At 50.2% G+C, this 57671-nt stretch carries 47 protein-coding genes (2 of these 47 cut by a window edge); 44 read left to right on the top strand and 3 right to left on the bottom strand.

Annotated features, from left to right (window positions below; translation table 11 throughout):
• The 13 genes from hydA to LAJLEIBI_RS05445 all read left to right on the top strand — a co-directional run.
• Positions 1-882: the 3' portion of a dihydropyrimidinase gene (hydA, locus tag LAJLEIBI_RS05385; RefSeq protein ID WP_006441909.1), read on the top strand. It extends 501 nt beyond the left edge of the window; only the last 882 of its 1383 coding nucleotides appear in the window; its start codon lies off the left edge, out of view; the stop codon is at positions 880-882.
• A 14-nt stretch (positions 883-896) separates the two neighbouring features.
• Positions 897-1661, top strand: coding sequence for a selenium cofactor biosynthesis protein YqeC (yqeC, locus tag LAJLEIBI_RS05390; protein WP_170254061.1), 765 nt, complete (start codon positions 897-899; stop codon positions 1659-1661).
• The gene (yqeB, locus tag LAJLEIBI_RS05395) at positions 1645-3000 is read left to right on the top strand and encodes a selenium-dependent molybdenum cofactor biosynthesis protein YqeB (protein WP_006441911.1); all 1356 of its coding nucleotides are present in this window, start codon (positions 1645-1647) and stop codon (positions 2998-3000) included. The genes yqeC and yqeB overlap by 17 nt, the downstream gene beginning before the upstream one ends.
• 19 nt (positions 3001-3019) lie before the next feature.
• On the top strand, positions 3020-5578 hold the full coding sequence (xdh, locus tag LAJLEIBI_RS05400) for a selenium-dependent xanthine dehydrogenase (protein ID WP_006441912.1): 2559 nt from the start codon (positions 3020-3022) through the stop codon (positions 5576-5578).
• 168 nt (positions 5579-5746) lie between these two features.
• Positions 5747-6595: a molybdate ABC transporter substrate-binding protein gene (modA, locus tag LAJLEIBI_RS05405; RefSeq protein WP_006441913.1), complete on the top strand. Its 849-nt coding sequence runs from the start codon at positions 5747-5749 to the stop codon at positions 6593-6595.
• A gap of 45 nt (positions 6596-6640) precedes the next feature.
• The gene (modB, locus tag LAJLEIBI_RS05410) at positions 6641-7318 is read left to right on the top strand and encodes a molybdate ABC transporter permease subunit (protein WP_006441914.1); all 678 of its coding nucleotides are present in this window, start codon (positions 6641-6643) and stop codon (positions 7316-7318) included.
• Positions 7315-8331: a sulfate/molybdate ABC transporter ATP-binding protein gene (locus LAJLEIBI_RS05415; RefSeq protein WP_006441915.1), complete on the top strand. Its 1017-nt coding sequence runs from the start codon at positions 7315-7317 to the stop codon at positions 8329-8331. The genes modB and LAJLEIBI_RS05415 overlap by 4 nt, the downstream gene beginning before the upstream one ends.
• Before the next feature lie 5 nt (positions 8332-8336).
• A complete protein-coding gene (locus tag LAJLEIBI_RS05420; protein ID WP_040434680.1) occupies positions 8337-8705 on the top strand; it encodes a winged helix-turn-helix domain-containing protein in 369 nt (122 codons plus the stop codon).
• Between the two features lie 96 nt (positions 8706-8801).
• A complete protein-coding gene (locus LAJLEIBI_RS05425; protein WP_040434682.1) occupies positions 8802-9554 on the top strand; it encodes a DUF975 family protein in 753 nt (250 codons plus the stop codon).
• A gap of 37 nt (positions 9555-9591) precedes the next feature.
• Positions 9592-11289, top strand: a complete 1698-nt coding sequence (gene ade, locus LAJLEIBI_RS05430; protein ID WP_006441918.1) for an adenine deaminase — start codon at positions 9592-9594, stop codon at positions 11287-11289.
• Positions 11290-11354: 65 nt separating this feature from the next.
• A complete protein-coding gene (locus tag LAJLEIBI_RS05435; RefSeq protein WP_006441919.1) occupies positions 11355-12272 on the top strand; it encodes an alpha/beta hydrolase in 918 nt (305 codons plus the stop codon).
• A 4-nt stretch (positions 12273-12276) separates the two neighbouring features.
• Positions 12277-14097 (top strand): DUF6320 domain-containing protein, encoded by a 1821-nt coding sequence (locus LAJLEIBI_RS05440; RefSeq protein ID WP_006441920.1) that lies wholly within the window; start codon positions 12277-12279, stop codon positions 14095-14097.
• 42 nt (positions 14098-14139) lie between these two features.
• Positions 14140-14319 (top strand): hypothetical protein, encoded by a 180-nt coding sequence (locus LAJLEIBI_RS05445; protein WP_006441921.1) that lies wholly within the window; start codon positions 14140-14142, stop codon positions 14317-14319.
• An 88-nt stretch (positions 14320-14407) separates the two neighbouring features.
• Here LAJLEIBI_RS05445 and LAJLEIBI_RS05450 read toward each other — a convergent pair whose 3' ends face one another.
• Positions 14408-15175 carry a GntR family transcriptional regulator gene (locus tag LAJLEIBI_RS05450; protein ID WP_006441922.1) on the bottom strand — a complete coding sequence of 256 codons (768 nt, stop codon included), beginning with the start codon at positions 15173-15175 and terminating at the stop codon, positions 14408-14410.
• Between the two features lie 214 nt (positions 15176-15389).
• Between LAJLEIBI_RS05450 and LAJLEIBI_RS05455 the strand changes: the two genes are divergently transcribed.
• The 24 genes from LAJLEIBI_RS05455 (at position 15390) to LAJLEIBI_RS05570 (ending at position 44807) form a co-directional block, all read left to right on the top strand.
• Positions 15390-16592, top strand: coding sequence for an MFS transporter (locus LAJLEIBI_RS05455; RefSeq protein WP_006441924.1), 1203 nt, complete (start codon positions 15390-15392; stop codon positions 16590-16592).
• A 161-nt stretch (positions 16593-16753) separates the two neighbouring features.
• Entirely contained in the window at positions 16754-17587 is an 834-nt protein-coding gene (locus tag LAJLEIBI_RS05460; protein WP_006441925.1) for an SDR family NAD(P)-dependent oxidoreductase, read from the top strand.
• 20 nt (positions 17588-17607) lie between these two features.
• Entirely contained in the window at positions 17608-18060 is a 453-nt protein-coding gene (locus LAJLEIBI_RS05465) for a VOC family protein (protein ID WP_040434684.1), read from the top strand.
• 18 nt (positions 18061-18078) lie between these two features.
• Positions 18079-19041 carry a sugar ABC transporter substrate-binding protein gene (locus tag LAJLEIBI_RS05470; RefSeq protein WP_006441927.1) on the top strand — a complete coding sequence of 321 codons (963 nt, stop codon included), beginning with the start codon at positions 18079-18081 and terminating at the stop codon, positions 19039-19041.
• 111 nt (positions 19042-19152) lie between these two features.
• Positions 19153-20676 carry a sugar ABC transporter ATP-binding protein gene (locus LAJLEIBI_RS05475; protein WP_006441928.1) on the top strand — a complete coding sequence of 508 codons (1524 nt, stop codon included), beginning with the start codon at positions 19153-19155 and terminating at the stop codon, positions 20674-20676.
• Complete coding sequence (locus LAJLEIBI_RS05480) at positions 20651-21628, top strand: ABC transporter permease (RefSeq protein WP_006441929.1); 978 nt, start codon at positions 20651-20653, stop codon at positions 21626-21628. Before LAJLEIBI_RS05475 ends, LAJLEIBI_RS05480 begins: the two co-directional genes overlap by 26 nt.
• Positions 21629-21645: 17 nt before the next feature.
• On the top strand, positions 21646-22479 hold the full coding sequence (locus tag LAJLEIBI_RS05485) for a phosphoenolpyruvate hydrolase family protein (RefSeq protein WP_006441930.1): 834 nt from the start codon (positions 21646-21648) through the stop codon (positions 22477-22479).
• The gene (locus LAJLEIBI_RS05490) at positions 22476-23255 is read left to right on the top strand and encodes a phosphoenolpyruvate hydrolase family protein (RefSeq protein ID WP_006441931.1); all 780 of its coding nucleotides are present in this window, start codon (positions 22476-22478) and stop codon (positions 23253-23255) included. The genes LAJLEIBI_RS05485 and LAJLEIBI_RS05490 overlap by 4 nt, the downstream gene beginning before the upstream one ends.
• A gap of 18 nt (positions 23256-23273) precedes the next feature.
• Positions 23274-24107 (top strand): phosphoenolpyruvate hydrolase family protein, encoded by an 834-nt coding sequence (locus LAJLEIBI_RS05495; protein WP_006441932.1) that lies wholly within the window; start codon positions 23274-23276, stop codon positions 24105-24107.
• A 15-nt stretch (positions 24108-24122) separates the two neighbouring features.
• Positions 24123-25337, top strand: a complete 1215-nt coding sequence (locus LAJLEIBI_RS05500) for a Tm-1-like ATP-binding domain-containing protein (protein WP_006441933.1) — start codon at positions 24123-24125, stop codon at positions 25335-25337.
• The gene (locus tag LAJLEIBI_RS05505) at positions 25334-26176 is read left to right on the top strand and encodes a phosphoenolpyruvate hydrolase family protein (protein ID WP_006441934.1); all 843 of its coding nucleotides are present in this window, start codon (positions 25334-25336) and stop codon (positions 26174-26176) included. Before LAJLEIBI_RS05500 ends, LAJLEIBI_RS05505 begins: the two co-directional genes overlap by 4 nt.
• Before the next feature lie 11 nt (positions 26177-26187).
• Positions 26188-27018, top strand: a complete 831-nt coding sequence (locus LAJLEIBI_RS05510; protein WP_149301899.1) for a phosphoenolpyruvate hydrolase family protein — start codon at positions 26188-26190, stop codon at positions 27016-27018.
• A gap of 15 nt (positions 27019-27033) precedes the next feature.
• Positions 27034-27858 carry a phosphoenolpyruvate hydrolase family protein gene (locus LAJLEIBI_RS05515; RefSeq protein ID WP_040434689.1) on the top strand — a complete coding sequence of 275 codons (825 nt, stop codon included), beginning with the start codon at positions 27034-27036 and terminating at the stop codon, positions 27856-27858.
• A gap of 28 nt (positions 27859-27886) precedes the next feature.
• Complete coding sequence (locus LAJLEIBI_RS05520) at positions 27887-29101, top strand: Tm-1-like ATP-binding domain-containing protein (protein ID WP_006441937.1); 1215 nt, start codon at positions 27887-27889, stop codon at positions 29099-29101.
• A gap of 67 nt (positions 29102-29168) precedes the next feature.
• Complete coding sequence (locus LAJLEIBI_RS05525) at positions 29169-29933, top strand: GntR family transcriptional regulator (RefSeq protein WP_006441938.1); 765 nt, start codon at positions 29169-29171, stop codon at positions 29931-29933.
• 102 nt (positions 29934-30035) lie between these two features.
• Positions 30036-30800 carry a triose-phosphate isomerase gene (tpiA, locus tag LAJLEIBI_RS05530; RefSeq protein WP_040435339.1) on the top strand — a complete coding sequence of 255 codons (765 nt, stop codon included), beginning with the start codon at positions 30036-30038 and terminating at the stop codon, positions 30798-30800.
• Positions 30801-31013: 213 nt separating this feature from the next.
• Positions 31014-32099, top strand: a complete 1086-nt coding sequence (locus LAJLEIBI_RS05535; protein WP_006441940.1) for a galactose ABC transporter substrate-binding protein — start codon at positions 31014-31016, stop codon at positions 32097-32099.
• A 74-nt stretch (positions 32100-32173) separates the two neighbouring features.
• Entirely contained in the window at positions 32174-33673 is a 1500-nt protein-coding gene (locus LAJLEIBI_RS05540; protein WP_006441941.1) for a sugar ABC transporter ATP-binding protein, read from the top strand.
• A 29-nt stretch (positions 33674-33702) separates the two neighbouring features.
• Positions 33703-34932, top strand: coding sequence for a galactose/methyl galactoside ABC transporter permease MglC (gene mglC, locus LAJLEIBI_RS05545; protein WP_006441942.1), 1230 nt, complete (start codon positions 33703-33705; stop codon positions 34930-34932).
• Positions 34933-35038: 106 nt separating this feature from the next.
• Positions 35039-36676 carry a response regulator transcription factor gene (locus tag LAJLEIBI_RS05550; RefSeq protein WP_006441943.1) on the top strand — a complete coding sequence of 546 codons (1638 nt, stop codon included), beginning with the start codon at positions 35039-35041 and terminating at the stop codon, positions 36674-36676.
• A 10-nt stretch (positions 36677-36686) separates the two neighbouring features.
• On the top strand, positions 36687-38504 hold the full coding sequence (locus LAJLEIBI_RS05555) for a sensor histidine kinase (RefSeq protein ID WP_149301900.1): 1818 nt from the start codon (positions 36687-36689) through the stop codon (positions 38502-38504).
• A 1-nt stretch (position 38505) separates the two neighbouring features.
• Positions 38506-39477, top strand: coding sequence for a substrate-binding domain-containing protein (locus LAJLEIBI_RS05560; RefSeq protein ID WP_242654897.1), 972 nt, complete (start codon positions 38506-38508; stop codon positions 39475-39477).
• Positions 39478-39495: 18 nt separating this feature from the next.
• Entirely contained in the window at positions 39496-40548 is a 1053-nt protein-coding gene (locus LAJLEIBI_RS05565; RefSeq protein WP_149301901.1) for a galactose ABC transporter substrate-binding protein, read from the top strand.
• Between the two features lie 26 nt (positions 40549-40574).
• Positions 40575-44807 carry a PAS domain-containing protein gene (locus LAJLEIBI_RS05570; protein WP_006441947.1) on the top strand — a complete coding sequence of 1411 codons (4233 nt, stop codon included), beginning with the start codon at positions 40575-40577 and terminating at the stop codon, positions 44805-44807.
• Positions 44808-44906: 99 nt separating this feature from the next.
• On the opposite strand, the gene LAJLEIBI_RS05575 is transcribed toward LAJLEIBI_RS05570, so the two are convergent.
• Together LAJLEIBI_RS05575 and LAJLEIBI_RS05580 are read right to left on the bottom strand one after the other, a co-directional pair.
• Positions 44907-45578: a Crp/Fnr family transcriptional regulator gene (locus tag LAJLEIBI_RS05575; RefSeq protein WP_006441948.1), complete on the bottom strand. Its 672-nt coding sequence runs from the start codon at positions 45576-45578 to the stop codon at positions 44907-44909.
• 2 nt (positions 45579-45580) lie between these two features.
• On the bottom strand, positions 45581-47038 hold the full coding sequence (locus LAJLEIBI_RS05580; RefSeq protein WP_006441949.1) for a GntR family transcriptional regulator: 1458 nt from the start codon (positions 47036-47038) through the stop codon (positions 45581-45583).
• Between the two features lie 206 nt (positions 47039-47244).
• On the opposite strand from LAJLEIBI_RS05580, the gene LAJLEIBI_RS05585 reads away from it, so the two are divergent.
• The 7 genes from LAJLEIBI_RS05585 to recD2 form a co-directional block, all read left to right on the top strand.
• The gene (locus tag LAJLEIBI_RS05585) at positions 47245-49875 is read left to right on the top strand and encodes a response regulator (protein ID WP_050765461.1); all 2631 of its coding nucleotides are present in this window, start codon (positions 47245-47247) and stop codon (positions 49873-49875) included.
• Between the two features lie 286 nt (positions 49876-50161).
• Complete coding sequence (locus LAJLEIBI_RS05590) at positions 50162-50776, top strand: nucleotidyltransferase family protein (protein ID WP_006441953.1); 615 nt, start codon at positions 50162-50164, stop codon at positions 50774-50776.
• A complete protein-coding gene (locus LAJLEIBI_RS05595) occupies positions 50757-50981 on the top strand; it encodes a DUF6718 family protein (protein ID WP_006441954.1) in 225 nt (74 codons plus the stop codon). The genes LAJLEIBI_RS05590 and LAJLEIBI_RS05595 overlap by 20 nt, the downstream gene beginning before the upstream one ends.
• 143 nt (positions 50982-51124) lie before the next feature.
• Entirely contained in the window at positions 51125-53107 is a 1983-nt protein-coding gene (uvrB, locus tag LAJLEIBI_RS05605; protein WP_006441955.1) for an excinuclease ABC subunit UvrB, read from the top strand.
• Positions 53108-53181: 74 nt separating this feature from the next.
• Positions 53182-56025: an excinuclease ABC subunit UvrA gene (gene uvrA / locus LAJLEIBI_RS05610; RefSeq protein WP_040435342.1), complete on the top strand. Its 2844-nt coding sequence runs from the start codon at positions 53182-53184 to the stop codon at positions 56023-56025.
• Positions 56026-56340: 315 nt separating this feature from the next.
• The gene (gene mreB / locus LAJLEIBI_RS05615) at positions 56341-57330 is read left to right on the top strand and encodes a rod shape-determining protein (RefSeq protein ID WP_006441959.1); all 990 of its coding nucleotides are present in this window, start codon (positions 56341-56343) and stop codon (positions 57328-57330) included.
• Positions 57330-57671 carry the beginning of an SF1B family DNA helicase RecD2 gene (gene recD2, locus LAJLEIBI_RS05620; RefSeq protein WP_006441960.1) on the top strand. 1869 nt of this gene lie beyond the right edge of the window, so the window shows 342 of its 2211 coding nt (coding positions 1-342); the start codon lies at positions 57330-57332; the stop codon falls past the right edge of the window. The genes mreB and recD2 overlap by 1 nt, the downstream gene beginning before the upstream one ends.

Here is a 57671-nt window from a genome sequence, read left to right on the forward strand (position 1 = left end):
TTGTCAAGGCTTAAAGAGCTCGGAGGGATCGCGGGAGTACACTGCGAGAACAAAGGGATCATCGACGCCCGGACAGCGGAAGTGATGAAGAAGAAAGGAAACCGGGAACATGTATCGGACTATCCGGGAACACGCCCTGCGGCCACGGAGGCGGAAGCGGTCGGGAGACTTCTCAAGATAGCCGGATGTGTGGATACGCCGGTCATCGTCGTGCACTTAAGCTCCAAAGAAGGACTTGCAGAGGTGAGAAGGGCGAGAGAGTCGGGGCAGACAGTGTATGTGGAGACGTGTCCCCAGTATCTTGTCATGGATGAAAGCAAGTATCACCTGCCTGACAACGAGGGCAGAAATTATATGATAGCGCCGCCGCTGCGGACGAAGGAGGACCAGCAGGAACTGTGGAAGGCGCTGCGTGAGAATGAGATCCAGACAGTGTGCACAGATCACTGCAGCTTTACAACGAGCCAGAAGAAGATGGGTGAGAGCGATTTTTCTCTCGTGCCGTGCGGAATGCCGGGGGCGGAGGAGCGCCCGGCGCTTATGTATCATTTCGGCGTAAGGCAGGGAAGGATCACGTTAGAGCAGATGTGCGCATATCTGTCGTACGGGCCGGCGAGGCTTTACCATCTGTATCCCAAAAAGGGGGCGCTGGAGCCGGGATGTGACGCAGATATCGTCGTGTGGGATCCTGAGGCGGAGTGGACGTTGTCCGCAGAGAGCCAGAAGTCGGCGGCGGATTACTGTCCGCTTGAAGGCACGGTGCTCAAAGGACGCGCGGAAAAGGTGTATCTGCGCGGAGAGCTGGCGGCGGAAAATGGAGCGATCGTAAGGGAATACGGCGGGCGGTATGTGACCGCACAGGAAGCAGCAGACATCGGATAATGTGAGGCATGAATATGATACGAAGTTACAGAAGCAGCAGACCAATTGAGAATGAGAGCCTGAAGTCAGCACTTTTGCTGGACGGGTTTTCTGCGCCTATCATTTCCATCGTGGGCGCGGGGGGCAAGACGACGATCATCCGGCAGCTTGCCCGGGAATATGAGGCAGAAGGGCAGCCGGTCATCGTTACGACGACGACGCATATGTGGCAGCCGGACGATGGCTTTTATCTAAGTTCTCCGGATCTGGAGCTTTTGTACCGGATGCTTAAGCATAAGAGGCCGGTGTGGGCAGGGTATCCTGAACCGGACGGAAAGATGAGCGCGTTTCCGACGGCATTTCTGGAAGCGGTCAGAATGCTGGCCGTGCCGGTCATCATAGAAGCGGACGGGGCGAAAGGGCAGCCGCTTAAAGTACCCGGCGCGCATGAGCCGGTACTATGGGGCAAGACGATGGTGCTTCTGGGCGTGGCCGGCCTGGACGCTGTGGGCGGACGTATCAGGGAGGTATGCCACCGGCCGGAAGAGGCGGCCGCATTTCTCGGAAAGGATATGGACGACAGGCTGGAGTGCGAGGACATCGCAGCGATCGGCCTGAGTGATATGGGGATGAAGAAAAGTATGGATCCGTTTATGAAGTTTCACATTATTCTGAATAAGGCAGACAACGCAGAGCGTATCCGTATGGGAGAAAGAGTTGCCGGTCTGTTTGCGGAAAAAGGATTTTATAATGTAGTCCTCACGGCGGGACTTGGAGGCACATATGAATGTACTGATTAAAGGAGCCGGCGACCTGGCGACAGGGATCGCGTACGAACTGTTCCGGCGCGGGCACAGGATCATAATGACGGAGCTGCCGGTCCCTCTCACGGTGAGAAGGTCGGTGGCCATGTCGAGGGCTGTCTGTGAAGGCAGCGCCGTGGTGGAAGGAATGACAGGCGTACTCGTGACAGATATAGAGGAAGCACAGGCGGTGATGGACAGCGGGAAGATCGCTGTCATCGTGGATGAGGCGGCGGATATCCGGAAGGAATTCTGCCCGGATGTGCTCGTTGACGCCATCCTGGCCAAAAAGAACACGGGTACATCCAGGGAGGACGCCCCGCTTGTCATAGCAGCCGGTCCCGGATTTACAGCCGGCGTGGATTGCCACTGTGTCATAGAGACGAAGCGGGGACATACGCTGGGCTGTGCCATATGGGAGGGCAGTGCGCTCCCGAATACAGGCGTGCCCGGAGAGGTGGGCGGCTATTCGAGAGAGCGGCTCATACAGGCTTCTGCGGACGGAGTGATGGAGCAGGAAGCTGAGATCGGGGATGAAGTGTCGGCCGGCCAGATCGTGGCAGTGACCGGAGGGAAACCGGTCTATGCAAAGATGTCCGGCATGATAAGAGGGATGCTGCAAAGCAAAGCGCCGGTCAAAAAGGGAATGAAGATCGGGGATATTGACGCCCGTCTTGACCGCCGCTATTGTGTCACGATCTCCGACAAGGCAAGATGCGTCGGAGCAGGGGCGGTGCGCGCGGCAGAGCAGTATTATGGGACATACGCGGTCGTAGTGCTGGCAGCAGGACAGGGGCTCCGGTTTGGCGGCGGCAAGCTGCTTGCGGATGTGGAAGGCAGGCCTTTGTACCGGCATCTGTTCGATACGCTGGCAGAACTTCCGGATGTGTGGAAAGTTGTTGTCACGGGGGAGAAAGCCATTATGGAAGATGCCGCAAAGAGGGGGATGGCGGTCGTTAAGAACACGCAGCCGGAAAGAGGCAGTTCCCGCTCTATGAAGCTCGGGCTTAAAGCATGTCTCGATACACTTCCGAATCTGAGAGGCGTTCTGTTTACCGTCTGTGATCAGCCGCGGCTGACTGCCGGTACCTTTGTAAGGCTTCTTCGGACGGCCGAACAGAATCCGGGACGGATCGTGCGCGCGTCCGCAGGCGGCCGGGGCGGGAATCCGGTCGTATGGGACGCGGCATATGCCGGGGAACTCCTGGCAGCAACCGGGGACAGGGGCGGCCGGCCGGTAATGGAAAAACATGCGGAAGAAATCATTTTAGTAGAGATAGAAAAGGAAGAGTTGCATGACATAGACAGGAAAGCTGACCTTACTGGGGAACAGTGAGGCAGTAAGGAGGTGCCGTATGTACACATTGGTGGTCAACGGACAGACATATGAGGTCACGAATGATAAGAGACTGATCCGGTTCCTGCGGGATGACCTGCACCTGACCTCCGTTAAAGACGGGTGCAGCGAGGGCGCCTGCGGGACATGTACCGTCATCATAGACGGGAAGACGAACCGGGCGTGCATCCCGCTTGTGTCAAAATTGGCAGGGAAACAGATCGTTACAGTGGAGGGGCTCAGTGACAGGGAAAAGGACGTGTACGGATATGCGTTCGCCAAAGCGGGGGCGGTTCAGTGCGGCTTCTGTATTCCCGGAATGGTCATGTGCGCCAAGGCGCTCATCGATGAACATCCGGATCCTTCCAGGCTGGAGGCAGCGGCGGCCATAAAAAACAATGTGTGCCGCTGTACAGGATATAAAAAGATCATAGACGCTGTCCTGCTCAGTGCAAAGCTGTTCAGGGAAGAGGCGGATGTGGGAGAGGATAAAGGGATCGCCCCGACAGGCAGGGCCATCCAGCGGATCGATGCCAGGCAGAAGGTGCTTGGAACAGGGGAGTACGTAGATGATATGTATCTGGACGGAATGATATATGCCAGCGCGCTCCGCTCGGCGTATCCGCGCGCCAGAGTGACAGCCATACATACAAAGGAGGCGAAAGCGCTGCCGGGCGTTGCCGGCGTGTTTACGGCTGCGGATATCCCGGGAAGCGTAAAGGTCGGGCATCTGAAACAGGACTGGGACACGATGATACCGGTCGGAAAAGAGACGCATTATCTCGGCGACGCGGTCTGTATCGTGGCGGCGGAGACGCCGGAGATCGTGGAGGAGGCCAAGAAGCTTGTCAAGGTGGAGTACGAGGAGCTGACGCCGGTGCTTGATCCGTTTGACGCCATGAGGGAAGACGCTCCAAAAGTACACAGTGACGGCAATATCCTTGCGCACGAGCATCTCGTGCGGGGAAACGCGGATGAGGTGATCCAGGCCTCCCGATACAAAGTGACAAATCACTATGAGACACCGTGGACGGAGCATGCGTTTCTCGAACCGGAGGCGGCCGTAGCCATGCCGTTTGACGGCGGGGTGTTCATTTATTCCACGGACCAGGGAACCTATGATACACAGCACGAATGTGCCATGATGCTCGGGATCCCCCGGGAAAAGGTCATTGTGGAAAATAAGCTTGTCGGCGGAGGCTTTGGCGGCAAGGAAGATGTGACGGTGCAGCATCACGCGGCGCTTGTGGCCTATCTGACAGGCCGTACAGTGAAGGTGAAGCTTACGAGAAAGGAAAGTATTCTCATTCATCCGAAGCGGCATCCGATGTGGATGGACGTGACGACGGCCTGTGATGAGAACGGATACCTGACAGCCATGAAGGCGGTCGTCGTATCGGACACGGGGGCATATGCGTCGCTCGGGGGTCCGGTGCTCCAGAGGGCGTGCACCCACGCGGCAGGGCCCTATAACTTTCAGACGGTAGATATCGACGGCAGAGCTGTGTATACAAATAATCCGCCGGCCGGCGCGTTTCGAGGTTTTGGTGTGACGCAGACGTGCTTTGCGTCGGAGATGAATCTGAATCAGCTGGCAGATATGGTTGGCATCACACCGTGGGAGATCCGGTACCGGAACGCCATACGTCCGGGGCAGGTGCTGCCGAACGGCCAGACAGCCGATGCGTCAACCGCAGTGGCGGAGGCACTGGAGGCGTTGAAGGAGCGGTACGACAGGGAACCTTATGCCGGAATCGCCTGTGCCATGAAAAATGCCGGCGTCGGCGTCGGACTTCCGGACTGGGGCCGGTGCCGTCTGCTTGTGAACGCCGGGAAGGCAGAGATACACGCCGGGGCGTCCTGCATCGGGCAGGGACTAGGAACAGTGCTGACTCAGATCGTCTCAGAGACTGCCGGCCTTAAGCTGGAAGAGATCTCTTACGAGCAGCCGAACACGTCCAGGGCGCCGGATTCCGGAACGACGTCCGGTTCCAGACAGACGCTTGTGACCGGCGAGGCGGCAAGGCGGGCGGCAGAAGAGCTGCGTGCGGATCTGTCAGAGTACGGCCTGAAAGAGCTGGAGGGAAGAGAGTATTTCGGCTCGTATCTGGCAAAGACAGATAAGATGGGAAGCGATATTCTGCATCCGGTATCCCACGTGGCCTATGGTTATGCGGCCCAGCTGTGCGCACTCAATGAGGATGGCACGGTGAAACTGCTGGCGGCGGCCCACGATGTGGGGAAGGCGGTCAATCCGGTCAGTGTGGAAGGACAGATAGAAGGCGGCGTCGTGATGGGGATGGGGTTTGCCCTGACAGAACAGTACGTGCTCGAGAACGGTGAGCCGAAATCAAAGTTTGGCACCCTTGGTCTTTTGAAGGCCGACAAAGTGCCGGAAATAGAACCGATCATCATAGAAAAGCCGGGAGTTGAGGCGGCGTACGGGGCGATCGGCATCGGAGAGATCACATCCATACCGACGGCGCCGGCCATAGCGGGAGCATTTTATAAATGGAACGGACAGTTTCAGACAAAACTGCCGCTTTCAGGCACGCCTTATGAGAAAAAGAAAAAGTAGTACCGGCTGACAGGCAGGTAAGTGTACAGGGACAGACGTTTCCGTCCGGACAAAGTCTGTCCCTGCAAATAAGCAATCGAGTTGTTTTTAAAAACAACTTGATGTATAATTTAGCTGAATGAAGTATGTTGTGTTCAGATGAAATGAGAAGGAGGAGGATCACAAGTTATGAAAAAAAGAAGCAGAATACTCGGGGTACTTATGGCAGCAGTTCTTGCGGGCACATTTGTGAGCGGATGCGCCGGCGCCGGGGATGCGGACGAGAAGGCGGATACGAAAGAAGAGAAGCAGGAGACGAAGACGGACGGCAAAGAACCGGTGACGATCCTGGCGGCAGCGGCGGCCAGTCTGGAATATTCTTATACGGACGAGCTTATCCCCATGTTCGAGAAGAAGTATCCTTATATTACCGTGAAGGGTACGTACGACAGTTCCGGAAAGCTGCAGACGCAGATCGAGGAGGGGCTTGAGGCGGACGTATTCATGTCAGCTGCCGCAAAGCAGATGAACGCACTGGCGGAGGAGGCACTGGTGGACAAGGACTCGGTCGTGGATCTGCTCAAGAATAAGATCGTACTGATCACCGCCCGGGACTCTGATCTGGACCTGAAAGAATTTACAGATATCACGAAGGCAGATTCGATCGCCATCGGCGATCCGGCCAGTGTTCCTGTCGGCCAGTATTCTGAAGAGTCACTGACGAGCCTCGGCATCTGGGATGAAGTGTCCGCAAAGGCAAGTCTTGGCACAAATGTGACGGAGGTACTGAACTGGGTGGCGGAAGGAAGCGCCCAGGCAGGGATCGTATATGCCACAGATGCGGCGACCACGGACAAGGTAAAAGTAGTGGCGGAGGCGCCAAAAGACAGTCTGGCGGAACCGGCCGTCTATCCGGCAGGTATTGTCTCCGCCTCTTCGCACAAGGAGGAGGCCCGGCTGTTCCTGGATTTCCTTAAAAGCGACGAGGCCATCGCTGTATTTGAAAAGTATGGATTTACAGATAACAATGCAGACTAAGGGAAGTACATCTCATAAAAGACCACAGGACAGAAGGAGGATGACATGGATATAGCCCCTGTAATGATCTCTCTTAAAACAGCAGTTTTCTCCATTGTGTTTACATTTTTTGCCGGGATTCTGGCCGCATATCTCGTAGTGCGCATCCAAAACGAGAAGGTGAAAATGGTGTGGGATGGTCTTTTAACGCTTCCGCTCGTTCTTCCCCCGACGGTTGCAGGCTTTTTTCTGTTGTATATATTTGGGGTGAAACGGCCGGTGGGCAGTTTCTTTGTGGAGTATTTCGGCGTGAAGATCGCTTTTTCCTGGGGCGCGACGGTACTCGCGGCGGCGGTGATCTCTTTTCCGCTTATGTACCGTTCCGCCAGAGGAGCGTTCGAGCAGGTGGATGAGAATCTTATTTATGCCGGAAGGACACTGGGCATGTCAGAGGCTTTCATTTTCCGCAGAGTGCTTCTGCCGAATGCGCTCCCGGGGGTACTCTCCGGCGGAATACTTGCCTTTGCCAGAGGGCTTGGCGAATTCGGAGCCACGGCCATGATCGCGGGCAATATCGCGGGCAGGACGCGGACGCTTCCGCTGGCCGTCTATTCTGAGGTGGCGGCGGGAAATATGGAAGGCGCTTACAAATATGTGCTCATACTCGTGCTCATTTCGTTCCTTGCAGTATCTGGAATGAACGTGGCGGCGGGGATGTTCAGAAAGCAGGGCCGGAGGAGATGATGGGACAGATATATGCACGTATTCACAAAGAATATAAGAATTTCAGACTGAACATGGAACTTTCCGTGCCGGGACAGGTACTCGGTGTCCTCGGGGCATCGGGATGCGGCAAGAGTATGACGCTGAAGGCCATAGCGGGTATTATCACTCCGGATAAAGGAAAGGCTGCCGTCGGCGAAAGGATTGTTTATGACAGTGACAGGAAGATCGATCTGCCGCCACAGAAACGCAAGGTCGGATATTTGTTTCAAAACTATGCGCTTTTTCCCAATATGACAGTGTATGAGAATATAGCGGCTGCGGCGGGGAAGGACAAGTCCCTCGTCAAGAGTCTCATCCGCCGGTTTCATCTGGAGGAGACGCAGGGGCTCTATCCGGACAGGCTGTCGGGGGGACAGCAGCAGAGGACGGCTCTTGCAAGAATTCTTGCATCCGGGCCGGAGGCGCTGCTGCTGGACGAGCCGTTTTCTGCGCTGGACAGCTATATGAAGGAAGAGCTTCAGATGGAACTAAAAGAGCGTCTCCAGGAGTTTGGCGGGCCGGTCATGATCGTAAGCCATGACCGGGATGAACTGTACAGACTCTGTGACCATATTATGGTCATGTCCGCAGGTGAAAATCTTATCTGCAAAGGGACGAAAGAGTTGTTTGAGGATCCTGAGAAAATGGAGGCCGCCAGGCTTACCGGCTGTAAGAATATCACGCCTGCGGTCCGCGCCGGTGAGCGGGAAGTGGAGGCCAAGGAGTGGGGCGTGCGGTTTACGCTGAACAGGAAGATTCCGGAACGGCTTAAGTATATCGGCATCCGGGCGCATGATTTCCGGCCGGCCGGGGCGGACGGCCAGATACGTGTAGAGGCGGTGAGCGTGACGGACGCGCCGTTTGAGCGGAATGTATTATTTAAAAATGCGGACTGTCCGCGCGGTACGATGTGGATGAAGCTGGATGGAAGGGACGGGCAGATCCCGGAGCGGGTCAGTGTGCGGGAAGATAAAATATTATTGTTGGAGTGATGGGTATGCTTCACGTGGAAGTGAAAATTAAAATATGCGGGAAGGAGCAGGTGTTCGGTCCCGGGATCGCGCAGCTTTTAACAAATGTCAGGAAGTCCGGTTCTGTGAAAGAGGCCTGCGGGCGGATGGGCATGTCGTACAGCAAAGGGTGGAAGATCGTCAACCGGGCGGAGAAAGAGCTTGGGATCAGGCTCATAGAACGGCAGCACGGCGGGAAAAGCGGAGGGAGCTGCCAGGTGACGGAGCAGGGCTTAAAGATGCTGGAACGGTTTGAGAGTATGGAAAAAGAGCTGGAAGGGACCGCCGCAGAGATGTTCCGAACGTATTTTCCGGAATATGAAGCGGAGCGCCGCACAGAAGCAGAAACTTTGTAAAGTTTCTGCTTTTTATAGATTTCACTCTTCGTCTGGAGTATAATGGATTCAATATTATAAACAACAAACATGTATAAACGAGGAGGAAACTATAATATGTGGAACAGAGTGGAACTAAAGATGCGGGGAAAGCAGGCGTTTCAATATAATTACTGGCCGTGTGTCGGGGCGGCGTTCATTATGTCGGTCATATCCATGGTATTCAATTCCGGCGGGGCAGGACGGAGCACGCAGACTCTGAGGCAGACAACGTATTACCATGACAGTACGGACTTGTGGAACGGATCATCCTATGCGGATACTTTTTCCGGGGGACTGCCTGCGCTTGGAGCGTTATTCGGAGCTGTCGCAGTCATGATGGCGCTGTTTGGCACGCTGCTGATGATATTCGTGGGAAATGTGCTGGAAGTCGGAGGAAAACGGTTTTTTGTCCGCAACCAGACAGAGCGTGTGAGCGTAGGTACGGTACTGGACGGTTTCCGGTCGGGACATTACGGCAATATCGTGCTCACAATGTTTTTGAGGGATCTGTTTACATTTCTCTGGTCATTGCTTTTCATCATACCGGGCATTGTAAAGTCATATGAATACCGGATGATCCCGTATATTCTCTCTGAGAATCCGGGCATGAGTTATAAAGAGGCGTTCGCCATCAGCAAGCGGATGATGACAGGACAGAAGCTGGAGACATTTATCATGGACCTGTCTTTTATCGGCTGGTATCTGCTCGGCGGGATCACCTGTGGTATCGTGAACATTTTTTATGTTATGCCTTATGTGGAGGCGTCGTTTGCGGAGATGTATTCCTTTAACCGTGCAAAAGCTTATGGAGAAGGTTATATCAGATAATTCAATCATAAATTCATTTACGTAAGGGGGCAGCGTTATGGAACTGAAAGAATACCGGCGGTGCGCCGATGTGGCCAGACATCATGAGAAAGCAGAGCTTGTGCTGAAGAACGCAAATGTGGTGAATGTATTTACCGGAGAGATCCTGTCCGCCGACGTGGCGGTCTCGGACGGGAAGATCGCGGGTATCGGAACTTATGAGGGAGAAAAAGAGGAAGACCTTGGCGGGAAGTATCTCTGCCCCGGTTTTATAGACAGTCATCTTCATCTGGAATCTACGCTCGTTACCCCGGCGGAGTTGATCGTCCAGGCGGCCAAATGCGGGACGACGACGTTTATCGTAGACCCGCACGAGTCGGCCAATGTGGCCGGGGAGGCGGGGATCGGCTATATCCTGGAACAGACGGAAGACGTGCCTGCGAATGTGTACGTTATGATGCCGTCCTGCGTGCCGGCCACCGCTGTGGATGATAATGGGTGTGAGTTTACGGCCGACAGGATGAGGCCGTATCTCGGACATCCGAGAGTGCTTGGGCTTGGCGAGGTGATGGACTATGTGTCTGTCGTGGGCGGAGACGCCCGCATGCATGAAAAGCTTGGGTTATTTGAAGGCAGGACGCTGGACGGTCATGCGCCCGGGCTTTCGGACGATGATATCCAGGCTTATGCCATGGCCGGAATCGGCACGGATCATGAGTGCATTGATTTTGAGTATGCGCTGAAGGAGCGCCGGTGCGGCATGACGATACTCATACGGGAGGGCAGTGCGGCCAGAAATCTGGACGCCATTGTAAAAGGGATCGTGGAGCGTGGAACCGGTACGGAGGGATTCTGCTTCTGTACAGACGACAAACATATTGAAGATATACAAAGAGACGGGCATATTAACTATAATGTCAGGAAAGCGGCTTCTCTTGGAATTCCTGTTATCCATGCCATACAGATGGCCACCATCAACGCGGCAAGGTGTTACGGCCTGCGGCACCTCGGCGCCATTGCGCCCGGATATCAGGCGGATATGATCGTGTTCGACGATCTGGAGAAGATGAACGTTCTGGACGTGTACCACAGGGGAGTGAAGGTGGCGCGAAATGGAAGCGGCGGGGTCAGAGCCTGCCCGGAAGAGCTGAAGCATACGGTGCGTCTGGAACATTTTTCCCGGGAAAGCCTGAGGCTTCTGAAACCGGACGGACCGTACCATGTGATCCAGATGCAGGAAGGCCAGATAGTCACGAAAGATATCGTATGTGAGATTCCGGGGAAAAAAGAGTTTACAGCGGACAGAGAATATAATAAAATTGCAGTTGTGGAGCGTCATAAGGGAACCGGAAAGACGGGCGTCGCAGTTGTGTCCGGGTTCAATCTGAGCGGCGGGGCGGTGGCATCCAGCGTGTCCCACGATTCCCATAATATCATCGTCATCGGTGATAATGATGCGGATATGGAGCTGGCGGTAAATGAACTTATACGCACCCAGGGCGGCTACACCGTTGTAGAAAACGGCAAGGTATATGAGACGCTGGCGCTGCCCATTATGGGACTGATGAGTGACGCAGGGTATGAAAACGTAGATAAATTATTAAAAAAAATGATAAGAAAGGCACACGAGATGGGAGTGCCGGAAACCATGGAGCCGTTCATCACACTGTCGTTCATGGCGCTTCCCGTTATCCCGGAACTTCGCATTACACCGAGAGGACTTTTCAATGTAAAAGAGTTCAAATTGTGTGAATAAATTCAAAGGGGTCAGACCCCTGTGCATACAGGGGGTCTGACCCCTTTGAAAAATGAGGAAATTGTATGACAATAAACAAATCAATGAGAAGGGTCCTGAAGGCGCTGTCTTTTGACGGCATTGAGGTGGAGGCATCGAGGAATCTGGCCAATCTGAAGGCGATCGATCCGATGAAGATATTTCACAAGACGATCGACTATAAGATATATAACGGCGAATATGAGATACCGGTGAGGATCTATCTGCCGAAAGAGAAGGTGGTGGACGGACTTCCTGTACTTCTGTTTTTCCACGGCGGCGGATGGGTGACGGAGAGCATAGACAATTATGAGCGTATCTGTGCGAGAATGGCTGCCGATACCGATCACATCGTTGTGTCGGTGGATTACCGGCTGGCGCCTGAGTACAGGTTCCCGACCGGCCTGGAAGACTGTTATGCGGTCGCGGAGGCTATATTTACGAAGCGGTTCATCCTGAACGTGGATCCGGAACAGATCACCATAATCGGTGACAGCGCCGGAGGGAATCTGGCGGCGGCGGTATCGCTCATGGCCAGAGACAGGGGCGTGTTTCTCCCGAAGAAGCAGATCCTCATATACCCTGCGGTCAACTGGGATTACAGCGAAGCCTCGCCGTTTGCCTCCGTCAGGGAAAATGGGTCGGACTATCTGCTTACTGCGGGAAAAATGCGGGATTATATAGAACTTTACCTGTCGTGTGAGGACGATAAGAAGAATAAATATTTTGCCCCTTTGATGGAGACTGATTACAGTGATCAGCCGAAAACGCTTGTGCTGACTGCCGAGTATGATCCGCTCCGGGATGAGGGTGAGGAATATGGGCACCGTCTGAGAAAGGCGGGGAATGAAGTTGAAATTCACCGGATAAAGGACGCCCTGCATGGTTATTTTGCTCTGGGGATAAAATATTACCATGTACAGGAGAGTTTTGAACTGATCAATAATTTTTTAAGGGAGGACTAACGAGGTGTTCCAGCAGAAGAGGGCATACTGGAGAAATCTGGACAATGCCGCGAAACTTTTTTCAGCCACAAGCAGCGCCAGGGATACGAGAGTATTCCGGTTTTACTGTGTACTAAAAGAAAATATTGACAGGGATATTCTGCAGGAAGCTTTAAACCGGACGATTAAAAAGTATCCGGTCTTTCTGTCGGTCATGAGAAAGGGACTGTTCTGGCATTATCTGGAGAGAAGCGAGCTGCGCCCGGAAGTAAGGGAAGAGTATAAGGAACCGTGCAGTTGTCTGTACGTGCGCGATAAGAAGGCGCTTCTTTTTGAAGTAACATATTTTGAAAAGCGTATCAACTTTGAAGTGTTCCATGCACTGACGGACGGAACGGGAGCGACGGAATTCCTAAAAGAGCTCGTGGGGAACTATCTCAGTCTGGCGCACGGAGGGGAAAGGCCGGCTGCTGCGGACTTTAAAGAAGCCGGTCCTACGGTGCAGGATCAGGAAAATGACAGCTTTTTGAAATATTATTCTCCGGATGCAAAGCGTAAGAAAAAGAAAAAGATCCGTGCCTATCAGATTAAAATGATGAAGAAAGAGTACGGTGAACTGCAGGTGACGGAAGGGACTGTCTCTGTCCGGGAGCTTCTTGCGGTATCGCGCGAAAAAGGCGTGTCCATGACAGTGCTGATGACCGCCGCGCTCATGTGCGCGATCCATGAGGAAATGACGAAGATCCAGGAGAAGAAAACGGTCGTACTTATGGTGCCCGTGAATCTGCGGAAGTTTTTTCCGTCGGAATCCATGCTCAACTTCTTCGGCTGGATAGAGCCGGGCCACCGTTTCGGTGAAGGGAGGGACAGCTTTGATGAAATACTTAATGAGGTAAAAAAATATTTCAGCGACTATCTGACGAAGGAACATATCGCCGGGCACATGAATGAGCTTATCGCGTTTGAAAAGCACAAGGTGCTGAAATGGGCGCCGCTGGAGATCAAGAACCGCTGCATCAGGGCAGGGGCAAAGCTGGCGGAAAAAGAAGTTACCGCTGTGTTTTCCAACATGAGCGCGGTAAAAATGCCTGCGGAGTATGAACCTTATATCGAAAGGTTCGGTGTGTTCACAAGTACGCCAAAGGTGGAATTATGCGTCTGTTCGTACAACGATACGCTGACTTTCGGTTTCACATCCCGTTACGACAGCTCAAATATCCAGAGAAATTTTTTCCGTATTCTGTCGGAGCTCGGGGCGGACACGGAAGTGGAAGCGCCTGTATATCCGCAGGAGGTTAAGCCGAATTATGAGGGAAAGAAATTCTTTAAATATTTTTCCTTCTGCTGCATCGCCGCGATCGTGGTCGGCGTTATGCTGAATGCTATCATATCGCCCGAACGGCGATGGGCAGTGTTTGTGGCGGCGGGCGCATTCAGTATGTGGCTCGCGCTGGCCATCGGATTTTTCAAACGGAATAATCTGCTGAAAAATGCCATGTGGCAGCTGCTCGTCGTCAGCATCGGATGTATCATATGGGATGCGTTTACCGGCTGGCATAAATGGTCTGTGAACTTTGTCCTGCCTGCCGTCTGTGTCATAATAGAGCTGTCCATGCTTATTATCTCAAAGCTTCAGTCACATACGGCAAGGGAATATATGATCTATTACGTGATGGCATCCGCGTACAGTATATTCGTTCCGTTCATACTGCTTCTGACGAAGGTGATAACAGTGACAACTCCGGCCGTGCTCTGCGCCGGGCTGAGTTTTCTGTTCCTGCTTGCGCTCATCATATTCAAAGCGCGGGAATTCAAAGAAGAAATGCAGAAAAAATTTCATGTATAGAGCGTGGCAGGCCCGGCATACTAACCATGAGGTGATGTCACAATGATAGATAACAGTGAACTTCCAATCGGTTTTACGATGGAGCTGGCGATGCACTCAGATATCCTGAGTGAATTTGCGTCCATGCCAAAGGCAAAGCAGGACGAGATCGTGGAAGGCGCCAGAAAGGTAAAAAGCCGGGAAGAGATGAGAAGCTATGTGGAAAATATAGCGGTCTTCTAAAAGGGGACAGGTTAAAACGAAGTTGGGGACGGGGGAAAATTAATTTTCCCCCGTCCCCAATTTCGTTTTAACCTGTCCCCTTTGGATGTCATATTGACAGCTCCCTCGGTTCAATGCCTTTGTAGGCAATGGAATAGTCGCAGCGGTAAGTGAGCCGGAGTCTGACGTTATACTCCAGGATAGAATCCCTGGCGTAGGTGATGCGGTCTATCCGAAGGGCCGGAGTCCCGGCAGCTACATTCAGGCAGGAGGCGTCTTCTGTTGTGAGAGCCACTGCCGTAAATGTTTCGCTTACCCGGTTGAGAGCGCCCCTCATCTTGGCATCGATGGAATACACATGGGCAGCCTGGTTCTCGGCAAACTTTGCGCGTTCGTCTTCTGTGAGAGAGGCGGTGGGTACATAAGTGCAGTCTACTGCGACAGGAGTGTCGTTGGAAAGCCGCACTCTTTTCACATAATAAAGCTCATCATTTTCCGTGATCCTCAGCTGTTCCATGATCTGCGCCGCTTCCGGAAGATCTTTTACAAGCGTAAAGGTCTGGGTAATATATTCGGATCTTGGCCTCATGCCCCAGTGTACGGTTTCTTCTGCCAAACTGTAATATTTCTTTGTATGCATTTCAAGCGCGTAATAATTCACAAAGCTTCCTCGTCCGGGTATCCGCTTTATATACCCTTCATTCGCCAGGTTGTTGAGTGTTCTCCTGGCTGTTATTCTGCTTACATTATAGTGTTCGCAGATTTCTGACTCTGACATGATCCTGTCCCCTTCTTTTAATTCCCCGAGACGAATCTTTGATTTCAAGTCTTCCTGAATTATAAAATACAGAGATTCTGTTGCCTTTTTCTTAGCCATAATCCTAACCTTCCTTACATGCTCTGTGATCCTTACATTGATGTCTGACCTTATATGAGATGTTTAATTATAACATCTTAAGTAAAATATATACAAGGAATTGTTAAATGTCAATAGTAAAATTAAAAACATATTGACATAAATGGTATATAAACATATAATAGCTTTAAAAGTTATGTATATATATGACAAATAGAAAGAGAGTGAGGAACATATGCAGAGATTAAAAAATGGCAGCAGATATATGGCTCTTGCAGGCGGGATCATTGTACAGATCTTTGTGGGCATCATCTATATATGGAGTATTTTCCAGGAACCGGTGATCGAATATTTCAACTGGACACATTCAGGGGCGGCGCTTACCTTCTCTGTTATGCTCCCGATGAATGTTCTCGGCGTTACAGCAGGAGGAATACTGAACGACAGAAAAGGGGCCCGCTTTGTCCTTCATACAGGAGGTATCCTTATGACGGCCGGGCTTCTGTTGTCATCGCTGATCCCAAAAGGACAGCCGTGGCTTCTGTATATCTTCTATGCGGGGATGGGAGGATTTGGCGGCGGTCTGGCCTACAATGCCACTGTGTCCTGTGCCCAGAAGTGGTGGCTGGATAGGAAGGGACTGGCAGGCGGGATCATTGTCTGCGCCTATGGAATGTCCACGGTCGTGTTTACGCCTGTAGTCAATATGCTGCTTGGGGAGAACGGCGTGGGGGTAAAAAATACGTTCCGTATCCTGGCGGCAGTATTTGCTGTGATCGTTCTCACAGTCGGCTGGTTTGTTGTCAATCCGGACGAAGAATATATGGATAACTGTGTAAAAGACAGTAAAGAATGGATAGGAAAGAAACAGTATAAGCCCGGCGACGTACTGAGGTCAGGGAAGTATTATATGGTCCTTATCTGCCTGTTGTGTCTGACGCCGGCGTATCTGATGCTGAATCCGATGATAAAATCATTGGGAGAATTAAGAGGGCTTTCAGAGGAAATTGCAGTCATAAGCGTTATGATAACCGGTCTGGCGTCTGCGCTCGGAAGGCTGACGGCCGCCTGGCTGTCAGATAAGATAGGGTGTAAAAGAGTGCTCTTAATGCTGTACACAATTACTTTTGTCAGTATTTTACTTCTCTGGAATATACACGGAAATATGTTTATCGTGCTGATAGCTCTCATAACATATGCGTACGGAGGATGCGCGGGAGTGACTCCTGTTCTTGCCACAGATTTTTTCGGCACAAAGTATATGAGTTCTAATTTCGGCCTGGTCATGATCTCGGTCATGATTTCAGGGATTGCATATCCCACTCTGGGCACGGCAGTCAGCCCGGCGGGAATCCCTGCGGCGCAGGTCTTTCTCATACCTGCAGTATTATGCGTGGCCGGCTTCGTCACATTACACTTTTTGTACGGTAAAGACTGACAGAAAATAAAGAGAAATTGAATTTTCTGAAAATATAAGTTGACAAATTAAATGGTATATATTAATATAACGTTATAAAAATATATAACAGATAATCTGTATATATAACTGACGTCAGAAGAAAGTTCCAGTAAACAAATTCAATGTAAGGAGGAAGAATTATGGGAAGGGTTGACGGAAAAACAGCAGTCATAACAGGAGGAGGCTCCGGATTTGGACAGGCATCGGTGCTGACCTTCGCAGGAGAAGGGGCAAACGTAGTCGTAGTTGATATCAGTGAAGCCAATGGCACGCAGGTGACAGAAAAGGTAAAGGCATCCGGCGGCGAGGCAGTCTTCGTAAAGGCAGACGTGACATCAGAGAAAGACTGGGAAAATGTTCGGGACACTGCGCTGAAAACTTACGGGCAGATAGATATACTTTTTAACAACGCGGGTATATGTCTGATGCCGGAAAATGCGGATATCGCACATGTCGACATGAGCATATTTGACAGAACTATGGACATAAATGTCAGAGGCGTCTGGCTTGGTGTAAGAACTATGGCGGAAGAGCTGGTCAAATCAAAAGGGTACATAGTGAATACGGCCTCTGTAGCCGCATTTAAAGGTCCTCTCGGGGCGGCTGCTTATGCCACATCAAAAGGGGCAGTTGTGGCTATGACATACGCGATCGCCAATGAATTAGGACTCTGGGGTGTGCGCTGCAACTGCATCTCACCGTATGCCGCTGACACTCCGATCGGAGCCAATGTACCTGTTGAGATGGTCAGAAAGGCCAGGACCGGTAATCCGCTTTATACAACGATCGACCCGTATGATGTGGCAAAAACGGCATTGTTTTTGACATCAGGGGAATGCAGATGTATCAACGGTTCCAATTATTTTGTTGATGCGGGCGCTGTGACCATGACTCAGCCTTGCAGTATAAAAGATTTTGTCGATGCAAATGCAAAGTATTATGAAGGCGCAGAGTGTACACATACATTTGAATGATGTGCAGAGAGGTGAGACGAATGGGATGTAAATTTGAACATATCGGTATATTAGTTAAAAACAGGGAACTTGCCGTTACATCGCTTCAGCAGATGCCGGGCGCAGATGAAGCGGTGTATGTGGATAAAATGAATTTTGATGAGACATGTGTACAGGTTGGGGCTCCATTTGCAATAAAAGGAGCAAATATAACGGTCGGCGGCGTTGAGTATGAAATCATTGAAGTTGTCCCGGAGGAAAGCAGAGGCTCGTACATGATGAACCGATTGGCAGAATACGGAGAGGGACTGCATCATATTGCATTTGAATATGATGACCTTGAGGAATTCAACGAAGCGGCAGAATCACTGATCCGGCAGGGATATATTGTCGGACATAAAGCGAGCATTCCTTTTATGGGAAAGACGGCTCACGTCTATTATCTCGACTGTCCGTTTGGCGGGCTTACCTATGAGATCAAATGTATGGTTTAGAAAGAGAGGAAAAATTATATGAAAAAGCGGATACTGAGCAGCGTATTGATGATAGCTTTGATGACGACTCTTATACTGGGCGGATGCGGGACAAAGTCCGGGGATAAAAAAGAGGATAATACTAAAGATAAAAAACGGACGATCGCATGTATCGTAGGGAACCAGACGATGGATTTCTTTGTCAACATCTCTAAGGGCGCGCAGGACGCAGCCGGTGAGGGAGACGAAGTGCTGGTCTACTCGTTTGACGATGATGCAAATAAGCAGAGCCAGATCTTTGAAGACTGTATCACAAAAAAGGTGGATGCTATCCTGACGACCATACTGGACAGCGAGGCTATCATAACGTCGCTTCGGAAGGCGGAACAGGCGGGTATTCCGGTGATCACAATGGATGCATACCCGGACGGTAAAGGAGTGGAGGATCTGTATGCCGCCGCTGTACTGGATGATTTATATCAGGCAGGCCACGACCATGGTGTGGCGTTGTGTGAAGCGATCGGAGGAAAAGGCAAAATCGGCTGGGTATGGTACACCGGAGCAAGTGAAGTGGCAAAGCAGAGATGTGAAGGCTTTAAAGACGCGGTGGCCGAATATCCGGATGTAGAGATCGTTGCGTACAGCGAAGGCAGCGTTGATACAGAATCATGCCTGAGTCAGATCAGCGCGCAGCTGCAGAATTACAGTGATCTGGACGCATACTGGGCGCCGTGGGCGAATGCGGGCATGGCAGCGGTCACAGCTCTTGCCTCGGCCGGAATGTCAGACGTCAGGCTGGCTATCAGTGACTGCAACGAAGACCTTGTAAAATATGTTCTTGACGGGAAGGTGATCGCGCTGATGGACCTGAACGCAAGGGGAATCGGCGAGAAGGCAATGGAACTGGCCTGCGAATATCTGGACAAAGGGAAAGTCAGCGAACAGATCAATTACGTAGAAGTGATCAATGTAGATGAATCCAATATTGCAGATTATCAGTAATCCATGTATCAGTCATAGATAAAGAGTGAAAAGAGGCGGCCTGCTTAATTGTCGGATAACGGAGCGATCAAATAGACAATATGCAGGCCGCCGCCAATTGAGGATGAACGTATGAATAATGAAAAAACAGTTTTAAAGATGGAACATATAGTAAAATCCTTTTACGGCGTCAATGTGTTAAAAGATGTGAGTCTGTATTTAAAAGAAGGGGAGATCCAGGCACTTATGGGAGAAAACGGCGCCGGGAAATCTACGCTTATGAAAATATTAGGAGGCATCTATTCAAAGGACAGCGGTAAGATAACAGTGAATGGGAAAGAAGTTGAGATAAAGACTCCGCTCGCTGCCAGAGAACTGCATATATGTCTCGTACATCAGGAGATTTCTCTTGTTCCTCAGCTAAGCATTGCGGATAATATTTTTCTCGGCTCGGAACTGAAGCGGGGACTGCTGGAGGATAAAAAGGCAATGAGGGAAAAGGCCAGGGAGGCGATAGAGACTCTGGAACTGAGGATTCCTGTCACCACAAAAGTGTACAAGCTGAGCGTAGCGCAGCAGCAACTGGTAGAGATCGCCAAAGCGCTCGTATTTGATGCGAAGATCATAGTGCTCGATGAACCTACGGCTGCCATATCCGAAAAAGAGGCGGAAAGCTTATTCGTATATTTGAAGAAATTAAAAGAAAAAGGAATATCGATCATTTACATATCCCACCGCATGGAAGAAATATTTCGGGTATGCGATTCCATAACCATTATGCGGGACGGGCTTGTTGTGTCAAATAAAAGGGCAGAGGAAACAGATAAAAGTGAGGTCATATCGGCGATGGTCGGAAGGAGCATAACAGACTTTTTTGGCGATAACCATCCGCAGGGGACAGAGGATATATTGGAGGTGAAAGGACTAAATAACAGATATTTAAAGAATGTAAGCTTTACCCTGAAAAAAGGCGAGATCCTGGGGTTTGCCGGTCTGGTCGGAGCGGGGCGGACAGAACTTGCGAGGGCAATATTTGGTCTTGATAAGGCAGACAGCGGCGAAATATTTCTGAATGGGAAGAAGATCAATTGCAGTAAACCGTATGAGGCCATGAAATGCGGAATAGGGCTGATACCGGAAGACAGAAAGCAGTCAGGACTTTTTTTAGAGAAGTCGATCTCATATAATCTGACGCTTCTTGTTTTAAGAAAATTCATTAAAGGAATATTTGTGAATGATAAAAAGAGAAATGAGATTATCAGAGAGTATTCAGAAAAGCTGTCCATAAAAATGGCCGGCGTTGAACAGCATTGCGCACAGTTGTCCGGCGGCAATCAACAGAAAGTGGTTATATCAAAGTGGCTTGCATATGGTCCAAAGGTGCTGATCATGGATGAACCGACAAGAGGAGTCGATGTCGGTGCAAAAGCAGAAATATATCATTTAATAAACGATCTGGCCAATGAAGGATATTCCATAATCATGATCTCATCAGAACTTCCGGAAATCATCAATATGAGCAGCCGGATCGTCGTGATGCACGAAGGAAGAATTACAGGTATCCTCGACGGAAAAGAAACAGAGTTTGTGCAGGAAGAGATCATGAATTACGCAATTGGAGGTAAAGTTGATGAAAAGTACGAAAACGAAAAATGAAAACAGACTGACTATAATGCTCAAAGATTTTATAAAAACGAACGGCGGTATCCTTATCGCTCTGGCGGCAATGTTTCTTTTCTTATCTTTTGCAAACCAATACTTTTTCACTTCTAATAATATGGCCAACCTTTTTAATTATTTTACTACGAATTGTGTGCTGGCTATGTGTATGATGTGTGTGCTCATCACAGGGGAGATCGATCTGTCTATCAGTTCTTTCGTAGCTTTGAGCGGTATTGTGCTCTGTGTTTTCCTGAACCGGGGAATGTCTTTTGGCATATCTTTACTGCTGACCATATTGATCGGCGCCCTGGTGGGGATCCTGACAGGCACGGTCATAGCATTTTCAGGAATGCCGTCTTTTATCGTTACATTGGCGATGCAGGGGGTGATCAGAGGCTCTGCATACATAATAAGCGCCGGAGAGAGGATCTCATCGGCGGATGAATGGCTTTTTAATCTGACGAGTAAAAGATATCTTGGTGTTCCCCTCCCGACTATTATCATACTCGTCATTGCGGTTCTGCTTGGACTCCTATTGTACCGGACTTCCTTTGGGAAGCATATGTACGCCGCCGGCGGCAACCGGGAGGCCGCCATCTATTCCGGAATCAATGTAAAGAAGATCGTGATCGTCACGTTTGCCATATCGGGCGCATTGGCCTGTCTCGCAGGCTCCTTTGTTGCTTCCCGGGTGACATCGGGGCAGCCGTCCGCAGGGGCGGGATATGAAGGAGACGCGGTTGCCGCGGCAGTATTGGGCGGCACGGCATTTACCGGGGGGAGAGGGACTGTTTCCGGCGTCATAATCGGAGCGCTGGTGATCGGTACACTGACAAACGGAATGAATCTGCTGGAGATCAACGCTTATTGGCAGCAGATATGCAAAGGGCTGATCATTATGCTGGCAGTTATGATAGACACTGTAAAACAAAGACGCAGTAATTAATTGGAGGAGGAAATGACATGACAGACCATTTAAAAAACAGAGCGGCACAGCACAAATTTATTTTAGGAGTGAGTGCGGGGATACCGCTGACTGCTAAAATAGCGCATGGTGCGGGAGCTGACTTTATCGTTACACATAAAGAGGAGATATTTGGCGCCGACGGCAGAATGCCGGTAATAGCCAGGACAGGTTATGGCGGCAACTGCAATGAGATCATAATGGAGCAGGCTGACAGATATGTGTCAGCTGCGGGGGATACGCCCGTCTTTGCAGGCATAGGTCCGGCAGAACCATATACAAATGTAGATCGTTTTACAGAAAAGCTCCTGGAAAAGGGAGTTACCGGCATTACAAACTATCCTACGGCAGGGGGATGGGTCGGCTCCTATGGAAACGGCATACAGATGGCGGGAGTCGGCTATTCCCTGGAAGTAGATTATCTCAGAAGATGGAGCAGAAAAGGTGTTCCCGCCATCGGATATTGCTTTAATACGGAGCAGATAAAACAGATGACAGATGCAGGTGTAGAAATATTGAGTCTTTATATTCCGAGAACTGAAAAAGAAACGCACGGGTGGGACGATGCCCCTTCGGCGGAAAAAGCGGCGGAGGCGGCGGCAGAATTAGTTGAGACAGCCAGAAGAGAGAATAAAAACAGTGTCATATTGTGCAGCGGAGGTACGATCCGTCGGATCTCAGATATACATAATTACCTTAAGAGCGCCGCGGCTGACGGGTATATCTGTGATGAGTCAGTAGAATGTGCGGCGATAGACAGAGCGGTTTCGGAGACGGTAGGCGGATACAGAAGACTGGAGACCTGCCTGCGGCGTGAAGGAGGACAGAGATGAAAAGATATTCAAGAGAAGAAATCATGGATCATTTACAGCAAAGAATAAAAAACCGGGAGCCGATAATAGCCTGCGGCGCCGGCACAGGACTATACGCCAGGGCGGCAGAACGGGAAAATGCAGACTTCATTCTGGCGGGGGCAAGATCCAAAGCACTCGTAAATGGTCTGGCCGCAGAAGAGTGTGTATTTCCTTTTCACGATGTAAATGAGGTATCCTGTGAACTTGCAAAACATCTGCTTCCTGTGATAAACAGAACTCCTGTGATAGCGGGGATTGGGGCTTACAATCCATATCTGGATGCAGGGCGGCTCATACATAATATAAAAAAACTTGGATACAGCGGTGTGATCAACAGTCCGGGCAGCGGCGCGTACGCAGTCCAGCTTAAGCAGAACTGCTTTCAGAAGGAAATAGAGCTGATCGTTAAGGCAAGGGAAGAAAATGTTTTTTCCATGGCGGTGGTGAGAACGACAAAAGATATTGCATGTATGTGCGAGGCAGGAGCGGATGTGATCGTAATTCAATGTCAGGAAACGGCAGAGGACTGTGAAGAATATATAAGTTACCAGAGCCGGCTTGCCAGAAGCGCATATGAACTCAGTAAAGAACTCATTGTACTTGCGGATATTGGTAATCTGACAAATGAGAAAGAAATACAGAGGCTGTTAACGGAGACGAAGGCGGCAGGAATCGTCAGCGAGGAGGCGGTGGAGAGTCTGGCAGTGCAGAAAGAAATGTCAAAAGTGCTGAGGGAAATCATGAATGTTCAGTAGAAAGTGAGGAAAATGTGTATGGGAAGTAAATTTACCAGACAGGAAGTCTTAGACAGATTAAATAGAAAGAGAGCAGAGAAAAAACCGATAATCATCGGGGCGGGAGGCGTTGGGCTGATTGCCAAAGCCGCGGATAAAGCAGGAATAGACATTATAATGTCATACTGCACAGGACCTGTCAGGATGAACGGCAATGCGGGGCAGCTGGGGTATATGCAGTATGTCGACTGTAACGGGATCTCTCTTGAGATGGGACACAAGATAATCGGCCGTGTAAAAGACACTCCGATGGTGGCAGGGATCGGAGTGGGCGATCCATACAGGGATATAGACGATCTCATCGATGAACTGACCGGCATCGGATATTCCGGGATCACAAACGTTCCGACACTGGGAGGTCATTCCGGCGCGCTGCGCAAGAGCATGGAGAGGGAAGGAATCGGATTTAACGGTGAGGTAAAGCTTATACAGAAATGCCGCGGTAAAAATATATTTACGATCGCTTATGCATTTGACGAAGAGCAGGTAAAAGCTATGGTACAGGCCGGGACGGACATTATATGTCCCCACGTAGGCGTCACACGTGATAAAGCATTTGATTTCAATGTACTTACAGTAGAGCAGGCGGCGGAAAAGATCAATCGTCTCTATGACGTGGCTGTAAAAGAAAACCCTGATGTGATCGTGGCATGCCATGGCGGGCCATTTGCAGATCCGGAGTCGGTGCAGAAAGGCTTCAGACTCACAAAAGCGGATGCCTTCGTAGGGGCGTCCACAGTGGAGCGGATACCGACGGAGGAAGCGATCTATGAGGTTGTAAAAGAATTTAGTTCACTGACGCTTGGGAAATAGCAGAGAGGATTGCGGATGGAGACAATAGCAGTGATCGGAGCTTTTGATACGAAGGGAACGGAATTTGAATATCTGCGGAAAAAAATAGAAGAATATGGCGCCGGCACTCTTATGATAGATGTCGGAGTGCTGGGGGAGCCTGAGTTTTGCCCGGATGTTGCGGCGGCGGAGGTGGCTTATTTATCCGGGGAGAAACTGGAAAGTCTCAGAAGACAGAGGAACCGGAAAAAGGCTAATGATGCTATGATACGCGGTATAAAGGCCCTGGTTAAAAAGCTGTATAAAGAAAATAGGATTCAAGGTGCAGTCTCTATGGGAGGCGGTCAGGGGACACATGTGGCTGCCGCTGCAATGTCTGTTCTGCCGGCCGGGTTTCCGAAAGTGATTCTCTCGACCGTGGCAACCGTGCCGCACGCACAGTCTCACTTTGAAAATATAAACGATACGATGGTAATGAATTCTCTTGTGGATATACAAGGGCTCAATTACCTTTTGCGGACTGTCATCCGGGAAACGGCGGCAGCCATTGCCGGGCTGGCCAGACATGCAGAAGAACCTTGTAAGACAGAAAAAGAAAAACGTATTGCCATGTCCATGTTCGGGATAACGACGCCGTGCGTAAGCCGAATACAAAAAAGGCTGGAAAAGAGCGGCTGCGAAGTCCTTGTATTTCACACGACGGGAATGGGCGGCCGGCTGATGGAAAAGACGATCCAGGAAGGCCATATCGACGGAGTCGTCGACGTGACGCTTGGGGAGATAACATCAGATGTCTTCGGACTCCCGGGCGGAGCGGGCAAAGAACGGCTCTGCGCCGCGGGAAAAAAGGGAATTCCACAAATTGTGATTCCGGGCGCTATGGATGTGCTGAATTTTATGCCCCCCGAATCCATGCCCCAGGCATATAAAGACCGCAAATATCTGATGCATAATGAGGACTTAAAAGTGGTGAGGACGAATGCGGAAGAAAACAAGATCCTGGGGGAAGAGACAGCCAGAAGACTGAACAGTTCATCCGGGAAAACAGCGGTTATTTTTCCGCTCAGAGGGCTGTCTTCCAATGATCAGGAAGGAAAAGAGTTTTATTCACCGGAAGCCGACCGGGAGTTATTTGATGCCATTAGAACAAATCTGAAGCCGGGAATAAGAGTCATAGAGTTGGACTGTCATATAAATGATCCTGAATTTGCCGACTTTATCGCTGATTTTATGGTGGAGGAAATGCTATGAAACAAATGGAAAGGAAAGAGATCCTGAAGCGGCTCACTCTAAAAATAAAGGCCGGGAAACCGGTCATTGCCGGAGGCGCAGGCCTCGGCATCGTCGCCAAAATGCAGGAAACGGCCGGAATAGACATGATCATGGCGTACAATACAGGCCCTTACCGTATGGATGGTGTACCGTCCTTTGTCGGTCATATGCCGTACGGGAACTGCAACCGTGTAACCTTAGAGCTGGTTGATATACTGGCGAACCGTCTGACGGACACTCCTGTCATCGCCGGGGCAGGCGCAGGCGATCCGTTTCTGGATATACCGTATCATATTGAAACGCTGTGCCGCCGCGGAGCGTCCGGAATAACAAACGTGCCCACCGTGGGAGGGAAGAAAGCAGGAGCACTTAAGGGACCTGTGAGGGACGATATGGAATGGAACGGATTCGGATTTAAAAGAGAAGCCGAGATGATCCGGTACTGCAGAAAAAGAGACATTTTCAGTGTTGCTTATGCATTTGACGAAGAGCAGGTGAGAACGCTTGTACAGGCAGGGACAGATATTATAGCGCCCCATGTCGGCGGGACGGCAGGAGGCATGACCGGATTTGAAGCCGTATCCGTCGAGGAGGCGGCAGATAAGATCCAACGCATGTATATGGCGGCGGTGCAGGAGAATCCGGATATTATCGTTTTATGCCATGGGGGTCCGCTCAAAGACGCAAAAACAGTGGAAGAGTGTATGAAACTTACAGACATACACGGATTTATCGGAACGTCGGCGCTGGAAAGAATACCTGTTGAAAATGAACTGACTAAGATCGTCAGCGCATTTAAAGCGACACATCTGCGGTGAGGAGGACATATATGAGACAGTATGCAAGAGAGGAACTTATACAGTCATTACAAAGTAAGATCAGAAAGAAGGAACCGGTCATAGCAAGCGGAGCAGGAGCGGGGATCGTTGCATCGGCCGGTGAAAAGGCCGGCCTGGATCTGCTCATCATATATAGCACAGGACTGTTCCGTCAGGCCGGAGCACCGCTTCTGACTACGATGCTGCCCTACGGCAACTGTAATGATATCGTTTCTGCACTTGGCAAAAAAGTGATTTTCCGGACCGTGGACATACCTGTTATCGGAGCGATCGGGGCGGCGGACCCTTTCAAAAGCTGGGATCTGATCATTGACGGACTGCAGGAGACAGGGTTCTCCGGTATGATCAATTATCCCGTGTTTACAGGAATCGACGGTTTTGCCGATGATTTGGAGGATTCCGGGATCGGATTTTCGAGAAATGTAAACTTGATACGAAAATGCAGAGAGCGGGATTTCTTCAGCGCCTCGTTTGCTTTTGAGGAAGCTCAGGCTGAAATGCTGGCGGCTGCAGGGGCAGACATGATTTGCGCCATGGTTGGAGGGACTGCGGGGGGAACAAATGCGATTAAAGAAAACAAAGTGCGCTCCATGGAGGAAAGCTGCAGGATCATACAGAACATTTATGAGGCTGCCACATCAGTAAATCCGGATATCATCGTCACATGCCGCGGCGGTCCGATCGTAGAGCCGAAGGATCTGCAGTGCTGCTTCGATAATACGGATGTACAGGGGTTTATCGGGGGCTCCAGTATCGAACGGATCCCGGTGGAGCGCGCGGTCTTTCATGCAACAGAAGAATTTCTTGGCATTAACGCATAAGTTGGGAGGACGTGGATGGGAAAGCGAAGAATTGATATAAGAAGGAGGATGTCTGAGAGAATAAAAAGGCATCGTCCTGTACAGGGCGTCTGTGTGAGCTGCGGCCTGACAGCCAGGGCAGCTGAAAAAGCGGGAGCAGACTTTCTCGTTACATATGCCGGGGCGATGTTCCGGCGCGAAGGGGTGCCGGCCAGTCTCTGTGAGCTGTGCTATGACGACTGCAATACAGTGACGGAAGAGCTGGGAAGCCACATACTGCCTCGTTTAAAAGATATTCCGCTTATCGGAGGCATCGGGTGTCTGGATCCTTACAGAGACGTTGGACAGTTTATCGATCATCTTATTGCGAAAGGATTTTCAGGCGTGGCAAATCTTCCGAGTATAGGGGACTGGGAAGGCGATTACCGGACAATGCCCGAACAGCTCCATATGGGATATGAAAAAGAGATCGAGCTGATAAGAACGTGCCGCGGGCGGGATATCTTCACCCTTGCCAACTGCTATACAGAAGAACAGGCAGTAAAAATGACCGAGGCCGGAGCGGATATGATCTGCATAGATATGGGCGCTACACAGGGAGGTCTTTTACAGTCGTCCTGTATTGTGACTTGCACAGAGGCTGCTGAAAAGATCAGTAAAATTGCGGATTGTGTACATGCGTGCGGGGAATCTCCGTTTATCCTATTTCACGGGGGACCCTTTGCAGAACCGGTGGATATGAACGTGTGTCTGCAAGGCGGCGCGGTCCACGGTGTATTAAATGGTTCGGCAGCAGAGCGGATACCAGTTGAAAGAGCAGTGATGGATACAGTTGCGCAGGTCGGCGCGCTGCGTCTTTGAATCTGAAAATGGAAAGGAAGCGTAACACATGAAGACAGTTGCAGTTATCGGTGCGCTCGACACGAAGAGTGATGAATTTCTATACTTAAAGACAAGGATCGAACAGGAAGACGTCCGTACCATCATGGTGGACACCGGCATTCTCGGAAGCCCCAAATTCCGCCCGGACATAAGCGCGGCAATGGTGGCCCGTGAGGCAGGGGAGGACCTGGAGGAGATGCGCCGGGAGCAGTCCCGGCAGAAGTCCAACGACACTATGCTGAAAGGGGCGGGTCTCATCATCCGCCGTCTGTACGGCGAAGGGAAGATAGACGGAGCGGTCACGATGGGCGGAGGCCGGGGAACGATCGTAGGGGGAGAAGTGATGCGGAGCCTCCCTGTGGGGTTCCCGAAAGTCTTGGTTTCCACCCAGGCCACAAACAGCTATGCCCAGCATATGTTCGAAGGGATCAATGACACCTTTGTCATCAATTCTCTTGTGGATATCTCCGGTTTGAATGAGATATTGAAGATGGTCATGGATAAGGCGGCGGTCACGATAGCTGCTATGGTGAAAATGGAGCAGGCCGCGCTTAAAAAGACGAGGCCGAGAATCGCCATGAGCATGCTCGGCATCACGACCCCGTGTGTGTCCGCAGTGCAGCGGAGGCTTGAGCAGGCCGGCTTTGAGACGCTCGTTTTTCACAGCAACGGACTTGGCGGAACCTGCATGGAGAAGATGATACGGCAGGGATGGATCGACGGCGCTGCAGATATTACGACGGCGGAACTGACGCCGGGCGAACTGGGAGGCATAGGTTATGCCGGGCCAGAGCGCCTTACCGGGGCGGCCGATATGGGGATCCCGCAGGTCATAGTGCCGGGGGCGATGGATATCATTGACTTTGCGCCGCCGGAGTCTGTCCCGGAAAAGTATTTGAACCGGAGATACGTCATGCACGTCTCTGCGCTGAAAGTCGTGAGGACGTCGGCAGAAGAAAACAGGCATATGGGAAAGCTTATGGCAGAAAAGCTGAATCAGTCCCGGGGAAAAGTTGTGGTGGCCTTTCCGATGAGAGGGCTGTCCGCCAATGATCATGAGGGAGCCGCGTTCTACGACCGGGAGGCAGATATGGCGCTGCTTGAGACGCTGGAGAGAAACTTAAGAGAGGATATACCGGTCTGTAAATATGACTTCCACATCAACGATGAGGCATTTGCGGAGGAAGTGGCAAAACTTGTCCTAAACGTAATGCGGCGGTAAATATATGGAAATAAATGGAAAATTGTTGTAAGATGAATACAGAAAATGACAAGTCGGGGAGAAAGATATGGCGAACAAAAAAAGGAGTCAGTCTCTGTATTTTAAGATCAAAGACGATTTGAAGGAACAGATCATTTCCAGGCAGCTGAAGGCAGATGACCGCATCATGTCAGAGGCGGAGATATGCGAGCATTATAAGGTGAGCAGGATCACGGCGAAGAGGGCGCTGGACGAACTTATGTGGGAAGGTTATATCACGAGGAAACCGGGGAAGGGCAGTTTTGTCACTTACCATGCGATCGAACATCTGCTGAACGGCTTCTACAGTATCAGTGAGGAGATACGCAGAAACGGTCTGATACCGTCGGTAAAGCTTTTGGAGTTCCTCGTCCTCAAGGTGGAAGATACGGTCGTATCGGAGGAACTAAAAGCAAGACTTGGGCTGTCGGGCAGTGACGGTGTGTATTATATAAGAAGACTCAGGCTCGCCAGTGACGAGATCATAGCACTGGAGACGTCCTACATTCCGGCGCAGGATTTCCCGGGTCTTGTAGAGACAGACCTGCAGAGAGGAGCAGCGCTCTATGCAGTGCTGCAGGCGAGATATGGCTGTGAACCGGACAGAAGCCAGGAGTTGTTTTCCGCCCATATGGTGAGCAAGAAGGAAGCGCAGGCGCTCGGCGTCCGCCCGGAATCTGCGGCGCTGAAGGTCGTGAGGATATCCTACGCGGCCGACAGGCCCGTGGAATATACGGAACGGCTCTTCCGGGGCGACACATATACCTATAAGGTAGAACTTAAAAAACACAAGACGGCCGGTGAAAACGAATAGCCGGCCATGTGAGGCAGAGGAGGGGAGTATATCCCTCCTCTGCTTTCTTTATTGGAACGTATACGGCAGAACATTTAAAGAGAAGGAGCAGTGATGGAATATATGAAAACAAATAAAATCGTTATAGGAAACTGGAAAATGAATAAGAGTATCCGGGAATCAGCCGCTTGCGCAAAGGAACTGCTGGACGCAAGGTATGATCTTACTTCTGTTAAAAGTACGGACATCGTATTGACGCCGTCTTTTCTGGCATTAAATGAAGTAAAGAAGGTATGCGCAGGAAGAAACGGCATCTCGCTCGGAGCGCAGGACGTGTACTGGGGGACGGGAAATTACTGCGGCGCTGTCTCAGCCAAAATGCTGTCGGAGGTGTGCAGTTACGCGTTCGCCGGGCATTCCGAGCGGCGGATGCATTTTAATGACACGGATGAGATCGTAAACCGGAAGGTGAAGGCATGTATCGAAGCAGGCATCACGCCGATCTTCTGCATCGGCGAAGATGAAGAGGCAAACAACGCCGGAAAGACGAAAGAAGTTATCAGGCGTCAGATAGAGTCAGGTCTTGCGGGGGTGAGACCGTGTGAGATGGTCGTACTCTATGAGCCGGTGTGGGCTCTGGGCACGGGAAGGACTCCATGTACAGAGGATACAGAGGAAATCATGCGCTTTGTGAGAGAGATTCTTCATGAGCTGTTCGGCGCCGGGGCAGGCAGGGGGATAAGGGCGGTATATGCAGGGAGCGTCCGCCCGGAAAATGCGGCCGCATATGCGCGCCTGCCGCATGTAGACGGAGTGGCCGTCGGTACGGCGAGCCTCAGCGCAGAGAAGCTGGCTGCTATTATCCATGCCGTTGACAGGGCAGTTTGACCGGAAAAAGATCAAGAAAATATAAGCATGCTGAAACAAAAGTGAAATATGCACAAAAAAAGATGTAAAAATATGTGTATTATGTATAAAGCGCATAAGAAAATCGATACTACACAGAAAAATATTGTATATATTAGTAAATTCCGATCCCGTATACTGTAACCATGTCAGATGTGAGGTCACTCACGAGAAAAATATGGAGGAGGAAATGTAATGAAAAAAGAAAGAGTAACAAGATTGCTGGCGGCAGGGCTGGCAGTGATGATGGTTGCAGGAATGGCAACCGGGTGCAGAAAAAGCGACAGTGGTTCTTCTGACGGAGACAAAGACAAAAAAGAGGCGTCCTCAGACGTGCTGATCGGTTCAGCTATCTACAAATTTGACGACACATTTATGACAGGTGTCCGTACAGCCATGACAGATCAGGCAAAAGAGTCCAAAGTAGAACTGGAGCTGGTGGATTCACAGAACAAGCAGGCGACACAGAATGAGCAGGTGGATACATTTATCACCAAAGGTGTCAATGCTCTGGCGATAAACCCGGTAGACCGTACCGCTGCAGCGCCTATCATTGAGAAGGCCAAGGCAAAAGACCTTCCGATCGTATTCCTCAACCGTGAGCCGGAAGAGGCAGACATGCAGAGCTACGATAAGGTATGGTATGTTGGAGCCAAAGCAGAGCAGTCAGGAACACTTTCAGGAGAGATCATTGCCGATTTCTTCAAAGCACATCCGGAAGCAGACAAGAACGGCGACGGAACGATCCAGTACGTAATGCTTCAGGGCGAGCCGGGACATCAGGATGCAACGCTCCGTACAGAATATTCCGTTAAAGCGATCGAAGAAGCAGGATTCAAGACAGAGAAGCTTGCGGCAGATACAGCGATGTGGGATAAGGCAAAGGCAACAGACCTGATGAAAGCATTTATCACAGGCCAGGGACTTGACAAGATCGAAGCAGTTCTCTGCAACAATGACGATATGGCACTCGGCGCTATCGAGGCGCTGAAGGCTGAAGGATACAACAAAGACAGCAGCGACCTTACAAAATACATCCCTGTTGTCGGCGTAGACGCTACAGCGCCGGCTCTTGAAGCCATGAAGGAAGGCTCTCTTCTCGGAACAGTCCTTAACGATGCAGACAACCAGGGCAAGGCTACAGTTAATGTTGCGGTTGCAGCAGTAAACGGAGATGAGATTAACGAAGAAAACGTCGGCTATCCTATAACAGACGGAAAATATGTATGGATCGACTATGTAAAAGTTACAGAAGATAATTACCAGGATTATATGAAATAGCAGCAGCGCGTTGAGCAAATAACCATAGGGGTGGAGTATTCCGCCCCGATTGGTTGTAAAGGAGGAGTGATGACATGGGAGAATATGTACTGGAAATGAACAATATCACGAAAGTGTTTCCAGGTGTCAAGGCTCTTGATAATGTCAGTCTGAAAGTAAGGCCCGGCAGCGTCCACGCTTTGATGGGGGAAAATGGAGCCGGCAAGTCTACGTTGATGAAATGTTTGTTTGGAATCTACCATGAAGATGGCGGAGAGATTATTCTGGATGGAAGACCTGAAAAGATCATGACATCCAAGCAGGCACTCGACCTGGGCGTGTCTATGATTCATCAGGAACTGCATCCGATCCGGTTCAGGCCGGTCATGGAAAATATATGGCTTGGCAGATTCCCGATGAGAGGAATTGCGGTCGATAAAAAGGCCATGATCGAGAAGACGAAAGAGTTGTTTAAAGAAGTAGATCTGGATATAAACCCGGAAGTATTAGCAGGAACGTTATCTGCCTCTAATCTCCAGCTCGTTGAGATTGCAAAGGCAGTTAGTTATAATTCTAAAATCATTATTATGGATGAGCCGACCTCATCTCTGACGGATAACGAGACGCAGCATCTCTTTAAGATCATCCGCCAGCTTCAGGAGAAGGGGTGTGCGATCATCTATATTTCCCACAAAATGGAAGAAATATTAAAGATCGCCGACGAGGTCACCATCATGAGAGACGGACAGTATGTCGGCACATGGGATGCCGGAGAGCTGACGACAGACCTGATCATAAACCGTATGGTAGGAAGGGATATGACAAACCGTTTCCCGCCGAAAGAATACAGCCCTCTAAAGGAGACGGTACTGAAAGTGGAGAAGCTCTCTTCTCCGCTGCCGAAGTCGTTCCAGGATGTCAGCTTTGAACTGAAAAAAGGTGAGATACTCGGCATCGGAGGACTGGTGGGAGCGCAGAGGACCGAGCTTGTGGAGGCAATATTCGGCCTGAGGGAGATCGTATCCGGCCAAATAGAAAAAGACGGAACACCGCTCAGGATAAAATCGCCGCGGGATGCCATCCGCGAGAATATCGCACTGCTCACAGAAGAGAGAAGAGCGACAGGTATCTTCGGCATCCTGTCGGTGATGGATAATACAGTCATCGTAAACCAGAGAGCGTACGCCCACGGCGGGGTGCTTCGCGACAGGGAGCGGCTGAAGGCAGCGGAAGCGTCCAATGCCGAGCTTCGCACGAAGACGCCAAACATGGATGAACATATGGAGAATCTGTCAGGCGGTAACCAGCAGAAAGTGCTGCTCGCCCGCTGGCTGCTGACAGACCCGGATATACTCATTCTGGATGAGCCTACACGAGGCATCGACGTAGGAGCAAAATATGAGATATATACGATCATGCATAAGCTTGTCAAACAGGGCAAATCCATCATCATGATATCTTCGGAGATGCCCGAACTGCTCGGAATGTCAGACAGGATCATGGTGATGTGCGAGGGACGTGTTACCGGTTTCCTTGATGCCAAGGAGGCAGATTCCGTACAGGTCATGAACTACGCAACCAAGTTTATGAAATAGGATTTATAGGAAAGAGAGGGATTACATATATGCAGAACAAAGGAAAAGTAGTTGCCCGCGATAAATATGGGGTGACATTTATAGGAATTGGCATCGCAGCGGTCGTGCTGGGGCTCGTATTGTACTATTTCCTGGATCCCGGCGTATTTTATGACCTGGGTCTGTATGTGATAATGGTGGGCGCGGCTGCTCTTATATATGGACTAAGACAGCGGTTTGCCAGACAATATAAAGGAATTGCCGTAGAGCTGTCCGCAAATACGGGAAAGAGGTTTCTGACGAACAATGCCATTATGATAGCGCTTCTGCTCATGATCATCGTCATTATGATCATACAGCCAAGATTTATGCAGCTTGCGGTGCTTCTTGACATACTGACACAGTCGTCCACAAAGATGATCGTCGCGCTCGGTATCAGCTTTACGCTTTTGATAGCAGGTACGGACCTTTCGGCAGGACGTATGGTAGGTCTGGCGGCGGTCGTATCCACTTCCATGCTGCAGACAGCGGATTATGCCAACAGATTCTTCCCTGACCTGCCGCATATGGTGCTCATAGTTCCGATCATCGTGGCAGTCATTGCCTGTTCGCTCTTCGGTATACTGAACGGATTTCTCGTCGCAAAGTATGACATGCATCCGTTTATAGCGACATTGGCAGTGCAGGTAATCGTATATGGGGCAAACTCCCTTTACTTTGACATGGAGCCGAACAAATCACAGCCTATCGGCGGGGTGCGCCCTGACTTTGTGCTCCTTGGCCAGAAGAAGCTGTTCCAGATTGGAGATTTCCCGGGAATATCTGTCCTTGTACCGATCGCCATCGCGTTTGTTATCCTCATCTGGTTCATTCTGAATAAGACAGTGTTCGGAAAAAATGTGTACGCCATCGGAGGCAACAGGGAAGCCGCGATCGTATCCGGCGTAAATGTGTTCAGGACGATCATGTGTATCTTCATTCTGGCTTCCGTGCTGTACGGTGTTGCAGGTGTGCTGGAAGCCGCGCGTACCGCGGGGGCGACGAACAACTACGGCAACGGGTATGAGCTTGACGCCATCGCGGCCTGCGTTGTGGGCGGTGTTTCACTGAACGGCGGCGTCGGCAAGGTGAGCGGTATTGTAAGCGGTGTTCTGATATTTACAGTTATACAGTACGGACTGCAGTTTATCGCGGTGAGTCCGATGTGGCAGCAGGTCATCAAAGGAATCATCATAGCGATAGCTGTTGCGATCGACTTGTCAAAGTACAGAAAGAAATAGAGCGAAGCTTATATTGTGACAATATACAAAAACTGCTATAATAAACTTAGTTTGTTATAGCAGTTTTTGAAGCATTTATCATTAATATCAACATACCGGGGAGGAAATGATGGAGTATTACAAGATATTATTAGTGGATGACGAATTGGAGATTCGTGACGGAATGATTCAAAAACTGGACTGGCACAAGCTTGGGTATGACGTGGCAGCCGCCGCGGAGAACGGTGTTGAGGCGCTGGAAAAGGCGGAACAGGTCCAGCCGGACGTGATCATGACTGATATCCGCATGCCGTTTATGGACGGACTGGAGTTTATCGGGAAGGTGATCGAGCTGCGCCCGGCTGTGAAAATAATCGTATTTTCGGGCTTTGACGATTTTGAATATGCTCAGAAGGCGATCAACCTCGGGGTGGAAGAATATATATTAAAGCCTGTTTCGGCCAGACAGCTGGAGCAGTCCCTTGTCAGGCTGAAGAGCAAGATGGACGAAGAACTGGAGCAGAAGAGAAATATCGACCTGCTCCGAAGAAGCTATGAAGACAGCTTCCCGATACTGAAGGAACAGTTTTTTGTCAGTGTGATAGAAGGACGTATGCTTCCGAGGCAGATCGAACAGTGGCTGAATCAGTATAAACTGTCTTTTGTGTCCCGCTATAAAGTAGTGGCAGTGCTGTCGGCAGGCGACAACTCATTTCCCGGCGGCAGAAAAAACGACTTTGCGGGAAGTGAAGAACTTATTCCGATCGCTGTCAGGAAGACGGCGGAAGATATCGTGGGAAAATACCATGAACTGCACAGCTTTTTTTATTCCAATTATATCGTGCTTGTGGTTGCGCTGGAGTGGGAATCGCAGATATCACTTTTGTGCCAGGAGGTCAACGAGGCCTGCCGGGAAGGCTGCCGTATTACTTCTTCAGATGTCACTGCCGGGATCGGCGGTATCTATACACGGTGGGAGGAGCTTAAATATTCCTTCAAAGAGGCGGAAAACGCGCTGGAATACAGCACGCTGCTCCGGAAAGAAGGACGGCTTGCAGCGTACATAAAGGATGTGGAGCCGGAGGATACGACATCCAGACTCCAGCTGGAAGAACAAGATGAGAGGCTGCTTCTGAATGCGATCAAAGGCAACAATTGTGACAAGGTGCGCAGCCAGATCGAGCGGTTCTTTGCGAGGCTTGAGCAGGCGAGCCTGCCGTTTTACCAGTATCAGATGTATATCATGGAGATATTTACAGTGATCATGAAGCTCGTTAATGTCTATCAGCTTGATACAAAAGCAGTGTTTGACGGGGAGACAAATTACATATCTGCCGTGCTAGGCCTTCATTCCCTGGAGGAGATCAAGAACTGGTTCATCACGACCTGCGGCAGGGTGAGCCGGCTCATACAGAAAGAAAGGACAGATACGGGGGAAAAGCTCATTGAGAAAGCAAAGCAGTATGTGGAAGAAAATTACACAGATGCGGAACTGTCGGTGGAATCGCTCTGTGACAACCTTCATATAAGCCCGGCTTATTTTTCTACGATATTTAAAAAGGAGACCGGAGTAAACTTTATATCCTATCTCACGGATATGCGCATGGAACATGCCATGAAGCTTCTCGACACGACAGATGACAAAACATACATGATCGCTGCCAAGTCAGGCTATGCGGAACCAAATTATTTCAGTTATGCATTTAAAAAGCATGTGGGGATGTCTCCGTCTAAATACAGGAAACGGCTGGAAGAACAGGACTGAAAAAGAGATTATGACTGATAAAATTTATAAGTTATTTGAAAGAGTGAAATCAATATACCAGAAGAGAAGCCTGCAGTTTATACTGTCTATTTCGTTTACGCTCGTTTCAGTCGCGGTCATGATAGGCGTTGCGGCAGGCTTTTCACAGCGTTTCGTAAAGTCGACGGAACGGCTGGCGATCAGCAATAATAAGAATGTGCTTGACCAGATGAACCTGAATCTGGACAATTACCTGCACAACATGATGAGTATATCCAACACTCTTTATTACAGCATCATCAAAAATGTGGACTTTGGTAAGGACAGTGCGTCCTATGTCGGAAGTCAGATGAAGCTTCTGTATGAGGCCAACGCGACCTCTCTCGTCAGCATAGCTATATTCAGCGACGAGGGAGAGCTCATAGCGGCGCAGCCGCTGAGCCGGACAAAACAGAATGTGGACCCGGTCACCGCGGAATGGTTTATCCGGGCGAACAAGCAGATCGAGAATGTCCACTTTTCAACCCCTCATGTGGAGAACCTGTTCATCAATTCCGATAATATTTATCACTGGGTCGTATCACTGAGCCGTTCCGTAGAGATGACGAAGGACGGAGAGATCGTACACGGCGTCGTACTTGTAAATATGAACTTTACAGGAATAGAACAGATCTGTAAAAATGTCGATCTTGGCGAATCTGGGTACGTATATATCGTAGACCGCAGCGGGGAGCTTATCTACCATCCGAAGCAGCAGCTCATATACGGAGGTATTACGAGCGAGAACAACAAAAAGGCGGCACAGTATTCGGAGGGGAGCCATATCGAGACGTTTCAGGGAAAGGAGCGCCAGATCACGGTCAAGACGGTGGGATATACCGGCTGGAAGATCATCGGGGTATCTCCTACGGCGGACATCACCTCCCAGTATATGCAAAACAGCCAGTTCATCTGGATCGTAGCGCTGATCGGTGTCATCATCCTCGTCTTCGTAAATATGGTCATATCTTCCAGGGTGGCGAATCCGATAAAGCAGCTGGAACGCTCGGTCCGTAAGCTGGAGCGGAACAATCTGAACGCGAAGGTGAAGATCGGGGGAACATATGAGATCAGACATCTCGGCAAGACGCTGCAGTCCATGGCGGACAATATGAAAAAGCTGATGGATGATATTGTAAAGGGACAGGAAGATAAGCGGAAAAGCGAGATGTCCGCTCTTCAGTCCCAGATCAATCCTCATTTTTTGTACAATACGCTTGATTCCATTATATGGATGATCGAAAATGAGAGATATGAAGGCGCGATCGATATGGTAACAGCTCTTGCAAGGCTGTTCCGCATCAGTCTGAGCAAGGGGAAGAATATCATAACTGTCGAGCAGGAGCTGCAGCATGCGGAGAATTACCTTATCATACAGAAAGTGCGCTATAAGAACAAGTTTGATTATGATATAAGTATGGAGAAAAACTGCGCGCAATGTGCTACAATAAAACTGATCATTCAGCCGCTGATCGAAAATTCTATTTATCACGGTATGGAATATATGGACGGAGACGGAAGAATATATATCCGGGCTTACCGGAAAGAGGACACCTTATACATAGAGATAGAGGATAACGGCCCCGGTATGACAGAAGCGCAGGTGGAGGAACTGCAGAACGGCACATTGAGATCGAGCAAGGGCAAGGGTTCGGGAATAGGATTTCAAAATGTCAGGGAGAGGATCCGTCTTTACTTCGGACAGCAGTACGGCCTTGATGTAGAAAGTGAGCCGGACGAGGGAACTACAGTGAGGATACGGCTGCCCGCAACGACCATAGATAAACTGGAAATAGGCAGGGGGGATTAAAGTGGACAGAAGGAAACGATATATATTGTTAGCCGCAGCCGCCGTCATGCTCTTCACTGCCTTTATCTTTGGCTGGAACAATTCCATCCGGAATGATGAAAACCATATATACCAGATATCATATATCTACAGAAACAGTTCCATAGAGGAGAGTCAGCAGGCTGTCAGGCAGGGGATCGAACAGGCAGCCAAAGATTATAAATGTGAAGTGACCGCAGTGGCATTTGAGCCGGCCATCAGCCCCACAGAGCAGCTGGAGCTTGTCAGCAGAGAGGTGAAAAACGGCGCGGACGCCGTACTCATTGAACCGTTAAACAGTGAGGAGGCTGCGGACGGGCTGGCGGGTGTACAGAAAAAAATACCTGTGATACAGGTGAATACATGGTTTGAGTCCGACGGGGGAAGCATGCCCTCTGTCCATATTGACAACTATAAAATGGGAAAAGAACTCGCGCAGAAGATCGTAAAAGATATGGGCGCGGCAAAACAAGTCCTGCTCGTAAAATCGGAGATGGAGTATACGGATGTATATGAGACATACCGCGGAGTAAAAGAATATCTGGAGCGCGCAGGCGTCGGCATAAAAGAGACGACTCTGAGCGCCAGGGAGGCCGGAGGGGCAGGGATGGTGCCCGGGGCGCTGAAAACGACAGATGCAGACGCGGTCGCCGTATTCGGGACAATGCAGCTGGAGTTGTGCGGTAAGTTAAAGAAAGAAAACACAGCATTATCTCATACAAAAATATATGGCTTCGGCAAATCAAACCAGATCATCTCTTATCTGGAGGAAGAGATGATACAGGCGATCGGAGTACCGAATGAATACAGCACGGGATATCTCGGCGTAATGAAGGCTGTCAGCGGCATAAAGGGAGATCGCCAGGAAGACAAAAACATAGACTATTCGATCATAGAGAGGGATAATATCTACACAACGAAGAACCAGAGACTTTTGTTTCCGTTTGTTCAGTAAAGGAAAAGGGCAAAAAGTATGAAAAGTTTGAGATTCACAATGGCGGGAGTGTGCCTTGCAGGGCTTTTGACGCTGACTGTTGCAGGGTGTGCACAAAACGCGGAACGTGATAAGAAAGATACGATCAAGATAGGGGTGGCTATTTACAGAGGAGACGACGTGTTTATCTCCTCGGTAAGTTCTTCGATGGAAGAGGCTGTGAAGGAAAAGGAAGAGGAGCTGGACCGGAAGATCATCGTCAATATCGCTGACGCCAAAAATAGCCAGGGAAGTCAGAACGATCAGGTGGACGATTTTATCAGTAAGGGGTATGATGTCATCTGTGTAAATATGGTAGACCGTACCGCGGCGGCAGTGATCGTAGATAAGGCGAAGGAAGCGGGCATTCCGATCATCTTTTTTAACCGGGAACCGGTGGAGGAGGATATGGGCATATGGGATCAGACATATTATGTCGGAACGGACGCAAAGGAAGCGGGAGAGCTGGAGGGCCAGATCGTAGCAGATGCCTTTAAGGCCGCGCCGGAGCAGATCGATAAGAACGGAGACGGGAAGCTGCAGTATGTGATGCTGGAGGGAGAACAGGTCCATCAGGATTCTCTCATACGGACAGAGTATTCAGTCAAGACAATCCTGAAGGAGGGGATTCCGACAGAGAAGCTGGCCAGCGGGACAGGCAACTGGATGCGCTCTCCGGCGTATGAGCTGATGCAGGAATGGATAAAAGAATATGGGGACAGGATAGAAGCTGTTATCAGCAATAATGATGAGATGGCGATGGGGGCAGTCGAGGCGCTGGAAGAAAACGGCATGACCGGGAGCAGCGGCCCGATCGTCGTAGGGATAGACGGGACGCGTGACGGACTGGAAAAGATCGTGAAGGGGGAAATGATAGGCACGGTGATGAATGTCGCGCAAAAACAGGCGGAATGTATGGTAGAGATAGCCTGTTACTGTGCACAGGATGAAAATCCAAAAGGACAGGTCGAGTATCTGAACGGCAGATATGTGCGCATACCTCATTATATCGTGACGGCAGACAATATAGATGAGGTCATAAACGATAAATAATAGTACGATGAAGGAGGACTGAACAGATGCGGAAGGACATTCTTTCTATGGATCAGCAGGCGGCAGCGCTGGACAATGCACCTGTAGCTGTATTTGTAAGGGCGGCCAGCGGCGGCAGGCTGCTCTACGCTAACCGTCTGGCAGAAGAGCTGTTCTGGCAGAAGCCGGAGAGCGGTGGGGAGTTGTGCCCGTTCTGCTGCACAGAGGATATGAACGAATCCGGATTCAGTGTGAGAGAATTCCACTGTTCCATGGATGACCGCATCTATCAGTTCAGCGGCAGAAATATCGACTGGGCGGGGCAGCCTGCGCAGATAGAATACATAGTGGACATAACGGATAAGAAAAGGGAAGAGGAACATTTCAGAGCGCTAGAAGAAGAGCTTAAGGCTTCCAACGATAAGATGCAGGATATCATCAATGCGATCCCCGGCGGCGTGGCGATCTATAAAGTATCCGACATATTTGAGACCGTCTATTTCTCTGACGGGGTGCCTGAATTGTCCGGATATTCGGTGGAGGAGTATAAAGAGCTGGTGAAAGGTGATGCCGCCGACATGACTTACCGGGAAGACAAGGACATGGTAGTGTCAAAAGCCAGGGAGGTCATAGAGACCCGCGGACTGACGAGCTTCGAGTTCCGCAAGCAGCACAGGGACGGGCATATCGTGTGGGTACGTGTCCAGATCAAATGGATCGGGGAGGAGGACGGATGTCCTCTGCTTCACTGTGTCTTTCACAACATATCGGATATCAAGGAAGCACAGCTGGAAATGAGCCATATCGTCAATTCCATACCCGGAGGGATCGCCAGCTACCAAGTAGTGGATAATCGGTTTGTCCCAACCTTCTACTCCAACGGCGTTTTAGAACTGTCAGGGCATACGAGGGAAGAGTATGAGGATATCATACAGGATAATGCGCTGAATGTCATATATGAGCAGGACAGGCAGCGTGTGCTGGAGGCGGCCGCCTCCGCTCTCATAAGCGGTGAAGTGCTGGATGTCTCCTACCGTATGCGGCATAAAGACGGCAATCTCATATGGGTCCATCTCAACGGCAGGCGTATGGGACCGCTCGCCGAAGTGATGCGGTTTTATGCGGTGTTTACAGGTATGTCCGCAGAGACCCGGATCTTCCAGGAGATGGCCAATGAGACGGCGGACGGCATCTATGTCATAAGCAAAGAGACGTATGAGTTGTTGTATGTAAATGAGGCAAAAGACCTTTTTGCCGGGAAAAACGACTGCATCGGGCAGAAATGTTACGAGGCGCTTCACGGCCGGGAGAAGGCGTGTGAATTCTGTACTCTTGGGAAGTATGAACCGGACGGAGAGGAACATGATATGGCCGTTCCCGGTTCGGGCAGGTATTACAGCACACGTTTCCGTGAGACAGACTGGAACGGAATACCTGCTTATGTGAAGTTTGTCCGCGATACGACGGAAGAGGTCAGGACCCGGAAGGAAAAAGAACGCCTGGAACAGTATTTCCAGACCGTACTCAGTAATCTGCCGGGAGGAGTGGTCGTTGTCCATTATGAAAAAGACGGCAGCATGACGCCGGAGTTTCTGTCGGATGGTTTTGCCGCCATGACAGGCATGACAACGGATGAGGCATGGCAGCTGTACAGAGAGGATGCCATGGCCGGTATACATCCGGATGACTGCGCCTACGTAAAAGAACAGATGAATGAATATATTGCCTCAGGCGCCAGCAGCTGGGAGATCATATACCGGCTGAAAAAGGGCAGCGGCTATGTATGGGTAAAAAATACCCTCTCCCTCATAGAGAATGAAGGGGGCGAGAGGCGTATCTACACAGTATACCAGGATATGACAAAGATACTTAAGGAACAGGAACAGATGCGCCGCCAGTATCAGGAGATGCTCATGAAGCATTACCATACGCCGGGAGCGGACACCCTTATCCTCGGACACTGTAATATCACACAGAATGAGATCCTGGAGATAGATGACTATACGGGGCTGGATATACTTGGCACCTTCGGCGCTGTAAGGGAAGAATTTTTTACCGGAGTCGGGAGTTTCATCGTAGATGAGGAGGAAAGGAAGCAGTTTTACGGCACATATCTGAACAGACCTTCGCTGGAGGCTTTTGAACGGGGGGAGACAGAGCAGAAGATGGATTGCTTCGTAAAGCTTCCGCATGAAGAGAAAGGCCGGTATGTCCGGTTTAAGATGAATCTTGTCGCTACGCCGGACAGCGGGGATATAACCGGTGTGCTCACAGTGACCGACAGTACGCAGGAGACAGTGAGAGACCGTATCATGTATCAGCTCTCTGCGTCGGGGTATGATTTTATTGCGGACCTGGATGTGACAGAGGACAGATATGTGATTCTGTCATGCAGCGAAGACGCAAGCAGTGTTCCGCCCGGGGAAGGCTGTCATTCAAAGTGGACAGAAGAAATGCTCCAAAACAGAGTGGTGCCAAAAGACAGGGAGCGTTTCAGACGGAACCTGGATACTGCAGTCATGTTAAAGAGGCTTGGAAAGGGGCGTTCCTATACATTTGCCTACTCTGTTGCGGAAGAGAACGGAGATATCCGTACAAAGACGATGACTGTATCGGCCGTTGACCTGCGCATTGGCAGAGTATCGCTTTCCAGGGCGGATATAACAGAGTCGGTCCGTGAGCAGCAGGCGATGCTCCGCGTGATCGCATATACATTTGAGCTTGCCGGTTTTATTGACATAGGAACCGGAAGCTTTACGATGTATACGAGGGAAACTGTGCTTGAGAATCTGCAGCCTCACTTTGTGGCGGATTACTCTTCTGCGCTTCTGCAGTTCGTAAAAAGATACGGGCTGCAGGAGGGTGAGGAAGAATTATACAACTGCTTCCGTACGGAGACGATGAAGAAGAAGCTGGAAGAGAAGCCGAACGGATACGACTTTTTGTTTCCGTACAGGCAGGACGGCGGTGAACGCTATAAGCAGATCAATGTCATGTGGGGTGATATAAACCACAGTACCGTCTGCCTCGTCCAGGCGGATGTGACAGATATGCTGGCGGCTGAGCGGAAGAATAAAAAGGCGCTGGAGAATGCCCTCGTGCTTGCGGAAGAGGCGAACCGGGCAAAGAGCGATTTTCTGTCCACCATGAGCCACGATATACGGACACCGATGAACGCCATCATCGGAATGACCACACTGGCGGTGGCGCATCTCGGAGATTCGGGGCGTGTGGCGGACTGCCTGAATAAAATATCTATTTCTTCAAGACATCTTTTGAGTCTTATCAATGATATTCTGGACATGAGTAAGATTGAAAGTGCACAGATATCGCTGAACCGGATGGAGATCTATCTTCCGGATATGCTGGAGAAGCTGTCTGCGATCATTGCCCCTCAGGCAGGGGAGGCCGGTATCCGGTTTGACATAAGGACAGAGGGGATCCGCCACAATTATTTTTACGGCGACGCACTGCGCATTGACCAGATTCTCATCAACATTCTGAGCAATGCGGTGAAGTACACGAGGGAAGGCGGAAGCGTCATGTTCGCCGCAGAAGAGATACCGTCCGTCAGACAGGCAGGGTGGCTGCGCTACCGGTTTACGGTCAGCGACACAGGGATCGGAATGACGGAGGAATTTCTGGAGCATATCTTTGATCCCTTTGCCCGGAGCGCGGGCACGCAGCGTATTGAAGGCACCGGACTGGGCCTTAGTATTACAAAAGGTCTTGTGGATCTCATGGGAGGTGAGATATCCGTACAGAGTACGCCGGGTGAGGGCAGCTGTTTTCAGGTCGAACTGGAATGTGAGTCTGCCAAAGAGGCGGAAGCAGACCGGAAAGCAGAACGAAAAGCGCCGGGCGCGGATGCTTCGGATGACAAGCTGTTTGAAGGACGGCTGTTTCTTGTGGCTGAAGACAATGAGATAAACGCAGAGATTCTCTGTGAACTGCTGTCCATGTACGGGGCGGAAACAGTCGTCAGGGAGAATGGCCGTCAGGCGGTGCAGGCGTTCCTTGACGCTGCCCCCGGGACTTATGATGCAGTGCTTATGGATATACAGATGCCGGAGATGAATGGATATGAGGCGGCGCGCGCCATACGGCAGACGGACCGGGATGATGCGGCGGTGATCCCTATCATTGCCATGACGGCCAATGCCTTTTCGGAAGATGTAAAGGCTGCCGGTGAGTCCGGTATGAACGCCCACGTGGCAAAGCCGGTCGATGTAGAGATGCTGCGGGAGACGTTAAAAGAAGTTATGGGCAGGACGAAGTAATATGATCCGGAACAGAGACAGGACAGCAGTTTACAATATTATTGTTTCTTAAGCATATCGTAAGATATCCCCTGATACAGAGGCAGGATCATTTCTGTATCAGGGGATATTTTTATATACCGTGAATGTATTTTTTTTACAGGCGATGATGTTCTCTGCCTTCAGTTTGCTGATCTCGCCGGAGAGGGCGCTGCGGTCCACAGACAGGTATTCGGCCAGCTGCTGGCGGTTAAAGGGGATCTCAAAGGTTGAGCGGCCGCATTTGAGCGATTCAGCCGAGAGATAGGACAAAAGTCTGCCGCGGATCGTGCGCTTTGTCAAATGTTCTATCTTCCTGGTCAGTTCCACATTTTTTGCCGAGACAGCGGACAGCAGATTCTGTATGATCCTCGTGTGAAATGAACAGGCAGAAGTGCAGACGGTCAAAAGCTTTCTGACGTCGAAAAACATGACCTCTGTATCGGTGTTGGCCACAACACTTGCCTCTAACGGCATTTGGGACAGACAGGCATAAGCTTCAGCAAATATAGCTCCGGGCAGTATTTCAGAAATAATGGAGCGGTCCCCCCAGAAATCTTCCTTTACGATCAAAACGGAGCCGGACAATACCATACCGATAGAATGCACGCAGGCCCCTGCGCGTAGTATATAGCAGTTTTTATTGTAAGTTTTTGTTTTGGCCGACAGACAGCCCAGCATGGCATCAATTTCCTGCGCGTTAATTCCGCTGAACAATTCTGTGTTTTCGAGTAATGTTACGTATTGATTCATATTCAGTTCCTGTTTTCGTCCGGAATCAGAATGTTTTCCATTTCCGGAAAGCCAAGCTGCGACAAATAATTCACGGTACTGCGGAGTTCATAGATGATAAGTTCTTCAAGCGCTGCGGAGAAACGCAAATAATCCTCTTTCTGCAGCGCCTCGGCCAAAGCGTCGAAATAAGGAGCGTAAATGCGGTTGATGTATTCCTGGCTTCCTTCCATTCCGCGCAGAGCATAGGCCCAAAAGAATTGAAGCAGCAGCTCGGAGTAAACGGTTCTAATGGTCTGTAAAGGAGCAAGCTCTGCGATCGACTTCAGTATGAAATAGGATAAAGTTTCGCCGCGCTGCCGTTTTCTGTTTGAATCCAGTTCCCGGAGCAGTTGTCTGACGGAAGCCCCGTCGAGAGAAGAAAGCGTGAGCAGGGATACCTCACGGCAGGACAGCGCAAGTATCTGAAGGCTCTCTGTCATATCAATAAGCCGCCGGCGCAGAACAGGGTTGGTGAAATCACTGTTTTCTGTGGTTTTATCAAACGGAAGTATTTTTGTACCTACATATTTCGCGGACTTTATCGCCCCGACGCTGTAAAGAAGATCAAACGCTCTGCGGACCGTGCTCAAGGAAATGCCTTTCCGGGCCGCCAGTTCCTTTTGGGATGGGAGCAGGCTTCCGACAGGATATTTGCCTTGGCTGATCGAGAGGAGCAGCTCCATGGCAAATGAATAACAGAGCTGCTGGTTTTTCCTGTAAGAACTCCAGGCAAATGTAATCTCTTCCTCTGCGGGCGGCGCAGTGATCCTCGTCTCGTAGAACCGGTTCAAAGCAAAAGATAACCGCTTCATTGTCCGTTCCACCTCAGCGCGCAGTGAGGGCCAGTCTTTGTTCCGGCAGAGGGTCATAACTGCAGGAAGATAATCAGCAGACGGCTCAAAATACTGCAGATTATCTGTGAAACTGAATATAGGAACGTGTAAAAACATAGAGCTCTGCCAGACGAGACGCATAAGGAGGGCGTTCCCGAGGGCGCTGTACTTTTGATTGATATTCGTCAGTATAGCATAAGGAGCCGACGTGCTGACTTCGCGGGAAAGCCGGTCCATCGCCTGCAGTGTCTCTGATGACGCATTTTTCAGCCCATTCCACTGCACATTGCCAAACAGAGGGAACATAGAGGCCGCCAGGTCAAATATTGCATGTTTGCGCATGGAAAAAAAGATCTGGACAAACTGTTCCGTTTCCTGGGTACTGAGTTTAACGCTGACAGTGGCCCCCACGTTCTTTGACAGAGTAATATAACCCCCGTCTCTGAGCTTAAGATATGCGGCGCGGGCCGTATCGACCGATACGCAGAGCAGGGAGCTGGTCTCTTCTATGTTGGGGAGCTTTTCCCCGTAACGATATGTGCCAAACTGAATCTGGGTAAGCAGGACGTTGTAAACGACCTTGCGCAGTTCTGTACTGTTTTCCAAAATGGTACCTCCATTAATAAAAGGAATATTAAAGATGGTAGCTTTAAGTATAGCATTTTTTCATCCGGGTTTCCACAAGATTCCTTCTGCCGTCTATTGTTGCTATTTTGTCCGCGATTTGTTATACTTCAATATATATGTATGTGAACAATTAGAAAATCTCAAATCAATATCAGCGGATGAGGAGAAGTGAGGAGTTAAGACAGATGCAGAATACAGTAAAAAACAAGGAGTTGTCCGTGGGCAAAAGCCAACGGATGAGTATTGTCAGTACGGCGGTCCTCATTCTGCTCATGCTTAGCTACCTGGTGATGACTATCAGCAATTCCACCAAGCTTGCGGCCCAGACGGAGATCATCTCAAACCATCCCTTTGAGGTGGTGATATGTGCCGACGACGTAAAGCTCTATGTGTCGGAAATGAGCCTCAGGACCGGGCGGCTGGAGCGCCACCACAACAGCGATGACGTGGAGATCGCCGCCGGCAAACTGGAAGAACTGTATCAGTCGCTTAAAGAACCGGTTGCCCATGTTGAGAAATTATATCTGGGCGATGCAGAAGACGTACAGGAACTGGAAAGCACGCTGGCACTTCTGCAGACGGAACAGAACGTCTATCTGGAATTTTGTCTGCAGCCAGGGCTCACAGAGGAGAAGATCGAAGCCTATACACGGGAGCATCTCCAGCCCCTTTATGATCAGGCGGTCCATCAGGCGGAGCATATCATCTCCACCGCGCAGGAGAAAAAGGTGGGATATGGGGCCACCGCTGAAACACTGCGGATTTCCAGCCTGATCGGCTCTGTTCTGCTGATGGGACTGATGATAGTCGTGCTGCTCGTATCCCAGTATGTCCTTCACCGTCAGAGAAAAGAGCTGGTGTACAGAAGTAAACTTTTTGACTGCCTGTCTCTGAGCATCGATGACGCTTTTATCATTCGGGATGCGGATACCGGGGCGATCATCTACCGCGGACTCAACCTGGAGCGGATCCTTGGGATCCCTATGGTGGATATGGAAAGTCTGTATCAGGGGCTGAAGGAAGAGGATGCCCGTATTTTCAAAGAGGACTATAACGCTGTGCAGTCTGCTTCCCCGTATGAAAAGCTGGTGGAATATACCAGACCCGATAAGGAAAAGCGCTGGATGCTCGTACGGATCTACAGGGTGGAAGATATGAATGCCCCGCAGCTTATCACCGTATTTTCTGACCGCACAGAAGAGGTCTGTTCGCGTCAGGCCCTGCAGGAGGCAATGCTGGCAGCGGAAAATGCCAACGCGGCAAAGAGTGAGTTCCTGTCCAGGATGAGCCACGAGATCCGTACGCCTCTGAATGCCGTCATAGGCATGACTACGATCGCGGCGGCGTCGGTCAGTGATCCTGCCAGAGTAGAGGACTGTCTTACGAAGATCACGTTTTCGTCCAGACACCTTCTGATGCTGATCAACGACGTGCTGGACATGTCTAAAATAGAAAGCAGCAAGATGGCTCTGCAGAATGAGCCGTTTGATATCTTTGAGATCGTTAACGGCTTTGTATCCACCGTTTATGCTCAGGCAAAAAGTAAAGACATCGTGTTTGAAGAGACGATGGAAGGGTTTGGAAAAGATACGGTATTTATCGGAGATTCGCTGCGGCTCAATCAGATCCTGATGAACCTCAGTTCCAACGCAGTAAAATTTACCCCGCCGGGGGGCAGCATCCATCTGGACGTTTCCAGATATAAGAAAGGCAACCAGGCCGACGTGATCCGTTTCGTTCTTAAAGATACCGGGATCGGTATGACAAAGGAGGCTGTCGGACGTATCTTCCAGCCGTTTGAACAGGCAGACGCTTCCATCGCAAAGCGTTATGGTGGTACAGGGCTTGGCATGTCTATTACCCGCAATCTGATCACATTGATGGGGGGACAGATCCAGGTAGAGAGCGAGCCTGGTCTGGGGACAGCCTTTATCGTAGATCTGCCGTTTGAAAAAGGAGAAGAGAATCAAATGCCGGAGCCTGATTTTGGGCAGCAGAAGCTCAGGGCGCTGATCGTGGATGACGAGAGGCAGGTGTGTGAACAGACGGCGGTTCTTCTCGAAAAGATCAAGATCGACGCACAGTGGCGCCAGTCAGGCGCCGAGGCTCTGGAACGGGTGAAAGAGAGCCGCCGGGAGGGACAAGACATCGACCTTTGTCTCATTGACTGGAAAATGCCGGATATGGACGGCGTTGAGGTCACCCGCCGCATCCGCAGGGAGGTGGGAAACGACGTACCTATTGTGATGATATCGGCATATGATATCTCAGAGGTGGAAGAGGAAGCGCGGGCTGCCGGAGTGAACGGGTTTCTTCCGAAGCCGCTGTACCGTTCATCTGTTTACGCCGCTGTCAAAGCGGCAATGGACCGTAAAATGCCGCGTCCTGCAGACGCGGAGTACAAATCAGCCGATAAGCCCCTGAACGGCATCCATCTGCTGATAGCAGAAGACAATGCGCTCAACCAGGAGATTGCGGCGGCGCTGCTGCGTATGAACGGCGCCGCGGCAGACTGCGTGGATGACGGGCGGCAGGCAGTGGACGCATTTCTCGCTTCAAAGCCCGGCGAATACGATGCGGTGCTTATGGACGTACAGATGCCTGTGATGGATGGCTATGAGGCTGCGAGACGCATCCGTACTTCAGATCATCCGCAGGCCGGTACGATTCCGATCATTGCCACAACGGCCAATGCATTCAGCGCCGATGTCTCATCAGCGCTGGCTGCGGGAATGAATGCCCATGTGAGCAAACCGCTGGATGTCACACAACTTTGCAGGACACTTTTAGACTGCATCCGCAGGGCGGATGACTAGACAGACGTAAAAAGTACATAATAATGACAGATAGGAAGACGGTTTAGTATTAAACGGTCTTCTTTTATCTGTTTAGTACAATTTACCTGATGGTCAATATATAAAAAATGTGCTAATCTGATTGACGTACACATATATATGGAGTAAAATGAAAGAGAACATTTGTTCTGGAGTATACTTGATAAAAAGACAGAACAGATATAGCAAGATATGAGTAAGAAAATTATTGATAAGTTAACTATTTCCCTTTTGGAAACAGTTAAGAAGGAAGCTTTGAGGTGATATAATGTCAGATATCTTACAAAGGGATGGTCTTACGATAGAATTGCTTGGACGCTTGTCTTATAAGTCAAATCTAGGAATTAACTTAAAGAAGAATTTACATTATTTTGATAAGGAAAAGCTTTTTGAAGAACTTATAAAGGTGAATGAGTGGTATGATTCGTATGATGAATTGTATGAATTAGCATTGGACTATAGAATTAAGAGTATTCAATCTGCAATATTGAAGTATGAAAGATATTATCCAGACCATCAGACCAGAAAAGTATTTGATGATATGTTAGGATTTCGTTCGCTATGTGATAATTACGAGGATGTGTTGACATTGAAGGGAATTCCAGAGTTACGTGTGGCAGACATGTCAAAAGGAAAAGCAAATGATGATGGTTATAGAGGGATTCATGTGTATTTTCAATTAGATGGCAGTCATTACCCTATCGAAATACAATATAATACATATTATGACAGGCAATTTAACAATTGGCTTCATAAATATGTATATAAAAAGAAATATGATAATTCGGTAGGATGTCACTTGCGAGAATTATACGAAGGTGCTAAAATTCTAACAGAAAAAGATTTTAAGGAGGCGTTAGAACATGTGTTATTTAGTAGCTAAACATGTAGGTGAAGTCGGAAGTGTTGCATTAAAAACAACACATGGGAAACATCTTTCAGAGTTTAAAAGATCAATAGAGGAAAAAGTTGGATATGAAAAAATTCAACTTGTTACTATCAGTAGACCTTCAGCTTATGGAGAATATGAACCGTATTATTTTGCGGATACGGAGGAAGAATTTGAAAAACTTGTTATAAATATGTAGAATCAGATTAACAAAGCAAAGTACAGAACAAACATTCGGTTTGCTCTGTACTTTATTTTTATCTTCTGCTATAATGTCAAAAGAAGAATATTACGAACTAAGGTGAAGAAAATATTATAGACGGATTCCTAAAGGAGAAAACTATGGATCATTTTAACCTGGTATCAGAATACTCCCCAACCGGCGACCAGCCCCAAGCCATCGAAGCCCTTGTCAAAGGCTTCAAGGAAGGTAACCAATGCCAGACCCTTCTTGGTGTTACCGGTTCGGGCAAGACGTTCACGATGGCAAACGTAATACAACAATTGAATAAACCAACGTTAATTATCGCGCACAATAAGACTTTGGCAGCGCAGTTATATGGAGAGTTTAAAGAGTTCTTCCCTGAGAATGCAGTGGAATATTTTGTCTCCTACTATGATTATTACCAGCCGGAAGCATACGTGCCGTCTTCCGACACATATATAGCAAAGGATTCATCCATCAATGACGAGATAGACAAGCTGCGCCATTCTGCGACGGCGGCGCTGTCCGAGCGGCGCGATGTGGTGATTATCGCCAGTGTATCCTGCATCTACGGTCTTGGAAGTCCGATCGATTATCAGGAGATGGTCATTTCTCTGCGCCCGGGTATGATAAAGGACCGGGATGATATTATAAGAAAGCTGATCGATATTCAGTATGACCGCAATGAGATGGACTTTAAGCGCGGTACGTTCCGTGTCCGGGGCGACGTGCTGGAGGTTATCCCGGCCATGAACGACTGTGACGTCATCCGCATCGAGTTTTTTGGAGATGAAGTAGAACGCATCACGGAAGTGGATGCACTTACAGGTGAGATAAAAAATGAACTGAATCATATCGCCATATTTCCTGCCTCACACTATGTCGTGTCCAAGGAGAGTATGGAGCGGGCGGTAAAAGAGATAGAAGTAGAGCTGGAAGAGCAGATCCAATATTTTAAGAGTAAAGGAAAGCTCCTTGAGGCACAGCGGATCTCCGAGCGGACGAATTTTGATATAGAGATGATGCGGGAGACCGGATTTTGTTCCGGTATTGAGAACTATTCCAGACATCTGACCGGACTGGCCCCGGGACAGCCGCCTCATACGCTGATCGACTATTTTCCGGACGATTTTATCATGATGATAGACGAGTCCCACAAGACAGTGCCGCAGATCGGCGGTATGTACCACGGCGACCAGTCAAGAAAGTCTACGCTTGTGGACTATGGATTCCGCCTGCCGTCCGCAAAGGATAACAGGCCGCTCAGTTTTGAGGAGTTTGAGGGCAAGCTGAATCAGGTGATGTTTGTGTCCGCCACCCCGGGCCGCTATGAAGCGGAGCATGAGCTTTTGCGGGCGGAACAGGTCATCCGTCCTACGGGACTTCTGGATCCGGAGGTGGAAGTGCGGCCGGTGGAAGGACAGATTGACGATCTGGTGGGTGAAGTTAACAGGGAAGTGGCCAAGAAGAATAAGATCCTTATTACGACTCTGACAAAGCGTATGGCAGAAGACTTGACAGATTATATGCGGGAACTGGGGATCCGTGTAAAATATCTGCACTCCGATATTGATACGCTGGAGCGTACCGAGATCGTCCGTGATATGCGTCTGGATGTGTTTGACGTTCTTGTCGGCATCAACCTGCTCAGAGAAGGACTTGATATCCCTGAGATAACGCTTGTCGCGATCCTGGATGCCGACAAGGAAGGTTTCCTGCGTTCCGAGGTATCACTGATCCAGACGATCGGGCGTGCCGCCCGTAATTCAGAGGGGCATGTTATAATGTACGCGGATAAGGTGACAGATTCCATGCGCCTGGCGCTGGAAGAGACAAAGCGTCGGCGGCAGATACAGATGAAATACAATGAGGAGCACGGCATCACCCCGCAGACGATACAAAAGGCGGTACGTGATCTCATCAGTATATCAAAGAAGGTCGCCACAGAAGAGATGCGCCTGGAGAAAGATCCCGAATCTATGAGCAGGAAAGAACTGGATAAGCTTATAAAAGAGGTGACAAAGCGGATGAAAACGGCTGCGGCAGAACTGAACTTCGAGGCGGCGGCAGAATTGCGTGATAAATTAGTGGAATTGAAAAAGATATCAGAAGATTTATAGAATTTTCATAGGGGTCAGACCCCTCGCGCTGCAGGGGTCTGACCCCTGTGGAAATTGACAGAAAGGAATGTATGATGCAGAACAAAGCTGATGAGAAACAGTATATCAAGATACGAGGTGCCAATGAGCACAACCTGAAAAATTTAGATCTGGACATCCCGAGGAATGAACTGGTCGTTCTGACCGGCCTGAGCGGTTCCGGGAAGTCTTCACTGGCGTTCGATACGATCTACGCGGAGGGGCAGAGAAGGTATATGGAATCGCTGTCGTCCTATGCGAGGCAGTTCCTCGGGCAGATGGAGAAGCCGGATGTGGAGAGCATCGAAGGGCTCTCTCCGGCGATATCCATTGACCAGAAATCTACGAACCGTAACCCGAGATCTACGGTCGGCACGGTGACGGAGATATATGATTATTTCCGGCTGCTCTATGCGCGCGTCGGAACGCCTCACTGCCCGCAGTGCGGCAAGGAGATCGTGAAGCAGACGGTGGATCAGATGGTGGACCAGATCATGGACCTGCCGTCCGGGACAAAGATCCAGCTTCTGGCTCCGGTGGTGAGAGGAAGGAAAGGAAGACATGAAAAGCTGCTGGAGCGCGCCAAGCGCAGCGGTTATGTCCGTGTGCGCATCGACGGTAATCTGTACGAGCTGTCGGAGGATATCGCGCTGGACAAGAATATCAAGCATAATATAGAGATCATCGTCGACCGTCTTGTTGTGAAGGAAGGGATCGAGAAACGTCTTACTGACTCTGTTGAGGGCGTGCTCGCGCTGGCGGAGGGGCTTCTCGTTGTGGATGTGATCGGCGGGGAGACGATGAATTTCAGTCAGAGCTTTTCCTGCCCGGACTGCGGCATCAGCATTGATGAGATCGAGCCGAGAAGCTTTTCCTTCAACAATCCGTTCGGCGCCTGCCCGGAATGTCTCGGGCTTGGCTATAAAATGGAATTTGACGAGGATCTGATGATCCCGGACAAAAATCTGAGTATCGCAGAAGGGGCGATCGCGGTCATGGGATGGCAGTCGTGTACGGATAAGGGAAGCTTTACCCGTTCCATTCTCGACGCGCTTGCAGATGCATACGGTTTTTCGCTGGAGACGCCGTTTAAGAAATATCCGAAAAAGATACATGACATCCTCATATACGGTACGGGCGGAAAAGAGGTCAAAGTACATTATAAAGGCCAGCGCGGCGAAGGTATATATGATGTGGCGTTCGAGGGACTGATCAAGAATGTGGAACGCCGCTACAGGGAGACTGGTTCTGAGTCATCCAAGGCCGAGTATGAGACATTTATGCGGATCACGCCCTGCCATGAGTGCGGCGGCCAGAGGCTTAAGCCGGGCGCTCTCGCTGTGACGATAGGCGGTAAGAACATTGCAGAGGTCACGGCCCTTTCAATAGGAAGACTTCAGAGATTTCTGGACAGGCTGAAGCTGAATAAGCAGCAGACACTCATCGGCGGCCAGATACTGAAAGAGATCAAGGCCAGGATCCAGTTTCTCATGGATGTGGGTCTTGAGTATCTCACGCTGTCGAGAGCGACAGGCTCTCTGTCCGGCGGCGAGGCGCAGCGGATCCGTCTGGCGACCCAGATCGGCTCCGGACTGGTAGGCGTGGCATATATACTTGATGAGCCGAGCATCGGACTTCACCAGCGGGATAACGACAAGCTGCTGAACACGCTGAAGCACCTGAGAGACCTGGGAAATTCTGTCATCGTGGTGGAGCACGACGAGGATACGATGCGCGAGGCGGATCATATCGTGGATATCGGGCCGGGCGCCGGTGAGCACGGCGGAGCCGTCGTTGCGCAGGGGACGGCGGAAGAGATCATGAAAAAGGAAGATTCCATAACAGGCGCGTATCTGAGCGGCAGGCTGGCGATCCCGGTTCCGGACGAAAGGGCAGAGCCCTCCGGATGGCTGAAGATCAAAGGAGCCAGAGAAAACAACCTGAAAAATATTGACGTAAAGATACCGCTCGGGGTCATGACATGTGTGACCGGCGTGTCCGGTTCCGGGAAGAGTTCTCTTATCAATGAGATCCTTTATAAGAGGCTGGCGAGAGATCTGAACCGCGCACGGACCATTCCGGGCCGGCACAAGGATATTGAGGGCATCGGCCAGCTGGACAAAGTGATCGATATCGACCAGTCGCCGATCGGCCGGACGCCCCGCTCCAACCCGGCCACGTACACAGGCGTATTTGACCTGATACGGGATCTCTTTGCGGCCACGCCGGATGCAAAGGCCAAAGGGTACAAAAAAGGACGGTTCAGCTTTAATGTGAAGGGCGGGCGGTGTGAAGCGTGCAGCGGTGACGGCATCATCAAGATAGAGATGCACTTCCTGCCGGATGTCTATGTCCCGTGTGAAGTGTGCGGCGGCAAACGTTACAACAGAGAGACGCTGGACGTAAAATATAAGGGAAAGAGTATATACGATGTGCTGAATATGACGGTGGAGGAGGCGCTCGAGTTTTTTGAGAATGTGCCGAGCATACGCAGGAAGATGGAGACACTGTATGATGTCGGTCTGTCCTATATCCGTCTCGGCCAGCCGTCCACACAGCTGTCCGGCGGAGAGGCCCAGCGCATCAAGCTGGCGGCGGAGCTGAGCAAGCGAAGCACCGGGAAGACAGTATATATTCTTGACGAGCCGACTACGGGGCTACATTTTGCGGATGTGCATAAACTGACAGAGATTCTGCGGCGTCTTGCGTCCGACGGCAATACGGTGATCGTGATCGAGCATAATCTGGATGTGATCAAGACAGCCGATTATATCATTGATATCGGGCCGGAAGGCGGAGACAAAGGGGGAACGGTCATTGCCGAGGGAACTCCTGAGGAGATTGCGGCAAATCCGGTCTCATACACAGGAAAATATATTGATGTCATGCTCCATAAATAGCATGTTCCGCCGGCCGTCCGTGCCGGCGGAACAGAGGGAAAGGAACGGCCGCTCTGCGTCGGAAGCGGCCGTTCCTTTCCCTGTATTTAAAAATAATGCATAAATATGTCTGGCTGGATGCATATTAATTAGAAAAACGCCTGCAGTTCCTGTTGTTGCATTTGGATTCACAAAGAATTAAGGAAAAAAGGGGTTTCCATTTTTTGAAAATTTGATTATAATGATACATGCACGTACCCAGGATTATCCAGATACGTGCTTTGGATGATAAACAAATGATAATCATATAGATAGCATAATGAAAGGGGAAGAAGAATGTCAGTAGATATTGGAATCGATTTAGGGACTGCCAGTATCCTTGTATATGTGAAGGGCAAGGGCGTGATACTGAAGGAGCCGTCTGTCGTTGCATTTGACAGGGACACGAACGCCATCAAGGCGATAGGAGAAGAGGCAAGGCTCATGCTCGGCAGGACGCCGGGCAATATCGTTGCGATCCGTCCTCTCAGGCAGGGCGTTATCTCCGACTATACAGTGACGGAGAAGATGATCAAGTACTTTGTTCAGAAAGCGATGGGAAAGCGTACATTTAAGAAACCGCGCATCAGCATCTGCGTGCCGAGCGGCGTGACGGAAGTGGAAAAGAAAGCGGTAGAAGAAGCGACATACGCTGCCGGAGCCAGAGAAGTGAACCTTATAGAAGAACCGGTAGCCGCGGCCATCGGCGCGGGCATAGACATTTCCAAGCCGTGCGGGAATATGATAGTGGACATCGGCGGCGGAACGGCTGACATTGCAGTGATCTCCCTCGGCGGGACCGTTGTCAATACCTCTATAAAGATAGCGGGAGATGATTTCGATGAAGCGATAGTGAGATATATGCGCAAAAAGCATAATCTGCTGATCGGGGAGCGCACGGCCGAGGATATAAAGATCAAGATCGGTACGACCTATCCCCTGATCGAGGAGGAAGCTATTGAAGTGAGGGGAAGAAATCTTGTCACAGGTCTTCCGAAGACCGTAACCGTCACTTCTTCCGAGACGGAGGAAGCGTTAAGAGAGACGACAGGACAGATTGTGGAAGCTGTCATAGGTGTGCTGGAGAGAACGCCGCCTGAACTGTCTGCGGATATTCTGGACAGGGGCATCGTGCTGACCGGCGGCGGGGCAATGCTGCGCGGCCTGGAAGAACTGATCGAGGAGAAGACCGGGATCAACACGATGACGGCAGAAGACCCGATGAAGGTCGTTGCGATCGGTACAGGTCAGTTTGTTGAATTTATGAGTGGGCGAAAAGATATTTAATGGAAACGATAAAAGGATATGTAGAACACATCGTATACCGGAACGAAGAGAACGGCTATACGGTATTTAACCTGAACAATGAGGACGGAGAACTGACCTGCGTAGGCAACTTCCTGTTTATCGAGGAGGGAGAACTACTGAACTTAAGCGGTGGTTATACGACGCATAAGCTGTACGGAACGCAGTTTTCCGTGGAGTCTTCGGAGGCGTGTGAGCCGGAAGACCTTGTATCCATAGAACGCTATCTCGGATCAGGCGCCGTAAAGGGGCTGGGGACCGCGCTTGCCGGGCGTATCGTAAAACGCTTCAGGGAGGATACGTTCCGCATCATAGAAGAAGAG

The organism is [Clostridium] hylemonae DSM 15053, from assembly GCF_008281175.1.
GTDB lineage: Bacteria > Bacillota > Clostridia > Lachnospirales > Lachnospiraceae > Extibacter > Extibacter hylemonae.

What these genes read in the sequence shown, in the direction of transcription:
- yqeC (WP_170254061.1), top strand. Translation starts at nt 897, where the DNA reads ATGATACGAAGTTACAGAAGCAGCAGACCAATTGAGAATGAGAGCCTG.
- LAJLEIBI_RS05500 (WP_006441933.1), top strand. Translation starts at nt 24,123, where the DNA reads ATGGAGACAATAGCAGTGATCGGAGCTTTTGATACGAAGGGAACGGAA.
- LAJLEIBI_RS05485 (WP_006441930.1), top strand. Translation starts at nt 21,646, where the DNA reads ATGACAGACCATTTAAAAAACAGAGCGGCACAGCACAAATTTATTTTA.
- modB (WP_006441914.1), top strand. Translation starts at nt 6,641, where the DNA reads ATGGATATAGCCCCTGTAATGATCTCTCTTAAAACAGCAGTTTTCTCC.
- LAJLEIBI_RS05585 (WP_050765461.1), top strand. Translation starts at nt 47,245, where the DNA reads ATGCAGAATACAGTAAAAAACAAGGAGTTGTCCGTGGGCAAAAGCCAA.
- LAJLEIBI_RS05550 (WP_006441943.1), top strand. Translation starts at nt 35,039, where the DNA reads ATGATGGAGTATTACAAGATATTATTAGTGGATGACGAATTGGAGATT.
- uvrA (WP_040435342.1), top strand. Translation starts at nt 53,182, where the DNA reads ATGCAGAACAAAGCTGATGAGAAACAGTATATCAAGATACGAGGTGCC.
- LAJLEIBI_RS05465 (WP_040434684.1), top strand. Translation starts at nt 17,608, where the DNA reads ATGGGATGTAAATTTGAACATATCGGTATATTAGTTAAAAACAGGGAA.
- xdh (WP_006441912.1), top strand. Translation starts at nt 3,020, where the DNA reads ATGTACACATTGGTGGTCAACGGACAGACATATGAGGTCACGAATGAT.
- yqeB (WP_006441911.1), top strand. Translation starts at nt 1,645, where the DNA reads ATGAATGTACTGATTAAAGGAGCCGGCGACCTGGCGACAGGGATCGCG.
- LAJLEIBI_RS05520 (WP_006441937.1), top strand. Translation starts at nt 27,887, where the DNA reads ATGAAGACAGTTGCAGTTATCGGTGCGCTCGACACGAAGAGTGATGAA.
- LAJLEIBI_RS05490 (WP_006441931.1), top strand. Translation starts at nt 22,476, where the DNA reads ATGAAAAGATATTCAAGAGAAGAAATCATGGATCATTTACAGCAAAGA.
- LAJLEIBI_RS05480 (WP_006441929.1), top strand. Translation starts at nt 20,651, where the DNA reads ATGAAAAGTACGAAAACGAAAAATGAAAACAGACTGACTATAATGCTC.
- LAJLEIBI_RS05570 (WP_006441947.1), top strand. Translation starts at nt 40,575, where the DNA reads ATGCGGAAGGACATTCTTTCTATGGATCAGCAGGCGGCAGCGCTGGAC.
- LAJLEIBI_RS05575 (WP_006441948.1), bottom strand. Translation starts at nt 45,578, where the DNA reads ATGAATCAATACGTAACATTACTCGAAAACACAGAATTGTTCAGCGGA.
- LAJLEIBI_RS05505 (WP_006441934.1), top strand. Translation starts at nt 25,334, where the DNA reads ATGAAACAAATGGAAAGGAAAGAGATCCTGAAGCGGCTCACTCTAAAA.
- LAJLEIBI_RS05595 (WP_006441954.1), top strand. Translation starts at nt 50,757, where the DNA reads ATGTGTTATTTAGTAGCTAAACATGTAGGTGAAGTCGGAAGTGTTGCA.
- LAJLEIBI_RS05445 (WP_006441921.1), top strand. Translation starts at nt 14,140, where the DNA reads ATGATAGATAACAGTGAACTTCCAATCGGTTTTACGATGGAGCTGGCG.
- LAJLEIBI_RS05590 (WP_006441953.1), top strand. Translation starts at nt 50,162, where the DNA reads ATGTCAGATATCTTACAAAGGGATGGTCTTACGATAGAATTGCTTGGA.
- LAJLEIBI_RS05435 (WP_006441919.1), top strand. Translation starts at nt 11,355, where the DNA reads ATGACAATAAACAAATCAATGAGAAGGGTCCTGAAGGCGCTGTCTTTT.
- LAJLEIBI_RS05475 (WP_006441928.1), top strand. Translation starts at nt 19,153, where the DNA reads ATGAATAATGAAAAAACAGTTTTAAAGATGGAACATATAGTAAAATCC.
- LAJLEIBI_RS05565 (WP_149301901.1), top strand. Translation starts at nt 39,496, where the DNA reads ATGAAAAGTTTGAGATTCACAATGGCGGGAGTGTGCCTTGCAGGGCTT.
- mglC (WP_006441942.1), top strand. Translation starts at nt 33,703, where the DNA reads ATGCAGAACAAAGGAAAAGTAGTTGCCCGCGATAAATATGGGGTGACA.
- LAJLEIBI_RS05470 (WP_006441927.1), top strand. Translation starts at nt 18,079, where the DNA reads ATGAAAAAGCGGATACTGAGCAGCGTATTGATGATAGCTTTGATGACG.
- ade (WP_006441918.1), top strand. Translation starts at nt 9,592, where the DNA reads ATGGAACTGAAAGAATACCGGCGGTGCGCCGATGTGGCCAGACATCAT.
- LAJLEIBI_RS05455 (WP_006441924.1), top strand. Translation starts at nt 15,390, where the DNA reads ATGCAGAGATTAAAAAATGGCAGCAGATATATGGCTCTTGCAGGCGGG.
- LAJLEIBI_RS05450 (WP_006441922.1), bottom strand. Translation starts at nt 15,175, where the DNA reads ATGGCTAAGAAAAAGGCAACAGAATCTCTGTATTTTATAATTCAGGAA.
- LAJLEIBI_RS05460 (WP_006441925.1), top strand. Translation starts at nt 16,754, where the DNA reads ATGGGAAGGGTTGACGGAAAAACAGCAGTCATAACAGGAGGAGGCTCC.
- mreB (WP_006441959.1), top strand. Translation starts at nt 56,341, where the DNA reads ATGTCAGTAGATATTGGAATCGATTTAGGGACTGCCAGTATCCTTGTA.
- LAJLEIBI_RS05425 (WP_040434682.1), top strand. Translation starts at nt 8,802, where the DNA reads ATGTGGAACAGAGTGGAACTAAAGATGCGGGGAAAGCAGGCGTTTCAA.
- LAJLEIBI_RS05415 (WP_006441915.1), top strand. Translation starts at nt 7,315, where the DNA reads ATGATGGGACAGATATATGCACGTATTCACAAAGAATATAAGAATTTC.
- tpiA (WP_040435339.1), top strand. Translation starts at nt 30,036, where the DNA reads ATGAAAACAAATAAAATCGTTATAGGAAACTGGAAAATGAATAAGAGT.
- LAJLEIBI_RS05540 (WP_006441941.1), top strand. Translation starts at nt 32,174, where the DNA reads ATGGGAGAATATGTACTGGAAATGAACAATATCACGAAAGTGTTTCCA.
- LAJLEIBI_RS05495 (WP_006441932.1), top strand. Translation starts at nt 23,274, where the DNA reads ATGGGAAGTAAATTTACCAGACAGGAAGTCTTAGACAGATTAAATAGA.
- LAJLEIBI_RS05535 (WP_006441940.1), top strand. Translation starts at nt 31,014, where the DNA reads ATGAAAAAAGAAAGAGTAACAAGATTGCTGGCGGCAGGGCTGGCAGTG.
- LAJLEIBI_RS05555 (WP_149301900.1), top strand. Translation starts at nt 36,687, where the DNA reads ATGACTGATAAAATTTATAAGTTATTTGAAAGAGTGAAATCAATATAC.
- modA (WP_006441913.1), top strand. Translation starts at nt 5,747, where the DNA reads ATGAAAAAAAGAAGCAGAATACTCGGGGTACTTATGGCAGCAGTTCTT.
- LAJLEIBI_RS05525 (WP_006441938.1), top strand. Translation starts at nt 29,169, where the DNA reads ATGGCGAACAAAAAAAGGAGTCAGTCTCTGTATTTTAAGATCAAAGAC.
- uvrB (WP_006441955.1), top strand. Translation starts at nt 51,125, where the DNA reads ATGGATCATTTTAACCTGGTATCAGAATACTCCCCAACCGGCGACCAG.
- LAJLEIBI_RS05510 (WP_149301899.1), top strand. Translation starts at nt 26,188, where the DNA reads ATGAGACAGTATGCAAGAGAGGAACTTATACAGTCATTACAAAGTAAG.
- LAJLEIBI_RS05420 (WP_040434680.1), top strand. Translation starts at nt 8,337, where the DNA reads ATGCTTCACGTGGAAGTGAAAATTAAAATATGCGGGAAGGAGCAGGTG.
- LAJLEIBI_RS05515 (WP_040434689.1), top strand. Translation starts at nt 27,034, where the DNA reads ATGGGAAAGCGAAGAATTGATATAAGAAGGAGGATGTCTGAGAGAATA.